This is a genomic window from Actinoplanes sp. NPDC051537 (assembly GCF_055586105.1).
This window is the reverse complement of the sequence record NZ_JBVJIU010000014.1, coordinates 87,890-145,560: the sequence shown is the minus strand read 5'-3', so window position 1 is coordinate 145,560 and position 57,671 is coordinate 87,890. Positions and strand designations below refer to the sequence as shown.

Genomic DNA, 57,671 nt, shown 5'->3' with positions numbered 1-57,671 from the left:
CGGGCCGGTGAACTCGGAGTACGTCGGCGAGCCGGCCGAGACGCCGTTGCTGAGCATGTTGCGGGCGATCGCGTACGTCGGGCCGCCGGGCACGGCGCTGAGCACGTGCGACGCCTTCACGCCGTCCTCGGCCAGCACCAGCGTGCCCCACGGGGTGACGGTCACGTTGTCGGGGCCGTCGAAGACCAGGTCGGCGTACTTCGGGAACGCGCCCTCGGTCTCCGACTCGGGGTTGTGCGGGAAGTAGGTGACCAGCGTGATCGTCTGGTCGTCGTAGTCGTAGAACCAGACCATGCCGTCGTGCTTGGTGGCGCCGGCCGGCAGGTCGTTCGCGCCGAAGGCGAAGCTGTTGACGATGTAGACGCCCTTGCCGTTGCTCCAGACGCCCTCGAACTTCTTGCCGCGGGTGACCGTGCCGTCGGCGAACTGGGTGCGGGTCGGCGCCGAGACCGCGTCCCGGTCGGCCACCTCGGCCCAGGTCACCTTGAACGGGCGGCCCAGCTGCGCCGAGGTGAGGAACGCGACGTCGGGGAGGATGCTGCCGTCGTCCATCCGGATCTGCATCGCCTCGAGCTTGCCGGCGGTGTCGCCGAGCGTGTTCGCGAGGCCCTTGCCGAGGCGCGCCCCGTGCGGCGCGGTCCACCGGTAGAACAGGCCGTTCGGGCCGCTGGCGTCCTCCGAGAGGTACACGTGCCGGAGATCGGGCTCGACCGCGAGCGCTTCATGCTCGTACCGGCCGAATGCCTTGATGGGCTTGGGAATCTGGTGGCCGGACGGGGCCTCGAAGACCTCGAAGACGTAGCCGTGGTTCTTCTCGTACGCGCCGGTGTGCCCCGCCGCCGACCAGGTGGCGCCCGCGTTGATGAAGGTCTCCTCGCAGGTGAGCCAGGTGCCCCAGGGGGTGACGCCGCCCGCGCAGTTGCGCACGGTGCCGGAGATGCCGACCCACTCGGCGATGGCCTTGCCGTTGCCGTCGGTGGTGATCACGGTGCAGCCGCTGGCGTTGACGGCGCCCGGGTCGTAGACGGTGCCGGCGACGTGCGGGACGCCGAACTCCGACATGTACGGCGTCATCTCGTGGTTCTGGATGATCGTGAGGCGGTTCCGGCCGGCGTCGACCACGCCCGTGCCGTCGTGGTAGGCGGGCGTCTTGCCCTGTCCGGACGCCAGGTCGGTCTGGCCCTCGCGGGTGACGATCCGGTACGAGAAGCCGGGCGGCAGCGCGAGAATGCCGTTCGGGTCGTCCTGAAGCGGCGGGAACGGCCGGCCGGAAGAAGACGTACGCCCGTGGGCGGCGGCGGGCGAGGCGAGGCTCGGCAGCACGCCGGCGACGGACAGGCCGACGCCCGCGGCGGCGCCTCCGGTCAGGATCTGGCGACGAGAAACGGCCATTTGTCCACACTCCTGTGATGGCTCTCTAATCAGCACTGACGTGCGGAGCCTCACGGTCCGAGGTGGACGGCAGGTGAACGGGAGGTGTCCGGCCGGTGATGCTCTCAGGTCACCAACCCGTGCCGGTACGCATAGACGACAGCCTGGACGCGGTCCCGCAGATCGAGCTTGGTCAGGATCCGGGAGACGTACGTCTTGACCGTCTCGTGGCTGATGACCAGCGCCGCCGCGATCTCGCCGTTGGACAGGCCGTCGGCGATCAGGCGCAGCACCTCCCGCTCGCGCGGCGTCAGCGGGAGATCGCCGGGCGAGCCGCCGGCCGGGCGGATGCGGGCCGCGTACCGGCCGACCAGTTGCCGGGTCACCTCGGGGGCGAGCAGCGCGGCGCCGGCCGCCACGGTGCGGATGCCGGTCAGCAGCTGGGCGGGCGGGGCGTCCTTGAGCAGGAAGCCGCTCGCACCGGCGCGAAGGGCCTCGTACACGTACTCGTCGAGGTTGAAGGTCGTCACCACCAGAACCTTGACCGGCTCGGCCACCCCGGAACCGGCGAGCAGGCGGGTGGCCTCGATGCCGTCGAGCACCGGCATCCGGACGTCCATCACCACGACGTCCGGCCGGGTGCGGGCGGCCAGGTCGACCGCCGACCGCCCGTCGCCGCACTCGCCGACCACCTCCATGTCGGGCTGGGCGCCGATGATCGTGGCGAAGCCGGTGCGGATGAGGGCCTGGTCGTCGCAGACGAGGACGCGGATGGTCACGCCGCGCCGCCGGTGGGGATCCGGGCCCGCACGACGAAGCCCGTGCCGTCGTCCCGCCCGGCGCTGAACTCGCCGCCGAGCAGTTCGACGCGCTCCCGGAGCCCGGCGAGTCCCCGTCCGCTGCCGCCGATCCTCGCGTCGATCTCCCCCACCGTCATCACCGAAACCAGCACCTCGCCGTTGCCGTGCCGCACGGAGATCTGCGTCGGGCACCCTTGTGCGTATTTAAGGGCATTTGTCAGCGCCTCCTGCACCACCCGGTAAGCGGCCACTTCGGCACTGCTGCCGCTGCCGGACGCGCCCTCCTCGACGAACTCCACGGGCTGCCCGGCCGTCCGGGCCTGGGACACCAGCGTCTTCAGATCACCGAGCGCGGGCGTACGCGTCCCATGATCGGGGTTGAGCAGGTCGAGGAGGTGCCGCAGGTCGGCGATCGCGTGCCGCCCGGTGTCGGTGACCGCGGTGAGCGTCGCGTCGAGCTTCTCCGGCGCCGCCGTCAGATAGCGCGCCGCCTCGGCCTGCACGACCATCGCGGTCACGTGGTGGGTCACCACGTCGTGCAGCTCGCGGGCGATGCGCGTGCGTTCCGCCGTGCGGGTGGCCTCGGCGACGTGCCGGCGGCGCTCGGCCTCGGCGTTGCGCGAGAGCCGCAGCCACTCCCCCAGGCCCCAGGCGCCGGCCAGCACCAGATAGAACGAGACGAACCCGGCGAACCCCTCGCTCGAACCACGACGATCAAGAGCAACGGCGAGCGGCACGTACGCGACGGAGAACGCGGCCGCCACCAGGAACCGGCCCCGGGTCTGGTGCGCCGCCACGCTCACCAGCGCGATCGGCAGCGCCGTGCCGGCCACCGTGTGGTAGCCGCGGAGCTGGTCGGCCGCGAACCCGGCGTAGACGAGCGCGAGGCAGAGCGCGGGCCACCGGCGGCGCACGGCGAGCGGCAGGCTTTCCAGGGCGATCACCAGGTACGCGAGCGCGTCGAACGGCCGGGCGGGCAGCTCGCCGACCTCGGTGCCGTGGCCGCGCCACGCCGGCACCACCGACGCGACGGCGATCGCCACCGCGAACAGGCCGTCCCGGACCGTGACGGGCAGCGCCCGCCACCGGCCCGGGACTCGCCTCGCCAGCGCGATCATTCGGCGAGCGTAGCGGCCGGGGTGGCACGGCGGCGGCGCGGCACGATGTGGCCCCGGCGGCGGGCCAGCCACATGAACGCGGCGGTCACCAGCAGGCCGGCCAGCACCGAGTAGAGGCTGCCCTCGGGGCCGAACTCGCCGCCGGTCAGCGCCGTCGAGCCGGACAGGGTCCCGTGCAGCAGCCCCTCCGGTGTGTTGCTGCCGGAGACCTCGGTGCCGAAGATCGCGCCCTCGGCCAGGTTCCAGCCGAAGTGCAGGCCGATCGGCAGCCACAGGGTGCGGGTCGCGGCGTAGGCGGCGGCCAGCATGCCGCCGGCCTCGATGGCGATGGCGATCGCGCCCCACAGGCTGGCGTGCGGGTTGACCAGATGGACGAGACCGAACAGCAGGCCGGTCAGGCCGAGGGCGATCCAGGTGCCGGTGCGTTCCTCGACGATCCGGAACAGGACGCCGCGGAAGATCAGCTCCTCGGTGGTGGCGGCCGCGGCCATGAAGCCGATCAGCGCGATCGCCCCCGCTACCGATCCCCATCCGGCCGAGTAGCCGCCGAGCAGCGCGATGGCGGCGATGACGGCGGCGAACAGCCCGATGCCGAGGAGCGTGCCGCGGCCCAGGGCGCTTGCGGCGCCGGGGAGGGCGATCTCGGCGGGTTCCCTGCGCTCGGTGCGGCGGACGATCCAGCCGTACGCGAGAAGCGCCAGCACCGCCGCGGCCAGGCCGAGGATGAGGGTGGCCGCCGGATTCCAGTTCGCCGCGCCGACCGCGAGGCTACCCAGGAACGCGACGACTCCGACCACCACGAGCTGCTTCACCAGTCGCATGACGACTCCTGTTCGAGGTGCCGCGACCCCGTGCCGCGGACACCTCGAACGCTATGGATCAATGCCGATGGAATCGTCACCGCGCGGTGGACACTTGCCGGTAGCTCGCTCGGGGGATGCCCCTAGAAGCCTGGCCACCAGATGCCGGTCACCAAGTGGTACGAGCCACCAGCCGCGGCGGTTGCGCTGATCTTGTAGGAGGCGCCCTTCTGGACGCCGCTCTTGTAACCGCTCCACTGGTAGTACCAGGCGTAGTAGCCGCCCGGGCCGAGCGGGTAGGAGCCGCTGGCCGACCAGCCGTCGTTGCGCCAGCGCTGGTTGTACGCGTAGCTGACGGTCATGGCGGCGGCCGAGTCGTTGCACGCGCCGAACGCGACCGGGGCGGTGGTGTCGAACTGCGAGACGCCGCCCACGTACTGCGTGCCCGGGCCACCGGGATAGACCACGTCGGCGGTGTCGTACCAGTCGCCGGGACCGGTGAAGATCGTGTCCCAGCAGGTCAGCGCCGACAGCGCGAGCGGGCTGCCGGCCGGCGCGGTGCGCACGGCGCTGTCCCGGCCGAGCCGGGCGGCGGCCGCCGGCTGGGCCCGGATCAGCTCGGCCGGCGCGGTGGCGCCCCGCGGCGCCAGGGCGAGGAAGATCTCCAGCGGCGTGAACCGTCGCGCGACCAGCCGGGCGACCGGCGACCCGCTTTTCAGGGAGCCGTGCTCGCGGATCCCGATCTCGGGCTGTCCGTCGGGGCCGGGCTCGGCCAGGAACGTCACCGTGGCGTCCCCGATCGCGACCGTGCCGACCTCGGCCGGCCGCACGACGGGCGCCGCCTCGGCGACCGACGGCGCCATGGTCAGGCCGGCCAGTGTGCCGGCCAGCAGCGTGATCGCCGTACCCAAGCTTGCTCGTGAAGTTGAATTCATGAGTCAAAGAGTCGTTGAATGGGCCCGGCGGGACCTGAGTAACGGCTACTCAACTCCTGCCCTGGCGTCCGGGTGAGTAGCCCGGCGGGGAGATGACATGGGCGCGTTGTTCGAGGACATCGGGGACGCGGCGACGCTCCGGACCGCGGTCAACCTGCTCTACCACCGGGTGCTGGCCGACCCGGAGCTCGCGCCCTGGTTCGCCGGCGTGGACATGTCCCGGCTGCGCGCCCACCAGCTGGCGTTTCTCGCCGGCGCGCTGGGCGGGCCGGACCTGTTCAACGGCCGGGACCTGGCCACCGCCCACGCCGGGCTGACCATCACCGACGAGGCGTTCGACGCGCTGATCGGCCACCTGGCCACCGCCCTGCGCGATCTGGGCAGCGACCCGGCGGCGGTCGACCGGCTGGTCCGGCGGCTGGAGCACTGGCGCGCGGCGGTCGTCACCGCACCGGCCGTCACCGCACCGGCCGTCACCGCACCGCCCCGAGCGCCGAACGCAACTCCGTCCGGGAGCTGACGCCGAGCTTCTGATACCCGTTGCGCAGGTGGTTGTCGACGGTCCGGACCGATAGGACCAGGCGCTCGGCGATGTCCCGGCTCGGCATGCCGGCGGCGGCCATCATCGCGATCTCCCGTTCCCTCCAGGTGAGCGGCTCGACGCCGTCGGCGACGAGCAGGGCCGGCGTGCACGCGCCCTCACAGCGGCGGGCCAGCGCCGTCGCCCGGTTCAGCAGGGCGGCGGCCGGCCGGGGCGAGCCGGCGGCGCGGGCGGCCTGGGCGGCGTTGGCCGCGGCCTCGGCGGCGAACAGCACCGCGCCCATCCGCTCGAAGGAGTCCGCCGCCTCGGCCAGCCCGGTGACGTCCCGCCCGGCGAAGGCGGCGGCGTGCGCGGCCCGTGCCGCCATGAACGGGCTGCGTCCGGCCGCGGCCAGCTCGGCCAGCCGCGGGGCGGCCCGCCCGGCCTGTCCCAGCCGGACCACGTCGTGCCAGAGGGCGGCGGCCACCGCGTACTGGCCGCGCCGCCCCGCGTCGTCGCCACCGGCCTCGAGCAGCTCGATCGCGGCGCCGAGGTCGCCCTCGGCCGCCGACAGCCAGGCCCGCGCGACGATCCGCCAGGCGCCGGCCGGGCCCTCGGCCGGGGGCAGCTCCGCCCACGCGGCCCGGGCGGCGCCCCGATCGCCGAGCCAGGACGCCGCGACGGTCAGGCCACACAGCCCGAGCTGCCACTGACTCTCCAGCCCGTACGAGCGGGCCCCGCTCACCACGTCCCGGTACAGCCGCAGGGCGCTGCGCGGCCGGCCGGTCAGCAGGTAGACGCCCGCCAGCCGGGACGCGGCCGAACAGGCCGAGCGGTCCAGCCCGTGGTCGAGGGTGCAGCCCAGGGCCTGCCGGGCGGCGGTGACCGCTTCGTCGAGGCGACCGTCCTCGGACAGCGCCAGCGCCAGGGCCATCAACGCCTCGCTCGGGTGCCGCACCCCGGCGTGGTCGGTGCCGTGCCACCGGGCGACGGCGTCCGCCGCCACCGCGACCGCCTCGTCGGTGCGCCCGGCCGTCGCCAGCGCCGGGACGACCGCCATCGCCCAGTCGGCGCCGTGCCCGCCGAGCGGCCCTCCGAGCGGCCCTCCGAGCGGCCCGACGCTGTCCAGCTCGGCCAGCGCGGCCGCGGTCTCGTCGGCGTCGCCGAACAGGCCGGCCGCCGCGTACGCCAGCGCCGCGCCCTGGTCCGGCAGGCTCCGCCGGGCCTCCCGCAGCACCGCCAGCGCCTCGTCCGGCTGCCCGCAGTAGTAGCCGAGGATCATGGCCCGGGCCACCGCGAGCCGCGCCATGATCGGCGTGGTCGCGGGCAGCCCGGCCGCCCGGTCGAGCGTCGCCAGCCCGTCGTCCGGCCGCCCCAGCTCGCCCTGGGCCTCGCCGAGGAGCAGCAGCAACTCGGCGGCGGCGCCGCCCGTGGCCCCGGCCAGCCGATGCACGGCCGCTCCGGCCAGCCGTTGCACGGCCGCTCCGGCCAGGCGCTGCACGGCCGCGAAGTCGTGCGCCATCCGGGCCAGCCGCGCCGCCCGCACGAGCAGCCCCGGGTCGGCGGTGCCGGTGGCCTCCAGCCGCCAGGTCGCCACCCGCAGCGCGTCGACGTCGCCGCCCGGCCGCCGGCCGACCAGCTCGGCCTGCTCCACCAGCAGGGCCCGGGCCCGCAGCCGGGACAGCCCGGTCCGTACCACCTGGGCGTACTGCGGATGGGACAGCTCGGCGAACAGCCGGCCGCCGTCCTCGGTCAGGCGCACCAGGCCGATCTCGTCCAGCCGGGCCAGCGCGTGCCGGTCGGTCTCGCCGGGAAACTCGTCCACGGCGAGCGGATGGCACAGGGCCAGCCGCTCCAGCACCGCGCGCTCGGCCGGGTCGGTCACCTCCGCGAGCCGGCCGGCGAGCAGGTCGCGCAGGGCCACCGTGGCGGCCGGCGGCCGGGTCAGCCGCCAGGCGCCGTTCACCGCGACGAGCGAGCCGTCGGCCCGGGCGCCGTGCACCAGCTCGCGCAGGTGAAGGGCGTTTCCCTTGCTCGCCCGGTAGAGCCCGGCCACGCAGCTCGCGCTCACCGTCCCGCCGAGCACGGCCCCCAGCAGCGCATGGCACTCGCCGCGGCGCAGCAGCGGCACGTCGACCCGCACGGCCCGATCCCCGCTCCACAGCCCCGCGAAGGCGTCCGGCACCGCCTCGCCGTCCCGGATCGTCGCCAGCAGCACCACCGCCCCGACCTCGGCCAGTTGCGCCAGCAGCGCGACCGAGAGCGAGTCAAGCGCCGGCAGGTCGTCGACGAACAGCACCAGCCGCCGCCCCCGGCCGAGCCCCGACACCACCCGCCGCGCGTAGGCGAACAGCTTGACGAAGTCGTCGGTGACGCCGGCCGGGTCGCCCGAGGTCAGCAGGGCGACCAGGGCGCCGAGCGGAATCTGGGCCAGCGCCCGGTTCGCGCTGACCCGGGCCACCGGCCGGCCGGCGGCCACGGCCCGGTCGGCGCACTCGTTCCCGAGCCGGGTCTTGCCGACCCCGGACTGGCCGTAGAGCAGCACCGCCGCCGTGTGATCGGCCCCGAGCGCGGCGTCGACGGCGTCCAGGAGGGAGGCGCGCCCCACGAACGGCCACCGGCTGACGGCAGTCGCCGATGCCGCGATCGGCCGTGCGCCCCGCGCCACGGAACCCAGCATCCCGCGTCCGCCCGGGCGGCACAACGCCGTTCCGGCGGACCGGCCGCTTCAGGCGGGCCGGCGGGATCTCGAACTGTGTGGACTGCGGGCCATCAGCACAACGGCGACCGCGAGGAGGACGATCCCGAGCGCCGTGCCGGACGCGGCGCGCCAGAGCGGGCCGGGAACCACCGCTTCGTCGCCGTGCACCCGCGCGGCCACGGCCCCACCGGTCACGGCTGCGGCCACGGGCACGATGACCGTGCCGCTGCGCTGACCTTCCCCGGCGCCCCAGCTCACCCCGCACTCCCGGTTGTCCGGTGAGCTCCCCTCCACGCAGTAATCCACCCGAACGGTGACGGTGTGCCAGCCGTAGGCGATCAGATCCGAGCCGGACGGGACCCCGACCATCACCGCCATCAGCACCGCGATGACCGCGACCACGCGCGGAACCAGGAACCGGATCACATCGGCAGGCTACGGGAGGCCCGCTATCGATAACCGCCGCCGTCGAAGTGCCGGCCTTCGTGATCCTCGTAGAGCACGCAGGCGCCGGCCGGGCACGCCCGGTGCGGGTTCATCTCGGAGGCGTGCAGCGTCCAGCGGACCCACCACCCGGTGTCGCCCGCCGCCCGGCCGAGGGCGGCGTGCGGGCCGGCGTGCGACCCCTCCAGCTCGCACCGCAGCACCCGGGCCGGCTCCAGCGCCGGTCGCGGTCGGCGGGCCGGCACCGGCCGCGGCTGGTCGGCGAGCACCGGTCGCGGCCGGTGGGCGGGCACCGGCCGCGGACGGTCGGCGAGCCAGGCCAGCTGCGACGGGTCGAGCTCGCAACGGGCCGGGCAGCCGGACTCCCCCCGGACGGCGCCGGCCACGAAATGGCCGGCGCCCTTGCGCGAGGTGATCAGGCCGTCGTGCTGCAGGCTGCGCAGCGCCGACTGGACGGTGGCGCGGGCGACGTGGTGGCGGGCGGCGAGCTCGTGCTGGGACGGCAGCTTGGCGCCGGCGGGCAGCTCGCCGTCGAGGATCTGGTCGCGCAGCCCGTCGGCGATCAGCCGGTACGGGGCGGGCGTCGACATGCGCCGATCCTCACCTGGCTGGTCAGGTGGCGACAAGTACGCACCTGCGAACCATTGGCGCTTCCACTTAGGATGCGCGTCCATGGGGGACGTCGTGATCGTCGGCGCCGGCCCGGTCGGCCTGTTCCGGGCGGCCGAGCTGCGGCTCGCGGGCGTGGACGTGACGGTGCTCGAACGGCGTTCGGAGCGTGGCCCCGACGTCTACGTAGGCTGGGCCACCGACAGTCCCGCAGCGTTGACCGCCCTCGACTTCGAGGTCGGCGGGCCCGTGGCCACCGCACCCGATCCCCACCACTGACGGCGCGCCCCCTTTGCTCTGCTTACCAATACGCGCGCGGGAGGGCCACCCACCCGCCGACTTCGCTCTGCTCACCCCTACGCGCGCGACAGGGCCACCCACCCGCAGGCTTTGCTCTGCTTACCTATACGCGCGCGGCAGAGCCGCCCATTCGCGAGCTTTGCTCTGCTTACCTATACGCGCGCTCGAGCGAGGCACCCCGCCGACCTCGGCCCTGCTTGCTCCACCGCAGCCGTTGCGCGTATAGGTAAGCAGAGCAAAGGACCGCGAGGCGTGAGGGCAGCCCGGGCTCTATGGCCCGGAGGCCCGGCTGAGCTGGCGACCCGGCTGAGCTGGCGACCCGGCTGAGCTGGCAGCCCGGCTGAGCTGGCAGCCCGGCTGAACTGGCAGCCCGGCTGAACTGGCAGCCCGGCTGAACTGGCAGCCCGGCTGAACTGGCAGCCCGGCTGAACTGGCAGCCCGGCTGAACTGGCGGCCCGGCTGAACTGGCGGCCCGGCTGAACTGGCGGCCCGGCTGAACTGGCGGCCCGGCTGAGCTGGCGGCCCGGAACCCGACTGGGCCGGCCGCCCGGAGCCCAGCTGGGCTGGACCGCCCGAGGCCCGGCTTCCCGCCCGGAGCCCGGTTGGGTGGCCGCCCGGGGCCGGGCGCGGCCCGACGACCCAGAACCCAGATCAGCGTGGCGCCGTCGCCGGGGGGTCGAGCAAGGCCGGCGTCGTCTGCAGGCGGCGCAGGGAGCGGACCACCGGGATGGTCGCGAGCAAACCCAGCACCGGGATGATGAACGCGGTGCGCAACCCGATCGGCTCCGAGAGGGCGCCCAGCAGAACGGCGCCGACCAGCGCGCCGCCGTAGTTGAACAGGTTTACTCGGGCTATCACCTCGTCGCTGTGGCCGGGGGACGCCTCGCCGGCCGCGCTGAACGCCAGGGGGACCAGGATGCCTACGCCGATGCCGGTCAGGGCGAAGCCGGCGATGGCCACCGGGATCGACGGGACGGCCACGACCAGGCCGCAGCCCACGGCGCAGATCAGCAGGCTGCCGGCGGCGGCGCCGGCCCGGCCGATGCGCGGGACCACGTGGTCGCCGGCCAGGCGGGAGAGCAGCACGGCGGCCTGGTAGGCGGCGTAGCCGAGCGGGACCACGGCGGCCGTCGCCAGCAGGGTGTCGTCCAGGTAGACCGAGCTCCAGGTGCTGACCGCCGAGTCGGCCAGGAACGCGGTGAAGATGAAGGCGCCGCAGATCCAGACCACGTGGCGGGTGCCGTCGTGGCGCTTGTCGCCGGTCAGCTCGGGCATCACCGTGCGGGCCGGCTCCAGCGACGAGAAGCCGAGCAGGACGACCAGGGCGGCGATCACGGCGGCGGCGCCGACCGCGAGCGCGGCGCCGCCGCCGGAGACGGCGAAGCCGGACATCAGCAGGGCGGCGGTTATGGCGGCGGCGGTGTAGGCGGCGAAGAGGCGGCTCATCACGCTCCGGCCCAGGCGGGCCTGGACCAGGACGCCCTGCATGCTGAGGCTGGCGTCCACGGCGCCGAGCCCGACCCCGTACGCGATGAGAATGATCGTGAAAAGGACCGTGGGCGTGTGGAAGGTCGTCAGGGCGAGGCCGGCCGAGACCGCGAGCAGGCCGCCGCCGAGCGCGTACCGGCTGCCCCAGCGGGCGGCGGCCTTGTCGGCGAGGACCGAGCCACCCGCCGCCGCGACGCAGACCAGCAGCAGGATGACCGAGACGAACGCGTCGCCGATGTGCTGGCGGGACTTGAACGCGGGAAGCGCGGTGACCACCGCCGCGTAGCCGAAGCCCTGCGCGGCGTATCCGGCGCCGATCCACACGGCGCGCCGGCCGCCGCTCACTTCGTTCCGCATCAACGGATCATCCTCGGTGGTGGCGCGGGCGGAAAGGGCGGACACGAAAATGGTCGCCGTCCGCGAGGGACGACGACCATTCTCCCGTACGGGATCAGAGCTTGAACCGCCCGATGACCTGGCGCAGCTCCGCGCTGATCCCGGCCAGCTCGCGCACCGCGCCGTGCGCCTCGGCCAGCGTCGCGGTCGTGCTCTGGGTCGCGCTCGCCACGCCCGAGATGGTCCCGGCGATGTCGCTGCTGCCCTCGGCCGCGTCGCCCACGCTGCGGCTCATCTCGCCGGTCGTGGCCGTCTGCTCCTCCACCGCCGAGGCGATGGTCAGCTGGTAGTCGTTGATCCGGGCGATGATCTGCGAGATCTCGCCGATCGCCGCCACCGCGTTGGCCGTGTCCGACTGGATCGCCTCGACCCGCCGGGAGATGTCCTCGGTCGCCTTCGCGGTCTCCCCGGCGAGGTCCTTCACCTCGGACGCCACCACGGCGAAGCCCTTGCCCGACTCGCCGGCCCGCGCCGCCTCGATGGTCGCGTTCAGGGCCAGCAGGTTGGTCTGCTCGGCGATCGCGGTGATCGCCTTGACCACGTTGCCGATCTCGGCGCTCGAGGCGCCCAGCTTGGAGACGGTCGCGTTGGTGTTCTCGGCGACGCCGACGGCCTCGGAGGCGACCCGGGCGGCCTGGTTGGCGCTCTCCGCGATCTCGCGGATCGAGGCGCCCATCTCGTCGCTGCCGGCGGCCACGGTCTGCACGTTGGCGGAGACCACGCCGGCCGCGGCGGCCACGGCGTCGGCCTGGTGGGCGGCGTCCTGGGCGGAGGCGCCGATCCGCTCGGTCGTGCCGGTGAGCTGCTCGGTGCTGTGGCCCAGCGCCTGGGAGCTGGCGGTCAGGCTGCCGACCATCTCGCGCAGGCCCTCGCGGGCCTCGTTGACGGCCATCGCCATCTCGCCGAGCTCGTCGCGGGCCCGCACCTCGGCCGGGACCGAGAGGTCGCCGCGGGCGACGGCGCCGAGCGAGTCGGAGACACTGTGCAGCTGGCGGACGATGACCCGGACCACGAACGCGGCCAGGACCAGGGCGAGGATCAGGGCGATCGCCATGAACACGATCAGCTGGGTGCGGGACCGGTCGAACTCCTCGGCGCCGGTGGTGATCATGGCGCTCGCCTCGGCGTCCTCGACCTGCTGGAGCTTGGTGATGGCCGCGGTGAGGTCGGCCTGCGTCTTGATCCAGACCGGCGCGATCTGGTCGGTGGCCGGCATCTCGAACCCGGCGTCCGGCGTCTCCTGGAACATGACGGCGTTGCGCAGGTTCTGGAAGTAGTCGAACTTGGCGGCGACCTCCTTGGCGGCCGCGGTGCGCTCGGCCGAGCCGGCGGCGAGCTTGGTGTAGCCGGTGAGCGCCGACTGGAATGCGGCGTCGGCGGACCGCAGGCCCGTGCGGGCGGCGTCCTTGGCCGTGGCGTCCTGCCCGACCGACCAGCCGAAGAGGCTCTGGAACCCGTCGCCGGCCGCGCCGCGCAGCGTGCTGAGCTGCACGAGCGAGTCGACGTGCTGGGTCTTCATGCCCTTGATGGCGGCGTTGAGGTTGTTCATCCGCATGATGCCGAGCACGCCGATGGCCAGCGCGACCACCACCACCACGAGCACCGATACGTAGATCTTGGTGCCGACGCGGAAGTCCGCCAGCCTCCCGGCCAGAGGATTCCGCTTAGCGGTGACCGTCACGTTCATTCCCGTTGCCTTTCGGGCCGATTGTCGAGTGCCGATGGCCCTTGTATCGGCACTCGGCGGGTGCCGGATAAGAAGTCGGCCCCCACCTCCTGCGAGGTGAGGGCCGACGTGCCGCGCCGGGGTCAGCCGAGGTCGGAGTACGAGAACGCCGACGCGACCGTGAAGCGGGACCGGGCGCCCGTGCTGGCGGTGAACGACACCCAGGTCGGACCGGCCTCGGAGGCGGCCGGGACGGTGCAGCTGAACGCGGTCGCGGCGCCGGCGCCCTGCTTCACGCAGGTGGCCGGGTTGTCGCCGAACAGGAAGTCGGTCGCGCCGCCGAGGTCGCCACCGGCGATCTTGATGGTGACCTTCTTGCCGCCGGCCAGCACGTCGCTGGTCGCCGACATGGCGGTGATCACCGGGACGTACGGGATCGAGATCGTGTCGCCGGCGAACGTGTCGTGCGCCAGGCTCACCGCGATCGCGTCGGTCGTACCGGCCGGGATCGTGACCTTGACGTGGTTCTCGTCCCCGCCCCAGGCCGTCACCAGGCGCACCTTGCCCGCCATCGCCGCGATGTTCTCGGCCGCGAACGCCTTGGCGTCGGCGCCCACCGTGCCGCCGGTGACCTCGAGGACGAGGACCGTGCCGCCGTTCGCCTTGGCCGCCGCGCCGTCCGGGAGCACCAGGCCGAGCGCGGCCCGGTAGGTGACCTTCGCGTTCGGCGCGTCGGCGCTGACGCCGCCGGAGGTCCGCACGGTCACCGGGGCCGGGCCGTTGTCGCCGGCCGGGGTGACCGCCGTGATCTTGGTAGCCGAGTTGACCGTGAAGCTGGCCGCGTTGACGCCGCCGAAGGTCACCGCGGACGGGTCGCCCGGGTCGACGGCGGTGAAGCCGGCGCCGGTGATGACGACGGTCGTGCCGCCGGCGCCGCTGACCTTGTTCGGGCTCACGGCGGTCACGACCGCCGTGTAGTTGACGGCCGCGGTCGAGACCGGGCCGGGCACACCGTCGTGGAAGAGCTGGAGGTTGACCGAGTTGGCGTTGGTGGTGGCCGGCGCGGTGACCTTCAGGTGGGACTCGTCGATCCAGGCGACCGGCGCCACGTTCGCGCCGAGCTTCGCGGTGATCTTCTCGGCCGCGAAGTCCTTGGCGGTGGCGCCGATGGTGCCGCCCGAGACGGTGACCGTGAAGGTCGTGCCGCCGGAGACCTTGGCGGTGAGGCCGTCGTCGAACTCGGCGGCCAGCGGCGTGCGGTAGGTGAACTTCGCGGTGCCGGTGCTGGGGCCGATCGCGTTGGTCACCTTCACGATCACCTGGCCGGCGCCGGGCGGCGCGAACGCGGTGATCTTGCTGGCCGACTCGACGACGAACGAGACGGCCGGGGTGTCGCCGAACATGACGGCGCCCGGGTCGGCCGGGTCGATGCTGGTGAAGCCGGTGCCGCTGATGCTGACCGAGGCGCCGCCGTCGGTGGACCCGACGGCCGGCGCGACGGCGGTGACGCCGGGCGCCTTGGTGGCGGCCACCGGGGTGGGGGTCGCCGTCGGCGTGGGGGTGGTGACGCCGGCGCCGGCGTACGCGAGGGTCGCGGCCGCGTCGACCAGGCCGGCGCCGAACATGTCGTCCCGGCCCGGGTCGCCCAGGTCCTGGGCCTTGGCGGTGATCAGGCCCCGGACCCCGGACGCGGCGGCCGTGGGCATGTACGCCTTGACCAGCGCGGCGACGGCGGCGACGTGGGGAGAGGCCTCCGAGGTGCCGGACGCCAGCATCCAGCGCTCGCCCGGGGCGGCCTGGATCACGCCCACCCCCGGCGCGGCGATGTCGACCTGCTCGCCGTACTCGCTGAAGCTCGCCTTGTTGCTCGTCGAGTCGGTCGCCGCGACACACAGCACCGAGTCGTAGGCGGCCGGGTACATGACCGGGTTGCCGGACTCGGCCGAGTTGCCGGCCGACGCCGCGACCACGACCTGCTTCGACTCGGCGTAGGCGATCGCCTGGCTGAGCGCGTCGGTGCCGCCGCCGCCGAGTGAGATGTTGAGGACCTGGGCGCCGTGGTCGACGGCCCAGATGATGCCGGCGGCCATCGCGTCGACCGGGCAGGAGCCGTTCGCGTCGCAGACCCGTACCGGCAGAATCTTCACACCAGGAGCAACACCGGCCATCCCGTACGCGTTGTTCGCCGTCGCCGCGATGATCGAGGCGATGCCGGTGCCGTGACCGTTCAGGTCGTTCGTCCCGTCGCCGCTGCCGGCGATGAAGTCGGCGCCCGCGAGGACCTTGCCGGACAGGTCGGTGACCTTGGCGACGCCGGTGTCGATGACGCCGACGGTGACGCCCGTGCCGGTGGTGGCCGTGTTCGCGGCGGGCGCGTTGATGGCGTCCAGACCCCACTGCTGCGACCGGAACGGGTCGGCGCCGGTCGCCATGATCGTCGCGACCGGGCTGGTCCCGTCGACCTCGACGCCGTGGCCGGCCAGCACCGACTGCGCCGCGGCCGAGACGGCGACCTGCTTGGCCGGGTCGGGGGCGCTGAGGCCGGTGACCTTCGCGGTCGTGACCGACGGCGCCGCGGGCGGTGCGCCGAGCGCGACCGTGCTCGGCGCGGCGAGGAGGGCGGACGCGCCACCGGCGGCGACCGCCGTGGCGACGGCGACCGCGATCGTGGTGGACCGGCGAGGGTTGTGTGCCATGGTCGCGAGAATCGGTCGCGCCGCCGCGGTCATGAGACTTCCGGGATCCCGAAAACTTTTCGGCGGCGCGGGCCCGTACCGCGGGAGTCCACGTGCTGCTATCGTCGCGAAAAGGTTTTCGACGGGAGCCTCCCCGCCCCGCCCCCGACCCCCATCGGAGGCAGCGAAGATGCCATCCTCAACCCGCCGGATCATGGCCGCCGTCCTGGCCGCGATCCTCCTACCCCTGTTACCCGCGACCGCCGCCCACGCCGCGGCCGCCTTCTCCAGCACGATCGCGAACGCGGCCGACGGCCTCTGCGTCACCGCCGCCGGCCAGCAGCTCACCCAGATCGCGTGCGGCCAGTCCTTCGCCTTCACCCCCGTGGCCGGGACGACCGACACCTACTCGATCCAGACCCCCGGCAACAACTGCGTCGACGTGTACGGCGCCTCGACCGCCGACAACGCGCAGATCATCCAGTGGGCCTGCCATTCCGGCGCCAACCAGCGGTTCCGCCTGCAGGCCACCGGCTCGGCGTACGCGCTGGTCTCGGTCTCCTCGGGCAAATGCGTGGCCCCGGCCGGCGACAGCGGCGCGGCGGGCACGGGTCTGGTTCAGCTGCCCTGCACGTCGGCCACCAGCCGCACGTGGCGCCTGCCCGGCCTCACCACCACCGGGCCGCAGACGCAGACGGTCCGGGTCTTCTGGCTGCGCCCGTCCGACGTCGCCTTCGACCAGCGCTACCCCGACGGCATCGCCGCCGTGATGGCCGAGGCGCAGCGCTACTACCGGCAGGAGCTGGGCAAGACGTTCCGGCTCAACAGCCCGGTGGTCGAGGTCGTCACCGGCGACCAGGTCCGCAGCTGGTACGAGAACACGCCGAACTGCGGCGAGAAGTACTGGTGGACGGTCTGCAACATGCAGGCCGAGCTGCGCCGCAAGTTCGGGCTCGGCGCGCCCGACAACCGGTGGATCAACGTCGGCGAGATCAGCGCCGAGGGCGACGGCGCGGGCGGTGGCGGCGGCAACGGCTGGGTGATCCTCAGCGGCCACGACGCCGACGGCGCGGCCGGCATCAACGGCGCGATGAACCGGTGGTACGGCGGCATGGTGCACGAGCTCGGCCACGCGTTCGGCCTGCCCGACGCGTCGTCGACCGACGGCACCCCGATGTCCGCGTCCTTCTACAACTATCCGAACACGCATTTCAGCGCCGCGCAGAAGAGCCAGATCCTCAGCGGCCCGTACGGGGGGTTCCTGTCATGAAGAGATTCCTGGTCCTCGTCCTCGTGCTGGCCGGCGTGCTCGTCCCGGGCCGGGCGGCGCTCGCGGCGTCCACGTTCACGAGCACGATCGTCAACAACGCCAACGGCCTCTGCGTCACGGCTTCCACCGCCCAGCAGCTGACCCAGGCCGCGTGCGGGCAGTCGTACACCTTCAATTTGGTTTCCGGCACCGACGTCTACACGATCGGCACCCCAACCGGGAACTGCGTCGACGTGTACGGGGTCTCGACCGCCGACAACGCGCAGATCATCCAGTGGTCCTGCAACGGGCAGAACAACCAGCGGTTCCAGCTGCGCTCGGTCGGCACCGGTCTCTACAACCTGGCCGCCGTCCACTCCGGCAAGTGCATCGCGGCCGCCGGATCGGCCGCCGGGCTCGTGCAGTTGCCGTGCGGCTCGACGTCGTGGCGCATCACCATGGCCGCGCCCGCCAAGACGTTCACGAACCCGCTGAAGACCCAGGGTCCCGACCCATGGCTGACCTACTACAACGGCTACTACTACCTGGCCACGACGACCTGGAACAACAAGATCACGATGCGGAAGTCGGCCACGCTCGGCGGGCTCGCCTCGGCCGCCGACCAGACGCTGTTCACGCTGAGCCGGCCGAACGGCGCGGGCACCATGTGGGCGCCCGAGTTCCATCTGCTCAACGGCCCGAACGGGCAGCGCTGGTACCTCTACTACGTGGCCGGGCAGGAGCCGTACAACCTGGGCACGCAGCGCATCCACGTGCTCGAGTCGAGCGGCACCGACCCGATGGGGCCGTACAGCTTCAAGGCCGACCTGCTCGACCCCACGTCGGACAACACCTGGGAGCTCGACCCGAGCATCATGCAGCTGAACGGCAAGCTGTACCTGCTCGGGACGTTCTACAACGGCTCGCAGCCCAACTTCATCCGTGAGCTGTCCAACCCGTGGACCGCGGCCGGCACCCGCCACCTGCTCTCCTCGCCCACCTACAGCTGGGAGACGATCGGCGGCGCCGTGAACGAGGGCGCCGAGGTCCTGCAGCACGGCGGCAAGACCTTCATCGTCTTCTCCGCGTCGCACTGCTCGACCCCCGACTACAAGCTGGGGCTGCTCACCTACAACGGCGGCGACCCGCTGAACGCCTCGTCCTGGGTCAAGTCCGCCACCCCGGTCTTCCAGCGAAACAACGCGGCCGCCGTCTACGGCCCCGGCCACAACGGCTTCTTCAAGTCCCCCGACGGCACCGAGGACTGGATCGTCTACCACGCCACCACGAACCCGAACGGAAACTGCGACCTGAACCGCTCCACCAGAGCCCAGAAATTCACCTGGAACGCCGACGGCACCCCGAACTTCGGCACGCCGGTCGGTGTGGGCGTCACCCTGACCGCCCCCTCCGGCGAGTAACCGCGGGGCGCCGCTTCCCCGGCCTCCGTTCGTATCGGCCTGCCGCTCCCCCGGCAGGCCACCGCTTTCGTGCCTCTCCCCCGCCACGCGCGGCCGCCCGCTCCGATCTTGATAACTCCCGGTTCGAGGAGAACGCAAACTCATCAACGTCCATTCGCCGCCCGGCACGACATGCCGACCTTGATGATTTGCCGCATGCAACGCGCACGAACTCATCAAGATCGCGCCACGGGAGGCGAGGGCCGGCGGCGGGCTGCGACTGGAGGGCGGCGTCGGCAGGCAGCCGGAGTGCGGCGTCGGCAGGCGGCCGGAGTGCGGCGTCGGCAGGCGGCCGGACGGCGGCGTCGGCAGGCGGCCGGACGGCGGCGTCGGCAGGCGGCCGGACGGCGGCGTCGGCAGGCCGGCTGCGGGCAGCAAAGCCGAGCGGCACCACCGGACCGGCAGCCGGCGAGCAACGGCGGGAGACGGGAGGCGGGCTGCAGGGGCCAGGTGTGCGGGGCAGCGCCGGCGCGCGTGGGAGCAGCGTCAACAGGCATAGGGGCAGCGGGCGCGGGGCGGTGCCAGCGGGCGGGGCAGCGCCAGCGTGCGCGCGGACAACGCCAGCGGGCGCGGCGGCAACGAGCGTGGGGGCAGCGGAAACCGTTCCCGGCGAGCACAATCACCGCGTGACTTTTGATACGAAGAAGGGCACCCGCGGCGGCCGGGCGCCGGGCGGGAAGCTCTACGCCTGGGTCAACAAGATGACCATCGGGCGGGTCAAGCGCAAGACCGACGGCGAGATGCTCGTGCTCACCACCGTGGGGCGCAAGACCGGCGCCACGCGCGAGTCGGCCCTGCGGTGGGTGGCGGGGAGCGGCGGCGGGTGGATCATCGTGGCCTCGGCCAACGGGGCGATCTCCAATCCGGCCTGGTACTACAACCTCGCGGCGCAGCCCGACGCGACGATCACGGTCGGCGGGCGGGCGGTCAAGGTCACCGCGACGCAGCTGCACGGGGCCGAGCGCGAGGACGGGTGGCGGCGGATGGTCGACGCCGCCCCGCGGTTCGCGGGATATGCGAAGAAAACGGATCGCGAGCTTCCGGTCATCCTGCTGACCGAGCTTTCCGCCTGACCGTTCGGCCACTGACCGTTCGGCCACTGACCGTTCGGCCACTGACCGCTCGGCCACTGACCGCTCGGCCACTGACCGTTCGACCACTGTGGAGCGGTCACCGGCCGCGGCGAGACTGAGCCTCAGGGGATCGGCGATCATCCGGGGGCTCAGATGCGGTCGAGGCTGGGGACGGTTCTGGTGGGTGCGGCGGTCGCCGTCGCGATGGGGGCGGTGGCGCCGGCGTGGGCGGCCACCTCGACGCCGGTGGCGAGCGTCAACTTTCAGCCGGCCGCGTCGGCGGTTCCGGCGGGGTGGACGGCGGACACCGGCGCGGCCTACACGGCGGCGCGCGGTCAAGGGTGGGTGCGGCAGGACAACGGCACGCCGCTCGATCTGACCCGCAACACCCGGGATCGGGCCCGCGCCGGCATCGACCCGCTGCGGAACACGCTCATCCATCTCCAGTACGGCGACGTCGCCGGCGGCACGAACGGCGTCGCCACCGCGGGCGCCTGGCAATATGCCACCAACCCCGGCACGTACCAGGTCACGGTCTCGGCCGGCGATCAGGCGCCCTACGACAGCACCCACGTCGTACGGGTCGAGGGCGTCACGGCCATCGACCACTTCAAGTCGGCCGCGGCCACCGAGTTCACCACCGGCACGGTCACCGTCCCGGTCGCCGACGGCCTGCTCACGGTCGACGCGATCGGCGGCACCAACACCAAGGTCAACTACCTCCAGATCACCCGGATCTCGTACGACACCAGCGCGCCACCCGCCCCCACCGGGCTCGCGGCCACCACCGGCGACCACCAGGTCGCGCTCGCCTGGACCGCCGGCACCGCCGCCGACCAGCTCGTCTACCGCGTCTACCGGGACGGCGCCGCCCTCGCCCTGACCACGGCGCCCACGTTCACCGACACGACGGTGGCCAACGGAACCGCGCACACCTACGCCGTGACCGCGATCGACACCTCCGGCAACCAGTCCGCCTTGTCCGGACAAATCGCCGCGACGCCCACGGCATACACGGTCAAGGTGAATTTCGCCGATCAAGCGACGGCCCCGCCCGCCGGCTACCTCACCGACTACGGCCTGCCCTACGGCGCTCGCGGCAACGGCCAGACCTACGGCTGGGTGAGCATCGACGAGGGCACCCCGCTCAGCCTGGTCGGCAACGGCCGCAACCGCGGCACGGCGGCCAACCCGGACGTACGCCTCGCGACGCTCATCCACACGCAGCTCCCCGCGGGCTCGGCCGGCGTGACCACCCCGGGCCGGTGGGAGCTGGCCGTCCCGAACGGTCTCTACGCCGTCACCGCCACCGTCGGCGACGCGGGCACGGCCGTCAACAGCGTGCACTACCTGAACATCGAGGACCAGAACGGCGTCGCCGCCTTCACGCCCACCTCCGCGACCAAGTTCGCCACCGCCACCCGTACGGTCACCGTCGCCGACGGAAAGCTGACGCTGAGCCCGCAGGCCGGCGCCAACACCAAGTTCGACTACGTGGACGTGGCGAGCGTCCCGGCGCCGGCCGCGACCCCGGCCGTCCGCACCACCACCCCGGCCAACCTCGCCACCGGCGTCGACCCGACCTCGAGCGTCGTCGCCGACCTGCGCCTGTTCGCCGGCGGCGTCGACCCGTCCTCGCTGACCTCGGCGTCGGTGCGGCTCACCCGGGTCGCCGACGGCGCGGCCGTCGACATCAACGCGATCACCAGCGGCGGCGGGGACGTCATCAACGCCTCCCCGCGTACGCCGCTGGCCGCGCAGACCCTGTACCGGCTGGAGATCACCCCGGCCGTCAAGGACGTCGCCGGCAACGCGTTCGCGCCCTACTCGATGGTCTTCACCACCGGCGCGACGACCGGGGGTGGCGGTCCGGCCGCGTTCGACAAGGTGACCAGCGGTGCGGTCGCCGCCGCGTACACGAGCGTGGTGAAAGGTCCCGACGGCCGGCTCTATGCGGCCACCCTGGACGGCCACATCTACCGCTACCCGATCAACGCGGATGGGTCTCTGGGCACGGCGACGATCATCGACACCGTACGGAGTCATGCGTCGTCCGCCGGTCTTCCCGGCGCGCCCAACCGCACCGTCATCGGTCTCGCCTTCGATCCCGCCTCGACCGCGGCCGCCCCGATCCTGTGGGTGAGCGACAACTACGAGTTCGTCGGCGCCTACGACGTGCCCGACTGGTCGAGCAAGATCGCGCGGCTGAGCGGCGCGAATCTCGGCACCTACACCGAGGTGGTCACCAACCTGCCGCGCTCGGTGAAGGACCACGAGACCAACTCGCTGGCCTTCGGCCCGGACGGCGCGCTCTACTTCACGCAGGGCGCGAACAACGCGATGGGCGCGCCCGACTCGGCCTGGGGCAACCGGCCCGAGCACCGGCTCAACGCGGCCGTCCTGCGCCTCGACCCGGCGAAGCTGCCGGCCACGCTGCCGCTGGACGCTAAGACCGAGGACGGCGGCACGTACAACCCGGCGGCCGCGAACGCCCCGCTCACCCTCTACGCCACGGGGGTGCGGAACGCGTACGACCTGGTCTGGCACCGCAATGGGCACCTCTACACGCCGACCAACGGCTCGGCCGCCGGCGGCAACACCCCGGCCTCGGTCGCGACCTGTCCCGGCTACACCGGCCCGGTCGTCCCCGCGATCACCAACAACGCCCAGGCCGAGACCGACTACGTCTTCGACGTGAAGCAGGGCCGCTACTACGGTCACCCGAATCCGACCCGCTGCGAGTTCGTGCTGGCCGGCGGCAACCCGACCGCGGGCACCGACCCGTTCCAGGTCAACGCCTACCCGGCGGGCACCCTCCCGGACGCCAACCTGGACCTGGCCGGCATCTACGACGCCGGGCTGCACGCCTCGGCCGACGGCGCGATCGAGTACCGCGGCGGCGCCCTCGACGGCAAGCTGCTGGTGGTGCGCTACTCCGACGGCCAGGACATCGAGACCTTCGACGTGTCCGCGACCGGCGCGCTCACCAACCGCACGACCGGCATCACCGGGTTCACCGGCTTCAGCCAGCCACTGGACCTGACCGAGGACACGGCGACCGGCAACATCTACGTCACCGAGCTAGGCGGCAACCGGATCACCCTGCTGCGGCCGCGTCCCGCCTGATCTCCGCTTGTCTGATCCGGTCCCGAGGTCGACGATGACGGAGGTGCAGGTCTAACGGAAAAGAGCGGCCGACATGACATCACCCGACGTCGCCGCGGAGCGCCGGTTCAGCCCCTGGCTGGTCCTGGTCGCGCTCTGCCTCGGCTTCTTCATGATCCTGCTGGACACGACGATCGTGAACATCGCGATCCCGCAGATGAGCGAGCATCTCGACGCGTCGCTGTCCGACGTCCTATGGATCATCAACGCGTACATCCTGACCTATGCCGTCCTGCTGATCACCGCGGGACGATTGGGTGACCTGTACGGCCCGAAGCAGCTCTTCCTGGTCGGCCTGGTGATCTTCACGGCGGCGTCGGCGGCCTGCGGGTTCGCCCAGAACCCGGAACAGCTCATCCTCTTCCGGGTGATCCAGGGCGTCGGCGGCGCGCTGCTGACGCCGCAGACGCTCTCCGTCCTGACCGTGATCTTCCCGCCCGACAAGCGCGGCGCCGCGTTCGGCATCTGGGGCGCCGTCGCGGGCGTGGCCACGCTGGCCGGGCCGGTGCTGGGCGGCTGGCTGGTCACCGACTTCGGCTGGCGATGGATCTTCTTCGTGAACGTGCCGGTCGGCCTGATCACCATGGTGCTGGCCGGGATCGTGATGCCGAACCTGCGGCCGCAGCGCCGCCACCGGCTGGACTGGGCCGGCACCGGGCTGGTGACCGTGGGCCTCTTCCTCGTGGTGTTCGGGCTCATCGAGGGCCAGTCCCACGACTGGGGCAAGGTCTGGGGCCCGATCACGATCGTCGAGATCATCGTCGCCGGCGTCCTGGTGCTGATCCTGTTCGCCGTGCACCAATGGACCCAGCAGCGCAACGAGCCGCTCGTCCCGTTCGAGATCTTCCGGGACCGCAACTTCTCGGTGATGAACTTCGTCGCGGCGTCGATCGCGTTCGGCATGCTCGGCCTGTTCCTGCCGCTGACCATCTACCTCCAGTCGGTGCTCGGACTCTCGGCGCTGCAGGCCGGCCTGACCACGGCCCCGATGTCGCTGATCTCGATGTTCATCGCGCCGGTGGCCGGCCGCGCCGCCGACCGCCTCGGCGGCAAGTGGATCCTGTTCGCCGGCCTATCGCTGTTCTCCACCGGCATGGGCGTGCTGATCGCGTCCGCACACGTCGGCTCGAGCCGGCTGCACCTGCTCCCCGGCCTGATCATCGCCGGCGTCGGCCTGGGCCTGACGTTCGCCCCGCTGCAGACGATCGCCATGCGCAACGTGGAGCCCCGCATGGCCGGCGCCGCCTCCGGCATGATCAACACAACCCGCCAACTGGGCGGCGTGATCGGCGCCGCCGCCGTGGGCGCCCTCCTCCAGGCCCAGCTGTCCACCCACCTCCAGGACGCCGCGGTGACAAACGCCGCCCAGCTGCCGCCGCAGTACCGTTCCCAGGTGCTCGAGGCGCTGAGCCACGTGGCCTCCGGAAGCCAGGACATAGCCGGCGGCCAGATCGCACCCAGCCTGCCCGCGGGCATCCCCGACCAGGCAGCGGCGGCGCTCAAAGCGTTCTTCACGCTGGTCTTCCACGAGGGCTTCGTCGGCGCCATGCGCGTGACACTGTGGTTGCCGATCGCCGTGATGGGGTGCGCGGCGCTCTCGGTCCTGCTGGTCCGCCGCCGGCGTCGCCCGGTGCCGGAGACCGAGGAGCCCGAGGTGGCCCCGGCCGCGACGTAACAACGATCGCGCCGCCCACGCTGCATTTTGGAACCCTGGAGCGGCCGCCGAGACTTAGCGGACATTCCCGATTTATCGGCTCGGCGCTGGACGGGTAGCTGGTGTGGAGGCCGGCAAAGCGGGGCGGGCCAAGCGGGGCGGGCCAAGCGGGGCGGGCCAAGCGGGGCGGGCCTTCACCAAGGTGGCCGTTGACCGGCGCGGGCTGAGCGGGCAGCGCGAGTGAGGCACGTATAGGTAAGCAGAGCGATGACGTCGGCCCGCGCAGGCTGAGCGGGCGACGCGAGTGAGGCACGTATAGGTAAGCAGAGCGATGACGTCGGCCCGGGCGGGCGAGCGAGCGGCGTGGCGACTGCAAATCGGCTCGAACTCTGCGAAATTTCGACATGAAAAAAGCAGCAATTAAAACTCTCTTTAGACATTCACACGCGTCTTAGTGTTTTCGGACCGTGGAACTACGGCTTATGTTCCGGAGGAAGGTGAGAAAACCGAGGAAAGGTTCCGACTGTGAACAAACGACGCATGCTCATCGGCGCTGCGGTGCTGGCCACCGCCGTGGTGGGCTCGGCCTCCGTGATGACGGTCGCGTCCGCCGCCACCGATGTGAAAGTCACGAAGACCATTCAGGTCACCGGGACGTTCGACGGGGGCGGTAAGCGCTACATCGGCTCCGGCGATCTCGGCTCCGGCGGGCAGAACGAAGGGCAGGACCCGCTGTTCAACCTGGCGAGCGGCGCGACGATCACCAACGTCATCCTGGGCGCGCCGGCCGCCGATGGGGTGCACTGCGCCGGGAGTTGCACCATTCGCAACGTCACCTGGCAGGACGTCGGTGAGGACGCGGCCACCTTCCGCGGCAACAACGCGACCGTTCTGGTCGACGGCGGCAGCGCGGCCAGCGCGTCGGACAAGGTGTTCCAGGACAACCGCGGCGCGGGTGGGTCGGTGACGATCCGGAACTTCAAGGTCAGCAACTTCGGCAAGCTGTACCGGTCCTGCGGCAACTGCTCGACGCAGGCGGCCCGGAAGGTGACCATCCAGAACATCACCGCGACCAGCGGCAAGGTGATCGCCGGCGTCAACACCAACTACGGCGACGTGGCCCGGCTGTCCGGTCTCAACATCGGCAGCATCCCCACCTGCTGGCTCTACACCGGCAACAACACCGGCGCCGAGCCGGTGAAGACCGGCTCGGGCGCCAACGGCAAGAACTGCATCGTTTCATAAAAAGAAACTAGGACGGCCGCGTCCAGTCGAACGTCCGCTCGACGGCCCGCTGCCAGTTGCGGTACTCCGACGACCGCTTCTCCGGGTCCATCCCGGGCAGCCATTGAGCGGCCCGATGCCAGTTCTGGCGCAGGCCCTCGAGGTCGGGCCAGTAGTCGACGGCCAGGCCGGCCGCGTAGGCCGCCCCCAGCGACACCGTCTCGGCGGCGAGGGGGCGGACTACCGGCACATCCAGCACGTCGGCGAGGAACTGCATCAACAGGTTGTCGGCCGTCATGCCGCCGTCGACCCGCAGCGTGGTCAGGTCGAGACCGGAGTCGGCGTTCATCGCCTCGACCACCTCGAGCGTCTGCCAGGCGGTGGCCTCGAGGACGGCCCGGGCCAGGTGACCCTTCGTGATGTACGAGGTGAGCCCGACGATCACGCCGCGGGCCTCGCTCCGCCAGTAGGGGGCGTAGAGGCCGGAGAACGCGGGCACGATGTAGCAGCCGCCGTTGTCGGTCACCGTGCGGGCCAGGGTCTCGATCTCGGGAGCGCTGGCGATCAGCTCGAGCTGGTCGCGGAACCACTGCACCAGCGAGCCGGTGATCGCGATCGAGCCCTCCAGCGCGTACGCCGCCTTCCCGCCCGCGATCTGGTAGGCGACCGTGCTGAGCAGCCCGTGCGTCGAACGGACCAGCTCATCGCCGGTGTTCAAGAGCAAAAAGCTGCCGGTCCCGTACGTGCATTTGGCCTCACCCGGCGTGAAGCAGGTCTGACCGAAAAGGGCCGCCTGCTGATCGCCGAGCGCGGCCCCGATGCGTACCCCGGGAAAGGCCGCCACCGCCGTGCCGAAGACGCCGATCGAGGGCCGCACCTCCGGCAGCATCGCGCGCGGCACCCCGAAGAACGCGAGCGCCGCCGGCGACCAGTCGAGGGTGTGCACGTCGAGCAGCATGGTCCGGCTCGCGTTGGTGACGTCGGTGACGTGCAGGCCGCCGGTGAGCTTCCAGATCAGCCAGGTCTCCATCGTGCCGAACAGGACCTCGCCGCGCTCGGCCCGCGCCCGCAGCTCGGGCTGGTGGTCGAGCATCCACTTCACCCGCGGGCCGGAGAAGTACGTGGCGATCGGCAGCCCCGAGTCGTGCTCGACCCCGTCCGCCCCCTCCGTCTCCTTCAGCTCCCGCACCAGGTCGTCGGTGCGGGTGTCCTGCCAGACGATCGCGTGCCCGATCGGCGTCCCGGTGTCGCGGTCCCAGAGCAGCGTGGTCTCCCGCTGGTTGGCGATGCCGACGGCCGCGACCTGGTCCTCGGCGATGCCGGCCCGGCGCAGCGCCTCGGGGCCGAGCCGCTCGACGTGGCGCCAGATCTCGGCGGCGTCGTGCTCGACCCATCCCGGTTTGGGGTAGTACTGCTTGTGTTCCTGCTGGGCCAGGGAGACGAGCCGGCCGCGGCGGTCGAACACGATGCACCGCGTGGATGTGGTGCCCTGGTCGATCGCCACGACATAGCGCTCGGTCATGATTCCTCCCCCTCGAGGATCAGCCCTGATGAGCTCGGCTCCCGGTTGGTTCAGCGGCGCGCGGCTCCGAGATCCCGGGAGATCGCGCGGGCCGCGTCGCGGACGTAGGCGACGAGGTGCGGGTGCGGGTGGTAGTGGCTGTCGCAGATCCGCTCGACCAGGCCGTTGATGCCGATGGCGCCGACGACCAGGCCGCCGTACCCGCGGATCGGCGCGGCCACGGACGCCATGCCGGGCGTCATCTCCTCGGCCTCGAGAGCCCACCCGTTCTCGCGGACCTGCCGGAGGTCGGTGGCGAGGTCTCGCGGCGCGAGAATGGTGCGGCGGGTGAATCGGTCCAGGTCATTTGCCGGTACGGCCCCGGCCGCGCGATAGGCGAGCAGGACCTTGCCGAGCGCGGTCGCATGCATGGGCAGCAGCGTTCCGACGTCGAGTGTCTGAAACGTGTCGTCGGGGCGGAAGACGTGGTGGACGACGAGCACCTGTCCGTCCAGGACGGTGCCGATGCGTACGGCCTCGCCGCTGCGTGCGGCCAGCGGATCGGCCCAGTTGATCGATCGTGAGCGCAGTTCGTTGATGTCGAGATAGCTGGTGCCCAGGCGCAGCAGGGCGGCGCCGAGCTGGTAACGACCGGAGACCCGGTCTTGTTCGACAAATCCGACATGTTGCAGCGTACGAAGAATTCCGTGTGTCGTGCCCTTGGCCAGATCGAGCGACCGGGCGATCTCACCCAGCGCCAGACGCCCCGATCCCCCGGCGAGCAGGCGCAGGACCGCGGCCGCCCGCTCGATCGACTGCACGGTTCCGGGCACGTTTCCGACTCTATGCCACATCGTGAACGCCGACCGTGGTCAATGTTCGACAATGCCGAACGACGTTCATTGCTCGTGTCCTGCCCGCTACCTAGCGTCCGGAGCATCTAGCAAGGAGGGCACATGGCAGAACGTCTGAGGGTCCCAGGCTTGCTGGGCGAACTGATCGCCGAGTTCGCCGGGACGTTGATCCTCATCCTCTTCGGCGTCGGCGTCGTCGCGCAGGTGGTCGCGGGCGGCGTCGGCGACCACGACAGCATCGCATGGGCATGGGGCCTCGGCGTGACGCTCGGCGTCTACGTGGCGGCCCGGACCAGCGGCGCGCACCTCAACCCGGCCGTGACCGTCGCGCTCGCCGCCTTCAAGGGCTTCGAGTGGCGCAAGGTCATCCCGTACTGCATCGCCCAGTTCCTCGGGGCGTTCGTCGCCGCCCTGGTCGTGCGCTGGGTCTACAGCGACCTGCTGCGCGCGAAGGACCCGTTCCTGACGATCAAGACACAGGGCGTCTTCTCGACCCTGCCCGGCAACGGGGCGCTGCCGGTCTCGCACTGGACCGCCCTCCTCGACCAGGTCGTCGGCACGGCCATCCTGCTGTTCCTGATCCTGGCCATCACCGACGAGCGGAACACCGCGCCCGCCGCGAACCTGGCCCCCTTCATCATCGGCCTGCTCGTGGTCGGGATCGGCATGGCGTGGGGCGCCAACGCCGGCTACGCGATCAACCCGGCCCGTGACTTCGGCCCGCGACTCGCCAGCTTCCTCACCGGCTATGGCGGTGCGTTCCGGGACCAGACCGGGTATCTCTATTTCTGGATCCCGATAGTCGGACCCCTCGTCGGCGGCGTCCTCGGCGCCGGTCTGTACCAGTTCCTGATCTCGCGGTTCCTGCCGTCCGCGGACGCGCCGCACGAGCCGGGCCGGGTCCCGACAGCCGACGACAACGAAAACTTGGAGGCAACCCGTGGCTGACTTCGTCGGCGCCGTGGACCAGGGCACGACCAGCACCCGCTTCATGATCTTCGACCATTCGGGGAACGAGGTCGCCCGGCACCAGCTGGAGCACGAGCAGATCCTGCCGCAGGCCGGCTGGGTCGAGCACAACCCGGTCGAGATCCTGGACCGGACCACGACGGTCGTGCGCACCGCCATGCAGAAGGCGAACCTGCAGGCGAGCGACCTGGCCGCGCTCGGCATCACGAACCAGCGGGAGACCGCCGTGGTGTGGGACAAGAACACCGGCCGGCCGTACTACAACGCGATCGTCTGGCAGGACACCCGCACCGACCGGATCGCGTCCGCGCTGGACCGGGACGGGCGCGGCGACGTGATCCGGCGCAAGGCCGGGCTGCCCCCGGCCACGTACTTCTCCGGTGGCAAGATCCAGTGGATCCTGGACAACGTCGACGGCGTGCGGGAGGCGGCCGAGCGCGGCGACGCGATCTTCGGCAATACCGACAGCTGGCTGCTGTGGAACATGACCGGCGGCGTCGACGGCGGCAACCACGTCACCGACGTCACCAACGCCAGCCGCACGATGCTGATGAACCTCGAGACCCTCCAGTGGGACGACGAGCTGCTCGGCTTCTTCAACATCCCGCGCTCGATGCTCCCCGAGATCCGGCCCTCGTCCGACCCCAACACCTACGGCGTCGCCCGGTGGCCCGGCCCGCTGGGCGGGGAGGTACCGCTCACCGGCGACCTCGGCGACCAGCAGGCGGCGACCGTCGGGCAGGTCTGCTTCTCCCCCGGCGAGGCCAAGAACACGTACGGGACCGGCAATTTCATGCTCCTGAACACCGGCACCGAGCTGGTCCGGTCGGAGAACGGCCTGCTCACCACCGTCTGCTACAAGTTCGGCGACGCGGCGCCGGTCTACGCGCTGGAGGGCTCGATCGCGGTGACCGGCTCGGCCGTGCAGTGGCTGCGCGACCAGCTCCACGTGATCAACTCGGCCGAGGAGAGCGAGTCCCTCGCGGGCTCGGTGCCGGACAACGGCGGCGTCTACTTCGTGCCGGCGTTCTCCGGCCTGTTCGCGCCCTACTGGCGGTCCGACGCCCGCGGCGCGATCGTCGGCCTGTCCCGCTTCAACACCGGCGCGCACATCGCCCGGGCCGCCCTCGAGGCGATCTGCTACCAGAGCAAGGACGTGGTCGACGCGATGGCCCAGGACTCCGGGGTCACGCTCGACGTGCTCAAGGTGGACGGCGGCATCACGGCCAACAACCTGTGCATGCAGATCCAGGCGGACGTGCTCGGCGTGACGGTGAGCCGCCCGGTGGTGGCCGAGACGACGGCGCTGGGAGCGGCGTACGCGGCCGGTCTGGCGGTGGGTTACTGGAAGTCGACCGACGAGTTGCGCGAAAACTGGAACGAGTCGCAGCGCTGGCAGCCGGAATGGACGGATGAACAGCGCAGTGAGGGGTATGCACGCTGGAAGAAGGCGGTGCAACGCACTCTCGACTGGGTGGACGTGGACTGAATATGACTGCTCTTTCACCGGAGTATCGGGACTCGGCGCTGGCCGCGCTGGCCGGCGCCGAGCTCGACGTGCTGGTCGTGGGCGGCGGCGTGGTGGGCGCGGGTTGCGCTCTCGACGCCACCACCCGCGGCCTGTCCGTCGGGCTGGTCGAGGCGCGCGACTTCGCCTCGGGCACGTCGAGCCGATCCAGCAAACTCATCCACGGCGGCCTGCGCTACCTCGAGATGCTCGACTTCGCGCTGGTCCGCGAGGCGCTGCGGGAGCGGGGCCTGTTGCTGACCCGGCTCGCGCCGCACCTGGTGCGGCCGGTGCGCTTCCTCTACCCGCTGCAGCACCGCGGCTGGGAGCGGATCTACGCGGGCACCGGGGTCACGCTCTACGACACGATGGCGCTGAACGGCGGCCTGCCCCACCACCGGAACCTCTCGCTGCGCGGCGCGTTGCGCGAGTGCCCGGCGCTGAAGAAGGAATCCCTGGTCGGCGCCCTGCAGTACTACGACGCCCAGGTCGACGACGCCCGGCACACCATGTTCCTGGCGCGTACGGCGGCGGCGTACGGCGCGCACGTCGCGTCGCGCACCGAGGTGGTCGGCTTCCTCCGCGAGGGCGAACGGGTCACCGGCGTGCGGGTGCACGATCTCGAACACGACAAGACTTTCGAGGTACGCGCCCAGCAGGTGATCAATGCGACCGGTGTCTGGACGGACGACACCCAGGCCCTGGTCGGCGAGCGCGGCCAGTTCCACGTCCGGGCCTCGAAGGGCATCCACCTGGTCGTGCCCCGTGACCGCATCCAGTCCAAGACCGGGCTGATCCTGCGTACCGAGAAGAGCGTGCTCTTCGTCATCCCGTGGGGCCGGCACTGGATCATCGGCACCACCGACACCGACTGGGCGCTGGACAAGGCGCACCCGGCGGCGTCCAGCACCGACATCGACTACCTGCTCGAGCACGTCAACTCGGTGCTCAACTCGCCGCTCTCGCGAGGCGACGTGCAGGGCGTCTACGCCGGGCTGCGGCCGCTGCTGTCCGGCGAGTCGGAGTCGACGTCGCAACTGTCGCGCGAGCACACGGTGGGCAGCCCGCAGCCGGGGCTGGTCGTGGTCGCCGGGGGCAAGTACACGACGTACCGGGTGATGGCCCGCGACGCCGTGGACGCCTGCGTGCACAACCTGGGCCGTGCGGTCCCGCCGTCGTGCACCCAGGTCGTGCCGCTGCTCGGCGCCGACGGCTTCACCGCGCTGTGGAACCGGCGCCGGGTGCTGGCGGCCGAGTCGGGCCTGCACGTGGCCCGGGTCGAGCACCTGCTCAACCGCTACGGCACGCTGGTCACCGAGGTTCTCGACCTGGTCCGGGCCGACGCGACCCTGGGCGGCCCGGTGGAGGGGGCCGAGGACTACCTGCGGGCCGAGCTCGTCTACGCGGCCAGTCACGAGGGCGCCCGCCACCTGGAGGACCTGCTCACCCGGCGGACGCGCATCTCGATCGAGACGTTCGACCGGGGCGTCACCGCGGCGCCGGTGGCCGCGGCGCTGGTGGCCGGCGTGCTCGGCTGGACCGACGAGCAGACCAGCCGCGAGGTGGAGAACTACCGCCTGCGAGTCGAGGCCGAACGGCGCTCGCAGGAACAGCCCGACGACGAGACCGCCGACGCCGCCCGGCTCGGCGCCCCCGACGTGGTGCCGCTGAGCCCGTCCTGACCCTTCCCTGTTCGTCGCTTTTGTTCGTCTGCCGGGCGGTCACGCTCGCGTCGGACAGGCCGGACACCTCGCCCTTGACCGCCGGATGCTTGCCCGGCGGCGGGGGCGGCGTGCCCGGCCACGGTTCCTGTCCCGATCTCTTATCCCGATCCGTTTATCCCGATCCGTTTATCCCGATCGGGCCTCCTTCGCGGCCAGCCGCTCCATGGCCGTCACGTACTGACGCTCGGTGATCTCACCGGCGGACAGCTGCGCGGCCAGCACTCCCTCGGCGCTCGCCCGCTGTGACGGCGTCACCGGCATGACGCGCCACGGGCGGCTGGCGGCGGGCTCGGCGCCCACTCGCGACCAGATCCCGAGGGCGCAGATCGACAAAACGGACAGCACAAATACATAGAGGAAGACCATCCCCCGTCACCTCCGGACACCAATTTTTCCCGGTAGACGACTTGATCGGAAGGGTCGCGTCGACTAGACGTCACTCACAGTGTCGGCCGCCTTGAACATCCGCTCCTCGTCGAGCGCCGACGTCTGCACCACCAGAACGTCACAGATCGCATTGCGTACGACGCCGGCCGGCACCGACCCGAGCAGCTGACCCTGGCTCGCGCCGAGCCCGCGGTTGCCGACCACGATCAGGTTCGCCGGGTCGTTGCCCACGATGTCGAGCAGGGCCCGCGCCGGGTCGCCGGCCACCAGGCGCTGCTCGATGTAGCGGGCCCGCTCCCGGGTCAGCCCGGTGACCGACTTGGCCAGCGCCGCCCGGGCCGCGTCGGCGCCGTAGATGTCGCGGTGCACGCCGGCCGCCTGGGCCGCCGCCACTTCCTCGCCGTCGCGGTAGGCGGTGACGACCACCAGCTTCGCCTGGGCGGCCTGCGCCACCTCGGCGGCACGGTCGACGGCGTACAGGCTGGTCGGTGTGCCGTCCGAACCGACCACCACCCGGTCGTACACGCTGATGCTCCGTTTTGCTCCGAGCGGCACGATCGGGGACTCGTCGGCCTCGTCGGGCGGGTTGACCCACAGCATCGCCACGGCGCCGATCGCCATCAGCACGCCGGTCAGAAGGATCGCGTTCGAGCCCTTGCCGTCGAGCAGGTGCTTGAAGATCCAGCCGAACGTCACGGTCTCGATGAGCATCGGGACCACGATCATCATGTTCAGGATGCCCATGTAGACGCCGGTCCGCTTGGCCGGGACCATGCTGGCGACCATCAGGTACGGCACGCCGACGGCGCTCGCCCAGAAGATGCCCAGCCCGATCATCGGGATCAGCGCGACGTACTGGTTGCTGATGTGCGCGAGCCAGGACAGCGCCACCGCGGCCAGCCCGAGGGCGATCGCGTGCACCCGCTTGGCGCCGATCCGCCGGCTGAACCCGACCAGGAACAGCGCGGAGATCATCGTGACGAAGTTGTACGCCCCGTTCATCAGGCCGCTCCACGCGATCGCGCTGTCCCAGGCCGGGCCGCCCTGCTCGGGCGTGGCGTGGAAGACGGTCTCGCCGAGGCTGACGGCCAGGAACTGCCAGTAGATGAACATCGCGTACCACTGGAACAGGAACACCACGCCGATCTTGTGCATCGCCACCGGCATGGTCCGCACCGCGTCGGCGATGTCGTGCACGAAGACGCCGATGCCCCGGGGCTGGGCGCGCATCTCGGCGAGCTCCTCGTCGGACGGCGCGATCTCGTGGGTACGGGCCATCGCGGTCAGCACCGTGGCGAGGATGCAGACCGTGCCGATCATGAAGCAGACGTACATCCAGTACGGGACGCCGTTGCCCGCCGTCTTGTCCAGCGCCGACACCTTCTGCAGCAGGAACAGCGAGACGTTGGCCAGCACCGCCCCGGCGCCGGTGAACATGCTCTGCGTCAGGAAGCCCCGGGCCAGCTGAGACTTGGGCAGCCGGTCGGAGATGAAGGCCCGGTACGGCTCCATCGAGGTGTTGTTGCCGGCGTCGAGCAGCCAGAAGCAGAGGACGCCGATCCAGAGGACGCCGACGAACGGGAACGCGAACAGAATGATCGCGCAGAGGATCGCGCCGCCCGTCACGAACGGCCGCCGCCGCCCCCAGCGCGGACTCCAGGTGCGGTCGCTGATCGCGCCGATCAGCGGCTGGATGATCAGCCCGGTGACCGGCCCGGCGAGGTTGAGGATCGGCAGCTGGTCGGGGCTCGCGCCGATCAGCAGGAAGAGCGGGTTCACGGCCGACTGGGTGAGACCGAAGCTGAACTGCACGCCGAAGAACCCGAGGTTCATCATCAAAATGGCGGCGCCGGTCATCAACGGCTTGCGATCCACACCGCTCTCGCTCGCGGCTTCCGTTGTCGTGGTGGTCATGGCCACCCCCTTGTGATCTACGTCATAGTCCCGCCTCGACGCTAAATCGGTCCGGCAGGTAGCGCAACTCAGGGCTATCGATCTCTCACGGCCCGTGAAGTCGTGTAATACTCCGGAGATCGGCCGGTCGTCCGGAAGGAGACGGCGATGAACAGGTGGAAGACCATCGTGGTCGGCGTCGACGGTTCGCCCGGCAGCCGCAAGGCCCTCACCTGGGCCGCCGCCGAGGCCGCCGACCATGGCGCCGGCTTGCTGGTGGTAAACGTCTGGGAGCACACGCTGCTGCCGCCCGCCGGCAGCCTGAGCGTCTCCGAGCACTATGTGCCGGACCCGAGCCAGCGAAGCACCGACGAGCTGGTCGAGCTGATCCGCTCCGAACTGGGCGCCGACCCACCGCTGGCCATCCAGGCCCAGGTCAAACAGGGTCGTCCGGCCAAGGTCCTGATCGACGAGTCAGCGGACGCCGACCTACTGGTGGTCGGAGTCCGAGGCCACGGCGGCTTCGCCGGTTTGGTGCTGGGCTCGGTCAGCCAGCACGTTGCCGCATATGCGAAGTGCCCGGTCGCCGTGGTGCGCTGAGTCCCGCGCCCGGTCCGCGGGCCGTGCCCGCCACCCGCCGCACCCGCCGAGCGCCCATACCCGCCGCTGGCCGTGCCCACCACCCGCCGCGCCCACCGAGCACCCATGCCCGCCACTGGCCGTGCCCACCACCCGCCGCGCCGCCGAACGCCCATGCCCGCCACTGGCCGTGCCCACCACCCGCCGCGCCGCCGCTGGCTGTGCCCGCCGCTGGCCGTGCCCGCCCGCTGACCGTGCCCGCCGCCCGCTTTGGCCGCCGCCCGCTTTGGCCGCCACCCGCTTTGGCCGCCACCACGCTGCGCCCGCACCCGCTTTGGCCGCCGCCGCGATGCGCCCGCACCCGCCGCCTGATGCCCGACGTTCCTGTGCCGCCCGAGCGTGCCCACCACCCGACCCCGCGCCGCCACCCGGGTACGCAGCCACCGAACCCGCCCTGCCGCCCGGACGTGCCGACCACCCGGCGCGCCCTTACCGCCCGGCACTGCCCACCATCGGCTCCCAGCCGCCTGGCGAGCGCCGCCACCTCGCTGGGCCGCCCTTTGCTCTGCTTACCAATACGCGCAACCCGGCCGGCCACTACGGCAATGAAGAATTTGTGCGTCCCACGCGCACAAAATTCACCAAGATCTAACCAGCGAACAGCGACCGGCGCGTATAGGTAAGCAGAGCGAATGCCCACGACGAGCGCCCCCGGACAGCCCACACAACCGATCCAGCCCCCGGCCTCGGATCGATTGCGCTCCAAGATCGACCGCAGCTCGCTGACCAGTGCTTTCGAACCAGCCGAATGCCCGGAGCTCGGCTGTGTTCCGGGACCGGCCGCGCGCCCCAAAGCCAGCCCGCCAGTTCCGCCGCCAGGCCCGCCCTCCACTGGGGGAGCCCCCGCCGGTCATTATCGTGGAAATGGCGGCGGGGAGCTCACTCGCCCGGCGCGGCCTGTGGATAACTCGCCATTGTGGAAAACGTCGCGCGTTCTATGCCGGCCGGCCCGATGCAGCGGCGGCCCGCGGTTCCGGCACGGCTACATCCGGGGGCGTCGGCCGGGAACGGAACGCCACCACCAACAGCACCGCACCCGCGAAAGCGGCCACCGCCCCCGCAACAGCGGTCACATGCATGGCCCCCACAAAGGCTTGATTAGCGGCCTCGGCGAGACTCGGCTGGTGCAGCGCGTCGGCCACCGCGCGAGTGTGTTCGGCGGACTGCGCGGCGTCGACGCGGGCCTCCGCCGGCAACGAGGTCAGCGACGGACCGATCCGGTTGCGGTAGGCGGTCGTCAGGATGGTGCCGAGCAGGGCGATGCCCAGGACGCTGCCGACCTGGCGGACGGTGTTGTTGACGGCGGAGCCGGCGCCCATGCGGTCCACCGGCAGGACGGCGATCACGGCGGCGACCGTGGGCGCGATGGCCAGGCCCATGGCGATGCCGCTGACGGCGCCGACCGTGCAGAACCAGAGCAGGGACGTGTCCAGACCGTAGGTGAGGTTGGCCAGGAACGCGGCGGCCACCACGAGCAGGCCCGTGCCGCTGACGGCGCCGACGCCGTACCTTCTGGTCAGGCGCGCGCCCAGCGGGGAGCCGACGGCGATGCCCAGTGCGCCGGGGAGGAAGAGCAGGCCGGTGTGCAGGGCGGTCATGCCGCGGGCGCCCTGGAGGTAGAAGTTGCCGTAGAACATCTGGCCGGTGATGCCGAAGAAGAGGGCGCCCAGGGCGACGTTGCCGGCGCTGAAGCGGCCGTTGCGGAACAGTCGCGGGTCGAACGACGGTGACGGCGAGCGCCACTCGAAGACGGTGAAAGCGGCGATCAACACCAGGCCCGCTAGTACGGGAACCCAGACCCGCCAGCGGGACCAGTCGGTTTCCTGGCCGGCCTCGATCAGGCCGTACGCGAGCAGGGCCAGGCCCGCGGTGGAGAGCAGCAGGCCGGCGGGGTCGGGGCGGCGGCGCTGGGCGAGTTTCGGGTTGGGGACGAACAGGGCGATGCCGACCAGGGCGGCGACGACCACGGGCAGGTTGGCGAGGAAGACCGAGCCCCACCAGAAGTGGTCGACGAGGACGCCGCCGAGCAGGGGGCCGAGGGCCACGCCGACGCCGCTGGAGGCGGAGAACGCGGCGATCGCGCCGGCCCGCCGCTCGGGTGGGAAGGTGGCGCCGATGATGGCCATCGACGTCGGCATCATCATGGCGCCGCCCAGGCCCATCAGGCCGCGGGCCAGGATCAGGCCGGTGGCGTCGCCGGCCCAGGCCGCCCACACCGAGGCGGCGCCGAAGCAGAGCAGGCCGAGCACGAGGATGGTGCGGTGGCCGTAGCGGTCGCCGAGCGCGCCGGCGGCGAACAGGGCGGTGGCGAACAGCAGCGCGTACGAGCCGACGGCCCACTGGAGCTGGCCCGGTGTCGCGCCGAGGCCGGTGCGCGGGTCGGCGATGCGTTCGAGCGCGATGCCCAGGATCGTCGTGTCGATCCAGATGAGCAACGCCGAGAAGACGAGGACGGACAGCACACGGCCGGGCCGCGGTACGCTGATTGACAGGTCCCTGACAGACATGCTCCCACCATGGCAGGGTCGTCAGGTTCCTGTCAATTATGTTCTGACGCACAATAGGCAACGTGAAGACGCCCGCCTGCTCGACGTTCCTCGTCCGCCACGCCTGGCACGCCCTGCGCGGCGTGGTGGCGGAGGCGCTGGTCAAGCACGACCTGTCGGTGGCGCAGTTCGCCTCGCTGCTGATCCTCGACGAGGCGCCGGGCATGTCGGTGGCCGACGTGGCCCGCACGGTCGGCACGGCGCGGCAGTCGGCCAACGAGATGCTGGGCGGCCTCGAGCGGGCCCGGCTGGTCGAGCGGCGGCCGCATCCGACCGACCGGCGCTCGCAGCAGATCTTCCTGACCGAGGCCGGCCGGAAACGGCTCGGCGAGGCGATGCCGACGGTGCACGCCGTCGAGGCACGCCTCGCCGAGGGGTTCAGCCCGGACGAGCTGAAGGTGGTCAACGCCTGGCTGCAGAAGATGACCGAGGCGATGCCCGGCTAGGGGGCGGGGAAAACGATCAAGGGCGAGCAGGACAGACGATCAAACCCGATGGCGCCGGTACGCGGACCGCCGGGTCGCAGTCGAAACGTTGCTGGATCAGCGAGCGCACCTGCGGGCTCGACCGGGCGATGCTGAACCACTTGGGCTGCCAGACCAGGTACTTCGCGTCCCGGTCGCCGGTCAGGCACTTCAGGTTGTCCGCGTAGCTCCGGTACGTGCGCACCTCGACGATCCCCGCGCCGCGCTGGATCCACTGCGGCGACGGGTAGCGGCAGCTGGTCGGGTTGCCCATGGCCTGGTTGATCGAGCCGAACGTCAGGTAGAGCACCGGCGTGTCCCGGCCGAGCCGCTGGCTGAGCCGCGCGTAGTCCTGGCCGCTCCAGCGGTTGTTGTAGATGTTGTAGTCGTACGAGCTGAACGCGTACGGCGCGCCGGGCAACGTGGCCGGGAGCAGCGCGGCGCAGAGCGCGACGACGCCGAGCGCCCACGGCCCGGGCCCGACCCGGCGGCGGTCGCCGGCGAACCACCCGAGCACAAGGGCCGCGACCAGGGCGGCGACGCCGACCGCGATCGCCATCTCGTCGGCGTTCCCGACCCGCCAGCCGGCCGGGCGGCGCAGCAGCAGGAAGCACGCCACGGCGGCGAGCAGCGTCAGGATCGCCAGCGGAAGCCGGACCGCCGGGCAGAGCGCGTACGCCGCGCCCCACGCCGCGGCGGCCAGCACCGGAACGATCGCGAAGTGATACATGTAGAACTCGCCCTGGCCGTACGCGGAGGCGAGCGACAGCCCGGCCGCGACCACGGCGACCCCGGCCCCGATCCATCGGCCGCGACCCGGCGCCGCCCGGCGGACCAGCACGACGGCCGCGGCCGGGGCGAGGATCACCACCGGGCTGAGGATCGCCACGTTGGCGGCGCCGACCAGCAGGTCGTGGATGTCCTCCCAGCGGATGCCGTGGTGGATCGGCGAGTCCTGCACCAGGGCGGCCTGGTCGGCGAGCCAGATCCACTCCCAGGGCAGCAGTTGCTTGGTCAGCACGTACCAGATCGCGACCGCGAGCGCGGTCATGCCCGACGCCCAGATCGCCCGGCGCCGGCTGAGCAGCGCCACGACCAGCAGGGCCAGCAGCGCGACCGGGAACGTGGCGAGCTTGACCGCCACCACCAGGCAGGCGGCCACGCCGCCGAGGACGCCGCCGAGCCAGTCCTTGCGGGGCGCGCAGGCGGCGCCGACCGCGAGCACGCCGACCAGCGCGGCGACCCAGTCGGGCTCGAGGAAGTGCCAGGGCGGCGCGATGACCAGCGCGAGGCCGGTCGCGACCGCGACGCCCGCGCCCGCCGCGCCGCCGAGGAAGCGGCGCACGCCGAAGTACAGGACCGCCGCCACGCCGGCGATCAGCACCCAGGCCTCGACCCGCAGCAGCACCTGCTGGACGACGACGCGCTCGTCGGGGACGAAGATCGCGCGGAAGTCGTCCATCCAGCCGATCAGCAGCTTGTAGACGATGGGCCGGGCGATGAAGACGTCCCAGATGTTCACGCCGCCCTTGCCGGCGGTCTCGATGCCGCCGAGCGCGTACGTGACATCGCCGTTGAGCTGGGAGCGCAGGGTCAGGCCCGCGGAGGCGAGCGCGGCCAGCGCCGCCACCACCCCGCCGACCGTGCGCGGAACGCTGCGGACACGCCGGGGCGTCTCGGAGGTGGGCGACCGGAGGGTCGTGGTCATCGAGCTGCGGCCCTTCCGAAGGTGAAAGCGGGACTGTACCGGACGGAACGGTAGCTCCCCCGCGCTCTACTCATCCTTTCGGCCAGGCACGCCTAGGCGTTTCGTGCTGTTTGTCGGAATTGCCGCCTAATATGCGCTGCTATGCCCGAATCGCCGCTTAACGTCTGACCTATCGAGAGCGGGATCCCCCGCCGCTCTTCCTCACCAGAGAGGTCATGCGATGAGCAAGAAGATGACGAAGTTGATGGCGGCCGTGGCGATCGCCGGCGCGGCGGGCTCGGCGGCGGCGCTGGCGACCGCCGGTCCGGCCGCCGCGGCGCCGCGCGGGCCGCAGCCGGTCACCACCCGGCTCGCCCCGGTCAAGGCGAACCTGCCGAGCTGGGTGAACATCGCGTGGCGTACGGACCGCCCGGTCTGCGACGCCCGCGTGGCGGTGGACGGCGGCCGTTCGGTGGCCGTCTCCTACCTGCGGCCGGGCCGGACCACCACGTTCCGCAGCGGTGACACGCTGCGCCCGGGCCGCACCGCCATCACCACGATCAAGGTGAACGCGATGCGCCGCACCAGCGGTTTCGAGGTTCTCAAGGCCGCGCTGTCGTACACCGACTGCAGCCGGCACGCCCGCACCCAGTTCTCGCGGGTCAACCTGGTGCTGCCGGTCGTGCGCAACGCCGGCCCGGTGAACCAGGGCCACGGCCAGGGCCCGCAGGGCCAGGGTCACGACCAGCACGGCCAGGACCAGAACCACGGTCAGCAGGGCCACGGTCAGCAGGGCCACGGTCAGCAGGGCCACGGTCAGCAGGGCCAGCAGCACGGGCACGGCCCCGGCCAGCACTGATCATCCGGACCGAGAAAAGGGGGCCCCGGCCCCCTTTTTTCATGCCCGGAGCAGGGGCGGGTGCAGCAGCGTCGCGGTGCCGCGCCGGTAGAGCTGCGCCGGCCGGCCGCGGTCGCGCAGAGCCGTCCGGCCGGTGGGCTCGATGAAGTTCGCGGCGCCGGTCACCTTGCGGTGGAAGTTGCGCGGGTCCAGGCGGGTGCGCCACACCGTCTCGTAGACCGTCCGCAGCTCCCCGATGGTGAACTCGGGCGGGCAGAACGCGGTGGCCAGCGGCGTGTACTCGAGCTTGGCCCGGGCCCGCTCGACCCCGTCGGCCAGGATCCGGTCGTGGTCGAAGGCGAGCTCCCCGGCCGACGGGTACGGCCGCCACTCCGCCCCGGCCGCGTCGCTGCCCGCGGTCGGCGCCGGCAGATCGGGCAGCAGGGCGAGGTAGGCGATCGTGACCACCCGCCCCCGGGGATCACGGCCGGGATCCCCGTACGTCGCAAGTTGCTCGAAGTGCCCGGACAGCGGGTCGAGCCCGGTCTCCTCCCGCAACTCGCGCGCGGCCGCCGCGTCCAGGCCCTCGGACGGCAGCACGAACCCGCCCGGCAGCGCCCACCGCCCCGCGAAGGGCGGGATGCCGCGCCGGATCAGCAGCACCTGCAGCGAGCCGTGCCGGATGGTCAGCAGCACGAGGTCCACGGTGACGGCGGCCGTGTTTTGCGTCATGTTGACGAGAATACTCCACGCGCTTTATCGTCAGCATGACGTTAAAGGAAAGGACCACACGACATGGCTGACGTGACACGACGCCTCCACCTCCGGCACCTGCGCGGGGCGCCGACCAGCTGGGTCAGTCACACCATCGGCGGGAAGACCAAGCGGGCCGGCACCGGTCTCTCGTTCTGGTACCGGCCGCTCACCGCGGTGCTGTCCGAGGTGCCGGTCGACGACCGCGAACTGCCGCTGCTGTTCCACGCCCGCACCGAGGACTTCGCCGACGTGACCGTACAGGCCACGGTGACCTACCGGTTCAGCGAGCCGGCCGCGGCGGCGGCCCGGCTCGACTTCTCGATCGACCCCTACCGGGGCCGCTGGCGCGGCCAGCCGCTCGACCAGGTGGCCACGCTGCTGGCCGAGCTGGCCCAGCAGCCGGCGCTCGATCTGCTCGCCCGGCTGCCGCTGGCCGAGGCGCTGACCACCGGCATCGCGCCGGTGCGGCAGTCGGTGGCGGACGCGCTGGCCGCCGACCCGCGGCTCACCGAGACCGGCGTGACCGTGGTGAGCGCCCGGGTGGTGGCGATCCGGCCCGAGCCCGACCTCGAGCGGGCGCTCCAGACGCCCACCCGCGAGCAGGTGCAGCAGGACGCGGACCGGGCCACCTACGCCCGGCGCGCCAACGCGGTGCAGCAGGAGCGCGCGATCGCCGAGAACGAGCTGCAGAGCAAGATCGAGCTGGCCCGGCGGGAGCAGCAGCTGGTCGAGCAGCGCGGCGCCAACACCCGGCGCGGCGCCGAGCTCGACGCGGAGGCCCAGCTGGTGGCCGCGCGGGGCGAGGCCGAGCGGCAGGAGGTGGCGGCGACGGCCGAGCGCGTACGCGATGAGACCCGCGCCGAAGGCAAGCGGGTGATCGGCCTGGCCGAAGCCGAGGCCGAGGCCGCGCGCCTGGCCGCCTACCGCGACATCGACCCGGCCGTCCTGCACGCGCTCGCGCTCAAGGAGCTGGCCGCCCACGTGCCGGACATCAACGAGCTCACCGTGACCCCCGACATCCTCGCCAAGCTGGTCGGGCGGCTCGGATGAGCACGCTCACCCCACGGGTGGTGGTCGTGTCGCGGCGCAGCGAGCTCGACGAGCTGCTCGCCCGGCACGGCACCCGGGGCGCGGCGGCGTACTTCCTGCGTCAGCGCGGCCGCGACCTGGACGAGGTCACGGCCCGGCACGAGGCCCAGCGGGCGGCGCTCGCCGAGGTGGGCGCCGCCGTCCCGGCCGACTGGCGGCGCGGCCACGTCGAGCGGGCCGACCTCCCCCGCTTCCTGTTCGCGCCCGAGGACGTGGTGGTCGCCGTCGGCCAGGACGGCCTGGTGGCGAACGTCGCGAAGTACGTGGACGGCCAGCCGGTGATCGGCGTCGACCCCGAGCCCGGCCGCAACGCCGGCGTCCTGGTGCGGCACCGACCGGCCGCGCTGCCCGGCCTGCTGGCCTCCCCCGAGGCCGAGGAACGCACCATGGTGGTGGCCCGCCTCGACGACGGCCAGGAGCTGTACGGCCTCAACGAGATCTACGTGGGCCACCCGAGCCACCAGTCGGCGCGCTACGTGCTGGCCGCTCCCGACGGCAATCGGGAGCGGCAGTCCTCGTCGGGACTGATCGTCGGCACCGGCACGGGCGCGACCGGCTGGTGCGCGTCGATCGCCCGGTCCCTCGCGGCGGCGCCGCCCGCCCCGGGGCCGGGCGATCCGGCGCTGTGCTGGTTCGTCCGCGAGGCGTGGCCGTCGCCGGCGACCGGCGTGCGGCAGACCGCCGGGGTCCTCGGCCACGACCAGCGGATCGAGCTGACCAGCGAGTCGGAGCGCCTGGTCGTCTTCGCCGACGGCCTGGAGGCGGATGCACTGGAGCTGGTGTGGGGCCAGCGGGTCGAGGTCGGCGTCGCCGGCAAGAGGCTGCGACTGGTCTAGCCGTACCAGTGCTTGGCCAGCAGTTCGAAGGAACGCACCCGGTCCTCGTGGTCGTACGTCATGGTGGTGACCAGCAGTTCGTCGGCGTCCGTGACCCGGCGCAGCGTCTCCAGGCGCTCGGCCACCGTCTCCGGCGAGCCTGCGAACTGCGTCTCGACCCGGTCGGCGACCAACCGCCGGTCGTCGTCGGTCCAGTCGAACGCGGCGGCCTCCTCGAGCGTGGGATAGGGGATCGCGCCGGCGCCGGTCCGCACGCTGCGAACCCACAGGCCGTACGGCGCGGCGAGGCGGCGGGCGGTCTCGTCGTCCTCGGCGACGAGAACGTCGGCCGAGACCAGCACCCGCGGTTCGGCGAGCCGCGCCGAGGGCCGGAACGCCGCCCGGTACGCGTCCACCGCCTCCAGCACCCGGGCCGGCGACACGTGGTAGTTGGCCGAGAACGGCAGCCCCCGGGCGCCGGCCACCCGCGCGCTCTCGCCGCCGCTCGACCCCAGCACCCAGATCTCGAGGTCGGCGCCCTCCCCCGGCACCGCCCGCGCCTCGTTGCCCTCGCCGTCGGTGTACGGCCCGGCCAGCAGCGTCTCGATGTCGCCGATCGCCGTGTCCAGGTCGGCCGGCTCGGCGCCGGGCTGGGTCAGCAGCCGGGCGAACAGCTTCGACCGGGCCGACTTGAAGATCGGCGCGAACGAGAACGAGCGCGGGATCAGCAGCCCGTCCACGACCCGGGCCTCGGTGACCACGGGATCGTCCGCGGCGTTCAGCCGCCGCTGGGCCGACCGGCCCAGCCCGAGATCGAACCGCCCCGGATGGAGGGCGTCGAGCAGCCCGAACTGCTCGACGACGCCGAGCGGGGTGAGGAACCCGGTCTGCACCGCGCCCGACCCGAGCCGGATGTGGTCGGTGACGGCGGCGATCTGGCCGAGCAGCAGCGCCGGCTGCGAGCTGGCGACCCCGGGCGTCAGGTGGTGCTCGGCCACCCAGTAGCGGTGGTAGCCGAACTGCTCGGCCCGGCGGGCCAGGTCGAGCGTGCGGCGCAGCGCGTCGCCGGCGGTACCGCCGGAGACCAGCGGCGCGAGATCCAGGATCGACAGCGGCACAGTCATACCTGCTTTCCTATAGCCAAAGTAGGAATGAGGCAAGTTAAAACATATAAAGCCCATAGGACTTGATCGCATTGCGGGATCGCGCCTAGCGTCAGCCGGGTGAGCATCCTGTCTCCGACGGCAACCCCCGTGACGCACGACGACAAGCTGGTCGTCGTGCCGGCCCGGCACCCCTGGCGCTGGGCCGGCGCGGCCGCCGTGCTCGTGCCGGCCGCCCAGTTCGCGCACGGCCTGATCACCAACCCCGGCTGGGACTGGGGCACGTTCGCCGGCTACTTCTTCGAGGAGTCGGTGATGCGGGCGCTGCTGGTCACGCTGGAGCTGACCTTCGCGGGCGCGGTTCTCGGCTTCCTCGGCGGGATCGTGCTGGCCCCGATGCGGCTGTCGCGCAACCCGGTGCTGCGGGCGGTGAGCTGGGCCTACATCTGGGTGTTCCGGTCCGTGCCGCTGATCGTGCAGCTGCTGTTCTGGGCCAACCTCGGCTACCTCTACGACAAGCTGCGGTTCGGCATCCCGTTCGGGCCGGGGTTCGCCGAGGCGTCCACCGACCACCTGGTCAGCATGTTCGGCGCGGCCCTGCTCGGCCTGGCGCTGCACGAGGCCGCGTACGCCGCCGAGATCGTCCGCGCCGGGATCATCTCGGTCGACCAGCGCCAGCTGGAGGCGGCCGCCGCGCTCGGCATCCCGCGCCTGCGCCAGTTCCGCCGCATCCTGCTGCCGCAGGCGATGCGCGCGATCCTGCCGAGCGCCGCGAACGAGCTGGTCAACCTCCTGAAGAGCACCTCGGTCGTGTACGTGCTGGCGATCGGCGAGCTGTTCTACCAGGTGCAGGTGGTCTACGGCCGCAACGGCCGGGTCGTGCCGCTGCTCATGGTCGCCACCGTCTGGTACGTGATCCTCACCGCCGTCCTGTCGGTCTTCCAGCACTACGTGGAGCGGCACTTCGCGAAGGGCTGGCGGCGATGATCGAGATCCGCGGGGTGCACAAGTCGTTCGGGTCGCACGAGGTGCTCAAGGGCATCGACCTGACCGTGCCGGCCGGCAGCGTCACGGTGATCCTCGGCCCGTCCGGCTCGGGCAAGTCCACGCTGCTGCGCACGATCAACCACCTCGAGAAGGTCGACCGCGGGCACGTCCGGGTCGATGGCGAGCTGATCGGCTACCGCCGGGACGGCGACCGGCTGCACGAGCTGGCCGAGCGGCACGTGCTGCGCCAGCGGGCCGGCATCGGCTTCGTCTTCCAGACCTTCAACCTGTTCCCGCACCTCACCGCCGCCGAGAACGTCGCCGAGGCGCTGGGCCGGCCGCGGGCGGGAGCGCGCCGGCGGGCGCTGGCCGAGCTCGAGCGGGTCGGGCTGGCCGAGAAGGCGGACGCCTACCCGCGCCGGCTCTCCGGCGGCCAGCAGCAGCGGGTGGCGATCGCCCGGGCGCTGGCCCTCGACCCCAAGCTGGTGCTCTTCGACGAGCCGACCTCGGCCCTCGACCCCGAGCTGGTCGGCGAGGTCCTCGACGTCATGCGCGACCTGGCCCGGGCCGGCACCACGATGATCGTCGTCACGCACGAGATCGGCTTCGCCCGCGAGGTGGCCGACGCGATCGTCTTCCTCGACGAGGGTCGCGTGGTCGAGCAGGGCCCGCCGGCCGAGGTCCTCGACTCCCCCCGGCACGACCGCACCCGGGCCTTCCTGTCCAAAGTGCTTTCCTAGTTCAAGGAGCTTTCATGCGTACGCCCCAAGCCGTCCTTTTGCCGTTGGTACTCGCCGCGAGCCTGACCGCCTGCGCCGCCCCGCGGGAAGCGCCCCGGACCGCGGCCGCCGCCGTCGAGGCCGGCACCGTGAAGATCAACGACGGGCCGGAGCAGAACCGGATCGTCCCGGCGAAGGTCGACGCCGCCGCCGCGCTGGTCCCGGCGAAGATCCGCGCGACCGGGAAGCTCACCATCGGGCTCGGCGCGGCCGGCTCGGGCTCGCCGCCGCTCGCCTTCACCGCCACCGACAACAGGACGCTGATCGGCAGCGAGCCGGACATCGCGATCGCCGTCGCCGGCGTGCTCGGCCTCGAACCGGACCTCGAGAACTCCTCGTGGGAGAACCTGTTCATCGGGCTGGACAGCGGCCGGTACGACGTCGGCGCCTCCAACATCACCGTCACCGAGCTGCGCAAGCAGAAGTACGACTTCGCCACCTACCGCAAGGACAACCTGGCGTTCGAGGCGAAGAAGGGCGCCGGCTGGACCGTGCACGGGCCCCGCGACGTGGCCGGCAAGAAGATCGCGGTCGGCTCCGGCACCAACCAGGAGAAGATCCTGGTCGAGTGGAGCAAGCAGGACGTCGCGAACGGCCTGCCCGCGGTCGACATCAAGTACTACCAGACCAACCAGGCCACCTATCTGGCCCTCGGCTCGGGGCAGATCGACGCGTACCTGGGCCCGAACCCGACCGCCGCCTACCACGTCGCGGTGGCCGGCCAGACCGGCATCATCGGCACCTACTCGGGCGCCGGCGACAGCCTCCAGGGCCTGATCGCACTCACCACCAAGAAGGACAACGGGCTGGCGCCGGCGCTGAAGGCGGCGCTCGACGCGCTCGTCGCGTCCGGCGACTACGCCAAGATCCTGGCCCGCTGGAACCTCGCCGACGAGGCGGTCACCACGCCCGAGATCAACCCGCCCGGCCTGCCGATCGACGGGAAGTGACCATGACGACCCGACCGCTGCACCTGGCCGTCGCGCTGGACGGCACCGGCTGGCATCCCGCTTCGTGGCGGGAGCCGGCGGCCCGGCCCGCCGAGCTGTTCACCGCCCGGTACTGGGCCGACCTGGTCCGCGAGGCGGAGGCCGGCGCGCTCGACTTCGTGACCATCGAGGACGCGCTGGGCCTGCAGTCCGACCGGCCGGACGGGCCCGACGAGCGCACCGACCACGTGCGCGGCCGCCTCGACGCGGTGCTGATCGCCGCCCGGGTCGCGCCGCTGACCACCGGAATCGGGCTGGTGCCGACCGCCACGGTCACGCACACCGAGCCGTTCCACATCGCCAAGGCGCTGGCCACCCTCGACTACGTGAGCGGCGGCCGGGCCGGCTGGCGGGTGCAGGTCTCCGGCCGCGCGCACGAGGCCGGCCACTTCGGGCGGCGCACGCTGCCGGTCATCACGCCCGGCGGCCTGCACGACCCGGCCACCCGCGACGTGGTCGACGACCTGTTCGAGGAGGCGGCCGACTACGTCGAGGTCGTGCGGCGGCTCTGGGACAGCTGGGAGGACGACGCCGAGATCCGCGACGCCGCCACCGGCCGGTTCATCGACCGCGACAAGCTGCACTACATCGACTTCGAGGGCCGGCACTTCAGCGTGAAGGGTCCGTCGATCACGCCCCGGCCGCCGCAGGGCCAGCCCCTGGTGACGGCGCTGGCCCACGCGTCGATCCCGTACGCGTTCGCGACCCGGTCGGCCGACCTGACGTACGTGACCCCGGCCGACGCCTCCGACGCGGCGACGATCGCCGGCCAGGTTGGCACCCCGCACATCTTCGCCGATCTGGTCGTCTTCCTGGACCGCGACGCCAAGGAGCGGCTCGACACCCTGGACCGCTCGGTCTCGGTTTCCGACGCGGCGATCTTCAGCGGCAGCCCGGCCGAGCTCGCCGACCTGCTGCTGGAGTGGCGCGACGCGGGGATCACCGGGTTCCGGTTGCGTCCCGGCCGGCTCCCTTCCGATCTCGAAGCGATCACCCGGGCGCTGGTCCCCGAGCTGCGGCTGCGTGGCGCGTTCCGGCACGCCTACGAGGCGCCGACGCTGCGCGGGCTGCTCGGTCTGCCCCGGCCCGCCAACCGATTCGTGGGGGCTCCCCGTGCCTAAGCAGATTCACCTCGCCGCCCACTTTCCCGGGGTCAACAACACCACCGTGTGGAGCGACCCCGCGTCCGGCAGCCACATCGAGTTCGCGTCGTTCGTGAAGCTGGCGCAGACCGCCGAGCGGGCCAAGTTCGACTTCTTCTTCCTGGCCGAGGGGCTGCGGCTGCGCGAGCAGGGCGGGCGGATCTACGACCTGGACGTGGTCGGGCGGCCGGACACCTTCACGGTCCTGGCCGCGCTGGCCGCGGTGACCACGCATCTCGGCCTGGCCGGGACGATCAATTCGACCTTCAATGAGCCGTACGAGGTGGCACGGCAGTTCGCCTCGCTCGACCACCTCTCCGGTGGGCGGGCCGCCTGGAACGTGGTCACCTCCTGGGACGCGTTCACCGGGGAGAACTTCCGGCGGAGCGGGTTCCTGGCCGAGTCCGACCGGTATTCGCGGGCCACCCAGTTCCTGGCGACGGCCGGGGAGCTGTTCGACTCGTGGCCGGCGGGGGCGATCGTGGCCGACCAGGCGAGCGGGCGGTTCCTGGCCGACGGGGCCGTGGGGGCGTTCAAGCACACGGACGAGCACTTCGACATCGCGGGACGGTTCAACGTGCCGCGGGGGCCGCAGGGACGGCCGGTCATCCTGCAGGCCGGGGACTCGGACGCGGGGCGGGAGTTCGCGGCGGCGACGGCTGACGCGATCTTCAGCCGGCACGGGACGCTCGAGGACGGGCGGCGGTTCTATTCCGATGTGAAGCGCAGGCTTTCGGCGTACGGCCGCGGTCGTGATGATCTTCTTGTTCTGCCGGCCGCTACGTTTGTGCTCGGCGACACCGACGCTGACGCGCGCGAGAAGGCCGTCCTGGTTCGACGCGCCCAAGTCAGTGGGGCCACCGCGATCAAGCTTCTCGAGCAGTTGTGGAATCGGGACTTGAGTTCCTACGACCCGGACGGGCCTCTGCCTTTGGTCGACCCGGACATTTCGGATATTTCGCATATCGCCCGTGGGCGGGCGAGTGTGCGGATGTTCCGCGATCCGCTGGCCACCGCGCGGGAGTGGCGGGAGCGGGCAGCGGCCGGGAACCTGTCCATCCGCGAGCTGATCATTTCGCAGACCGCGCGGCAGACGTTCGTGGGGTCGCCCGCCACCGTGGCCTCGTCGATCGACGCCCTCGTGCAGCAGGACGCGGCGGACGGCTTCATCCTGGTGCCGCACGTGACGCCGGGCGGGCTCGACGAGTTCGCCGACACCGTCGTGCCGCTGCTGCAGGAGCGCGGGGTGTTCCGTACCGACTATGCCGGGCCCACCCTGCGCGACCACCTGGGGCTGAACCGATGACCCTCGACAACCCGATCTGGGCCTCGCTCACCGGGGCGCACGCCCATCTGGCCGTGGTGCACGGGCTGGCCGCCCGCTATCCGGACTCGGTGGCGCAGTTCCACGCGCTGGCCGATCCCGCCGACCCGCGAGCCTGGGCCGACCTGGCCGCGCTGGCCGGTCCGGAGGTCGCCATTTCCGGCTCGGCTTTCGCGCCCCCTTCTCTGGCCGGCTGGGAGCGGGTGGACGAGGTGGCCGGCGTGCAACTGATCGACGTGGCGCTGCGGTCCCGACCCGACCCCGAGGCGATCCGGCTGACCGCCGCCGACGTGCCCGAGATGCTCGACCTGATCGACCGCACCCGGCCCGGCCCGTTCCGCCCGCGCACGATCGAGCTCGGCACCTACCTGGGCATCCGCCGAAACGGAAAACTGGCGGCGATGGCGGGCGAGCGGCTGCGGCCACCGGGCTGGACCGAGATCAGCGCCGTCTGCACCGACCCCGCCCACCGCGGCCAGGGCCTGGCAACCCGCTTGGTGCGAGCGGTGGCAGCGGGCATCCGCTCGCGCGGGGAAACCCCGTTCCTGCACACGGCCGCCGCCAACACGCCCGCGATCCGCCTTTACGAGTCGCTCGGCTTCCGGGTGCGCAAGACGACAACCTTCGCGAAGTACCGACTCAGCCCGACGCTTTATGAATTGGCATGATCGAACACTGATGGGGCCATACCTGGGCGCGGGATAATATGTGCATGAGGCAGCTCCGGATGTTTTCTTCGGCGAGCTGGCCGCTACGCGTGATCGCCTTCGATCGCGCAATTATTCACCCGAGCGCGACCATTTCCGGCGCGCTCACGAACGGCATCGCGCATGGGGCCTTCATCGACGCCATGCCGAGCGGTTGCGCCATGCCCGCGAGGCCGCCGAGGCCCCCGCGACGCCAGCGAGTAAGCCGGCACCGATGGTCGACGCGACGCCAGCGAGCCAGCCAACACCGACAGTCGACACGACGCCAGCGAGCCAGCCGCCACCGAAGGTCGACACGACGCCAGCGAGCCAGCCGCCACCGACGCTCGACACGACGCCAGCGAGCAGCCAGCCAGCCAGCCAGCACCGATGGTCGACACGACGCCAGCGAGCCAGCCGCCACCGATGGTCGACGCACGCCAACAACCCCGCCCGCGGCCAACGCGAGGCCAGCCGCCGTGCCATCACCCGCAGCCAGCGCGACACCAGCAGCCGCGGCCACAGCGACACCGGCCGCCCTGCCGGCAACCGACGCCGACGCGACGTCAGCGGCCCCCTGCCGGCAACCGAAGCCGACGCGACGTCAGCGGACCCTGCCGGCAGTTGCGTCCACGTCGCCGGAGGCGTCCGTCTCCACGCCAACACCCGCCGGTCCCGCCGAGCCCTCTCGTCACGGCGTCTCCGTCGACCGTGTCCGCTCCCACGCCGTCCGGTTCGAGCCACGGTCCGTCGGCGCCGGCACAAAGACGAGAGCGGCGACCATTTCCGCAGTTCCGCCGAAGGGCAGGACATGGCGAATCTCGGCTCGAATCTGGCGGCTCCAAAGAATCGCCATCAACGCGCCCCCATAATTCACGCTGGAGGAGCACCTGGGCAACCCTGTTCGCCGTTTTTCCCAGAGGTGGGAAAACGGCGAAAACGGTCGCCTCAAAGCGGGCCCTCGGGGCGGCCGCGAGGCAACGCAGCGAGGCGAGGGGGTGAGATCTCGGGCGGGCGGCGGTCAGCGGCGGTGGAGGGTTCGGGATGGGGGGTGACCGTATGTTGCACGGTAAGCGGCGGTGAAGTGGCTGTGACTCGCGAAACCCCAGCGCGCGGCGATGGTGGCTACCGCGGTTGTTGCTGGGTCGGCGGCCAGGAGGTCCTGGTGGGCCTGGCTCAGACGGGCCTTGCGCAGATATGCCGTCGGGGTGGTGTTGAGGTGGCGCTGGAAGGTCAGCTGCAACGCGCGGATTGTTACTCGGGCGGCGGCGGCCATGTCGGCGGGGGTGATGGGGCGGTGGGCGTTGTCGTCGATGTAGGCGATCGCCCGGCGCAAGGTTTCGGGGCGGGCGTCCCGGCGGTCCTCGATGGTCGGATCGTGGCGGTGGTCGGTCGGGAAGACGGTCAGGGCCGTGGCCGCCAGCAAACGGGCCACGCCGCCGGTTACCAGGGGGGCGGCGGGGTCCGTCGCGGCGATCGCGCGTACGTAGTCGTGGGTGCGGTGCCAGAGGCTGGTGGCCTGGGGCGTGACGGGGCGGTGGCCGGTGAGCCGGACCGCCCTGCCGCCGGGGGCGGGGTCGGCGACCTCGGCCAGCAGGGCCGGATCGAAGAAGACGAACTCCGCCTCGGAATGGTCGAGCGTCGCCCGGTAGCGCTCGCCGGGCAGGGCCGGGATGAAGACGTCGCCGGCGCCGCAGGCGGAGCGGGTGCGGGCGGTCTCGGCGGTCAGGTGGCCGGTGCTCACCCGGCCGATGCCGACCGTGGTCAGCGGCGGGGCGTCGACCTCGAAGCGCATCCGGAAGTCGTTGTGGTGCAGGTCGAGCGGGCCGAACGAGCGCTGGACCAGCCGTACGCCGCAGGACCGGCCGTCCACCGACAGGCGCAGCCGGCCGTAGACGCCGTTGAGGAACTCGTGGACGGCTTCGACGTCGGCGGTCTCGAACACCGAGGGAGTCACAGCCGATCACCCTCGCAGCCCGGAAAGCGATCGGGGGACCGGCACGGCGGCCGGTCCCCCGATCGGGGTCAGATCTTCGGGCGAACTCAGCAGGTGGGTTCGCCGGACTGGGCCGGCACGCTGACCGCGTTCCACGCCGCCTTGACGGCGTTGAAGTTGGCGCAGTTGCCGGGGGTCAGGTTCTTCGCCGCCGTGAGCGTCCACACCCGGTACCTCAGGTAGGACGAGCTCGACGTCTTGAGCAGCATGGCGTTGTACATGATCTTGATGGCGGTCTGGATGCCGACGCCGGTCACCGAGCTGCCGTTGCAGGTCGGGCTGGCCGGCTGGCCGTTGCCGCCGCTGCCCTGGGCGAGCAGGTAGAACCAGTGGTTGCCGGGGCCGGCCGCGGCGTGCACCTCCTGGTTCGGGGTGCTCGACGAGTAGCAGTTGCTGTCGCCGGCGAGCGACGGGTTGTACATGTACCGGATCGGGCCGGAGCCAACCAGGTTGACCTCCTCGCCGACCTGGTAGTCCGGCTTGTCGTTCGGGCTGTTGATGTACCACTCGGTCGCCGCGCCGAACGTGTCGGCGACGAACTCCTGGGTGCCGCGCTTCGAGATGCCGCCCGGGGTGTGGTCGTCGATGCCGTGACCCAGCTCGTGACCGACCACGTCGGCGGAGCCGATCCACTGGCCGGCCGTGTTGTGGCCGATCTGGACCTGGGTGCCGTCGTAGTACGCGTTCTCGTCGTTCAGGCCGATCCGGATCGGCCACGCGCCGCCGGAGCCGTTCTGGCCGTTGCGGCCGAGCCACGACGAGAGCATCGCGAACTGCTTCTCGGCGACGTAGAGGGCGTCGACGCCGCCGGTCTCCCGGTTGGTGCCGTTGCCGTTGCCCCACACGTTGTCGGAGCCGCTGAACGTCGCGTTGTTCGACGAGTTCTGGGCCCGCAGCGTGGTGTGCGCCGAGTCCTGCAGCAGGTAGGTCGAGCCGGACTGGGTGGTGCTCAGCGAGACCGCGCCGTAGACCCAGCCGGTGCCCGTGCCGGTCGCGTTGGTGACGTGCTCCTGGCTGCCCAGCACCTTGCCGGAGACGGCGTCGACGTTCACGGTGAGCCGGCTGACGCCCTCGGCGCTCGTGCCGCGGATCGTGGACTGCCAGGCCAGGCGGGCGGCCGCACCCTCGGCGGCGACCACGACGAGCTTGGTGCCCTCGACGCTGGAGACCGTCTTCAGCTGCTTCTTCGCGATGGCCAGCGCCGCGGTGTCGGAGAGCTTGGGGATGACGGAGAGCTCACCGATCGGGGCCGACTGCGCGACGGACGTGTACTTCGTGGCACCGGCGCTGTCGGTCATGACGACCAGGTCACCACCGTCGACGGGCAGTCCCTTGTAGGCGCGGGTGTACGGCACGTACTGGAAGCCGCCGGACGAGATCACGGCCTGGCGCTGGAACGTGTCCGCGGCGCTGGCGTGCAGGTACGAGGGCTTGCCGGCGACCAGTGCGTCGGCGGTGCCGGCGGCCAGCGTCGCGGCGGATTGCGCCGACGGGGCGGTGGGCTGGGCGGCGGTGGCCGGCCCGGCGGTCAGAGCCGCGACGACCGCGGTTGCGGTCCCCACGGCCATGACGAGGGGGAATCGGGACATCAGGGGTACTCCTTCCCCGCCCGAAGGGTGTGATGGGCGGGCTCAGAAGTTGACGCTATATATACACATCAATATCCGGAATAGGGAAAACCCTTGCCGTCCACATCGCGATGAGCAAGCCCGCGGCGAGGGAGAATCGCGGTATGGATCTGGCCGAGCTGTACCGCGATCTTCACCAGCACCCCGAGCTCTCCGGGGCCGAGACCCGCACCGCGGGGATCGTCGCCGAGCGCCTGACCGCCCTGGGGTACGAGACGACGACCGGCGTGGGCGGGACCGGGGTGGTCGGTCTGCTGCGCAACGGCGGCGGGCCGACCGCCCTGCTGCGCGCCGACATGGACGCGCTGCCGGTGGCCGAGGAGACCGGCCTGCCGTACGCGAGCACCGAACGGGTCACCGGCGACGACGGGCACGAGCTGCCGGTGATGCACGCGTGCGGCCACGACGTGCACGTGACCTGCCTGCTCGGCGCCGCCCAGCAGCTGGCCGCGGACACCGGCTCGTGGCGGGGCACCGCGATGCTGGTCTTCCAGCCGGCCGAGGAGATCGGCCGCGGCGCCCAGTCGATGATCGACGACGGCCTGCTGGACCGCTTCGGCCGCCCCGACGTGGTGCTCGGCCAGCACGTCGCGCCGCTGCCGGCCGGGCTGATCGGCCTGCACCCGGGCCTCGCCTTCGCCGCCGCCGACGCGCTGCGGGTCACCCTGTTCGGCCGGGGCGCGCACGGCTCGCGCCCGGAGACCTCAGTCGACCCGGTCGTGATGGCCGCCGCCACCGTGCTGCGCCTGCAGGGCATCGTCGCCCGCGAGATCGCCGCCGCCGACGGCGCGGTCGTCACCGTCGGCGGCCTGCGGGCCGGGGTCAAGCACAACGTCATCCCGTCCGAGGCCGAGCTGCTGCTCAGCATCCGGTCCTTCGACCCGGACGTGCGCGAGACCGTGCTCGCCGCGATCCGCCGCATCGTCGCCGGCGAGGCCGCCGCCTCCGGCGCCCCCAAGGAGCCGGAGATCGTCCTCGAGGAGTCCTTCCCGCCACTGGTGAACGACCCGGCGGCGAGCGCGCGCACCCACGCCGCCCTGGAGCAGGTGTTCGGCGCCGGGCGGGTGCTCGACCCGGGCACGGTCACCGGCAGCGAGGACGTCGGCCTCCTGGCCACCGCGGCCGGCGCGCCGCTGGTCTACTGGCTGCTCGGCGGCGCCGACCCGGCCCTCTTCGCGGGCGCCACGACGCCGGCCGAGGTCGAGCGGCGCACCCGGGACCTCCCGTCGAACCACTCCCCCGCCTTCGCCCCGGTCATCGAGCCCACGCTGAGCACGGGGGTGGCCGCGCTGGTCGCCGCCGCCCGCGCCTGGCTGCCCGCCGCGTAGCGCGGTCCGGGCCGCCGGTTCCGGAACCTGAATCCCTTGCTCGCGACGATCGGCATCGATGAGACTGCGGGTGAGAGCGCTCTCTGCTGCCCATCCCCAGGCCCTCACGGCCGGGCAGCCGACAACCGGGCGCACCATCCCCATCCCCTGGGAGAAGTCCATGCGACATGCCATCCCCGGACGGCGCCCGCGGCTGCTCACGGCCGTGATCGGCGCCGTACTCGTCCTGCTCGTGGCGGCCTATGCGGCCGTCACCATCGGCTCCGCCCACGCCGCCGACACCCTGCTCTCGCAGGGCAAGACCGCGACCGCGTCCAGCACCGAGAACGCCGCGAGCCCGGCGAGCGCCGCCGTCGACGGCAACACCGGCACCCGCTGGTCGTCGGCGTTCGCCGATCCGCAGTGGCTGCAGGTCGACCTCGGCGCGACGGCCACGATCACCTCGGTCTCGCTGAACTGGGAGGCCGCGTACGCCCGCGCGTTCCAGATCCAGACCTCGGCCAACGCCTCGGCCTGGACCACGATCTACAGCACCACGACCGGCACCGGCGGGACGCAGAACCTCGCGGTGAGCGGCTCCGGCCGTTACGTCCGCATCTATCTGACAAGTCGTGCGACGGCCTACGGGTACTCGCTGTGGGAGTTCCAGGTCTTCGGCTCGACCGGCTCGTCGGCCACCTGCGGCACCGCGGACGCCGCCCAGGGACGTACGGCCACCGCCTCCAGCACCGAGAACGCCGGCACCCCGGCGAGCGCCGCCGTCGACGGCAACGCGGCCACCCGCTGGTCCTCGGCCTTCGGCGATCCGCAGTGGATCCAGGTCGACCTCGGTTCCGCCCAGACGGTCTGCAACGTGGGACTGAACTGGGAAGCCGCCTATGCCACCGCGTACCAGATCCAGGTCTCGGCGAACGGCAGCACCTGGACCACCATCTACAACACGACCACGGGCGCCGGCGGGAACCAGTCGCTCAACGTCTCCGGCACCGGCCGCTATGTCCGGATGTACGGCACGGCTCGCGCCACCGCGTACGGCTACTCCCTGTTCTCCTTCGTTGTTCACATCACCGGTACGGTGACCACCCCGACCACGCCGCCGACCAGCACTCCCCCGGGCGGCAGCACGATGCCCGACTCGTTCTGGGGCGACACGGCGAGCATCCCGGCCGCGCAGAACGTGGTCGAGGTCAAGATCCTGAACCGGACCAACGGCAAGTACCCGGACAGCCAGGTCTACTGGAGCTTCAACGGGCAGACGCACTCGATCGCCGAGCAGCAGTACCTCGACATGCCCGCCAACTCGGCCGGCCGGATGTACTTCTACCTGGGCTCGCCGACCAGCCAGTACTACGACTTCATCGAGTTCACGGTCGGCGCGAACGTCTTCAACGGCAACACCACCCGGGTGGACGCGTTCGGCCTGAAGATCGCGATGCGACTGCATGCCAAGGATGGGTACGACGTGCAGGTCGGCGAGGACTACCAGACCTTCACCGAGGACCGGGCCGTCACCTTCCAGAAGTTCTCCGACGAGACGCCCACCGAGTTCAAGCACCTCGCGACCGCCACCGCGCCGTACCGCATCATGGCGCCCGGCAGTGACGCGGCGTTCCGTTCCGGCGGCCAGTACCAGACCTACATGTCCAGCTACGCCGCCCAGAACGGGATCACCGCGGCCACCTCCGACATCTTCGGCTGCGCCGGCGTCCTGGCCGGCCAGCCCCAGCAGTGCGCGGCGCTCAACCGGCACACGATCGACCTGCCGCAGTCGCAGTGGGAGACCGTGTCGAACTTCTACCGCGCCGCCCCCGCGAACTACTACGCCAAGTTCTGGCACGACCACGCCCTGGGCAAGCTCGCCTATGGCTTCCCCTATGACGACGTGGCGGGCCAGAGCTCGTTCGTCTCGCACGGCAGCCCGCAGTACCTGCTGGTCGCCGTCGGCTGGTAGCGGTCACCCCGCCGGGCCCGGTTGCAGGACCGGCCCCGGCAGGGGACTCGCCCCGGTTCGGTCGCGGGCGGCCACCCCCGTTGCGATCAGGAACAGCGCCGCGCAGTAGGTCGCCATCACCGACAGGTCGTGCCCGGGCGCGTCCAGCCCCGCCGCGCCCAGGCCGATCAGCAGGTCGGAGACCAGGAACAGCGCTCCCCCGGCCGCGACCCGGCGCGAGACACCGGCCGCGGTGGCGGCCATCGCGGTCAGCGCCAGGCTGTAGAGGAGGATCGGCACCCGCAATGCGCCGAGCCGGCCCCACAGCAGCACGTTCGCGGCGGCCCAGAGCAGCCCGTAGCCGATCAGCGCCGGCACGGCCGGGGGGGGGGGGGGGGGGGGGGGGGCGGGGGGGGGGGGGGGGGGGGGGGGGGGGGAGGAAGGGGGGGGGGGGGGGGGGGA

45 protein-coding genes and 1 pseudogene (1 of these 46 cut by a window edge) are annotated in these 57,671 nt (G+C 71.9%); 24 read left to right on the top strand and 22 right to left on the bottom strand.

Annotated features, from left to right (window positions below; all coding sequences use genetic code 11):
- The 5 genes from ACZ6TB_RS31800 to ACZ6TB_RS31780 form a co-directional block, all read right to left on the bottom strand.
- Positions 1–1,392 carry the 5' portion of an alkaline phosphatase PhoX gene (locus ACZ6TB_RS31800; RefSeq protein ID WP_465560435.1) on the bottom strand. 96 nt of this gene lie to the left of the window's left edge, so 1,392 of the gene's 1,488 nt are visible here — the first part of the coding sequence; its start codon is at positions 1,390–1,392; the stop codon falls past the left edge of the window.
- 104 nt (positions 1,393–1,496) lie between these two features.
- Complete coding sequence (locus ACZ6TB_RS31795; protein ID WP_465560433.1) at positions 1,497–2,150, bottom strand: response regulator; 654 nt, start codon at positions 2,148–2,150, stop codon at positions 1,497–1,499.
- Positions 2,147–3,289: a sensor histidine kinase gene (locus ACZ6TB_RS31790; protein ID WP_465560430.1), complete on the bottom strand. Its 1,143-nt coding sequence runs from the start codon at positions 3,287–3,289 to the stop codon at positions 2,147–2,149. Before ACZ6TB_RS31790 ends, ACZ6TB_RS31795 begins: the two co-directional genes overlap by 4 nt.
- Positions 3,286–4,110: a lysostaphin resistance A-like protein gene (locus ACZ6TB_RS31785; RefSeq protein ID WP_465560427.1), complete on the bottom strand. Its 825-nt coding sequence runs from the start codon at positions 4,108–4,110 to the stop codon at positions 3,286–3,288. Before ACZ6TB_RS31785 ends, ACZ6TB_RS31790 begins: the two co-directional genes overlap by 4 nt.
- A 122-nt stretch (positions 4,111–4,232) precedes the next feature.
- On the bottom strand, positions 4,233–5,000 hold the full coding sequence (locus ACZ6TB_RS31780; RefSeq protein ID WP_465560424.1) for a hypothetical protein: 768 nt from the start codon (positions 4,998–5,000) through the stop codon (positions 4,233–4,235).
- 121 nt (positions 5,001–5,121) lie between these two features.
- On the opposite strand from ACZ6TB_RS31780, the gene ACZ6TB_RS31775 reads away from it, so the two are divergent.
- Positions 5,122–5,544 carry a group I truncated hemoglobin gene (locus tag ACZ6TB_RS31775; protein ID WP_465560422.1) on the top strand — a complete coding sequence of 141 codons (423 nt, stop codon included), beginning with the start codon at positions 5,122–5,124 and terminating at the stop codon, positions 5,542–5,544.
- Here the strand turns inward: ACZ6TB_RS31775 and ACZ6TB_RS31770 are convergent.
- From ACZ6TB_RS31770 to ACZ6TB_RS31760, 3 genes are all read right to left on the bottom strand, one after another.
- Positions 5,498–8,152, bottom strand: a complete 2,655-nt coding sequence (locus tag ACZ6TB_RS31770; RefSeq protein WP_465560419.1) for a helix-turn-helix transcriptional regulator — start codon at positions 8,150–8,152, stop codon at positions 5,498–5,500. The genes ACZ6TB_RS31775 and ACZ6TB_RS31770 overlap by 47 nt on opposite strands.
- 120 nt (positions 8,153–8,272) lie before the next feature.
- The gene (locus ACZ6TB_RS31765) at positions 8,273–8,671 is read right to left on the bottom strand and encodes a hypothetical protein (protein ID WP_465560416.1); all 399 of its coding nucleotides are present in this window, start codon (positions 8,669–8,671) and stop codon (positions 8,273–8,275) included.
- Between the two features lie 23 nt (positions 8,672–8,694).
- Entirely contained in the window at positions 8,695–9,279 is a 585-nt protein-coding gene (locus tag ACZ6TB_RS31760; RefSeq protein WP_465560413.1) for a winged helix-turn-helix domain-containing protein, read from the bottom strand.
- Positions 9,280–9,361: 82 nt separating this feature from the next.
- Here ACZ6TB_RS31760 and ACZ6TB_RS31755 point away from each other — a divergent pair.
- Positions 9,362–9,469 (top strand): annotated as a pseudogene (locus tag ACZ6TB_RS31755) (FAD-dependent oxidoreductase); the annotation flags it as partial.
- A gap of 780 nt (positions 9,470–10,249) precedes the next feature.
- Here ACZ6TB_RS31755 and ACZ6TB_RS31750 read toward each other — a convergent pair.
- From ACZ6TB_RS31750 to ACZ6TB_RS31740, 3 genes are all read right to left on the bottom strand, one after another.
- Entirely contained in the window at positions 10,250–11,443 is a 1,194-nt protein-coding gene (locus ACZ6TB_RS31750; RefSeq protein ID WP_465560411.1) for an MFS transporter, read from the bottom strand.
- 94 nt (positions 11,444–11,537) lie between these two features.
- On the bottom strand, positions 11,538–13,169 hold the full coding sequence (locus tag ACZ6TB_RS31745) for a methyl-accepting chemotaxis protein (protein ID WP_465560408.1): 1,632 nt from the start codon (positions 13,167–13,169) through the stop codon (positions 11,538–11,540).
- Between the two features lie 122 nt (positions 13,170–13,291).
- A complete protein-coding gene (locus tag ACZ6TB_RS31740) occupies positions 13,292–15,844 on the bottom strand; it encodes a S8 family serine peptidase (protein WP_465560405.1) in 2,553 nt (850 codons plus the stop codon).
- A 169-nt stretch (positions 15,845–16,013) separates the two neighbouring features.
- On the opposite strand from ACZ6TB_RS31740, the gene ACZ6TB_RS31735 reads away from it, so the two are divergent.
- From ACZ6TB_RS31735 to ACZ6TB_RS31710, 6 genes are all read left to right on the top strand, one after another.
- Positions 16,014–17,093, top strand: a complete 1,080-nt coding sequence (locus ACZ6TB_RS31735) for an RICIN domain-containing protein (protein ID WP_465560402.1) — start codon at positions 16,014–16,016, stop codon at positions 17,091–17,093.
- The gene (locus tag ACZ6TB_RS31730; RefSeq protein WP_465560399.1) at positions 17,090–18,493 is read left to right on the top strand and encodes a family 43 glycosylhydrolase; all 1,404 of its coding nucleotides are present in this window, start codon (positions 17,090–17,092) and stop codon (positions 18,491–18,493) included. Before ACZ6TB_RS31735 ends, ACZ6TB_RS31730 begins: the two co-directional genes overlap by 4 nt.
- A gap of 665 nt (positions 18,494–19,158) precedes the next feature.
- Complete coding sequence (locus tag ACZ6TB_RS31725) at positions 19,159–19,605, top strand: nitroreductase/quinone reductase family protein (protein WP_465560397.1); 447 nt, start codon at positions 19,159–19,161, stop codon at positions 19,603–19,605.
- 153 nt (positions 19,606–19,758) lie between these two features.
- The gene (locus ACZ6TB_RS31720) at positions 19,759–22,731 is read left to right on the top strand and encodes an Ig-like domain-containing protein (protein WP_465560394.1); all 2,973 of its coding nucleotides are present in this window, start codon (positions 19,759–19,761) and stop codon (positions 22,729–22,731) included.
- A 73-nt stretch (positions 22,732–22,804) separates the two neighbouring features.
- Positions 22,805–24,445, top strand: coding sequence for a DHA2 family efflux MFS transporter permease subunit (locus tag ACZ6TB_RS31715; protein WP_465560391.1), 1,641 nt, complete (start codon positions 22,805–22,807; stop codon positions 24,443–24,445).
- A 504-nt stretch (positions 24,446–24,949) separates the two neighbouring features.
- Entirely contained in the window at positions 24,950–25,669 is a 720-nt protein-coding gene (locus tag ACZ6TB_RS31710) for a pectate lyase (protein ID WP_465560388.1), read from the top strand.
- 7 nt (positions 25,670–25,676) lie between these two features.
- Here ACZ6TB_RS31710 and glpK (ACZ6TB_RS31705) read toward each other — a convergent pair whose 3' ends face one another.
- Together glpK (ACZ6TB_RS31705) and ACZ6TB_RS31700 are read right to left on the bottom strand one after the other, a co-directional pair.
- Positions 25,677–27,170 (bottom strand): glycerol kinase GlpK, encoded by a 1,494-nt coding sequence (gene glpK / locus ACZ6TB_RS31705; protein ID WP_465560385.1) that lies wholly within the window; start codon positions 27,168–27,170, stop codon positions 25,677–25,679.
- Positions 27,171–27,220: 50 nt separating this feature from the next.
- A complete protein-coding gene (locus ACZ6TB_RS31700; protein ID WP_465560382.1) occupies positions 27,221–27,982 on the bottom strand; it encodes an IclR family transcriptional regulator in 762 nt (253 codons plus the stop codon).
- Positions 27,983–28,105: 123 nt separating this feature from the next.
- On the opposite strand from ACZ6TB_RS31700, the gene ACZ6TB_RS31695 reads away from it, so the two are divergent.
- From ACZ6TB_RS31695 to ACZ6TB_RS31685, 3 genes are read left to right on the top strand one after another with little or no spacing between them, the layout of a single operon-like run.
- Positions 28,106–28,951, top strand: coding sequence for an MIP/aquaporin family protein (locus tag ACZ6TB_RS31695; RefSeq protein WP_465560379.1), 846 nt, complete (start codon positions 28,106–28,108; stop codon positions 28,949–28,951).
- Entirely contained in the window at positions 28,944–30,461 is a 1,518-nt protein-coding gene (gene glpK / locus ACZ6TB_RS31690; protein WP_465560376.1) for a glycerol kinase GlpK, read from the top strand. Before ACZ6TB_RS31695 ends, glpK (ACZ6TB_RS31690) begins: the two co-directional genes overlap by 8 nt.
- Positions 30,462–30,463: 2 nt before the next feature.
- Positions 30,464–32,161 carry a glycerol-3-phosphate dehydrogenase/oxidase gene (locus ACZ6TB_RS31685; RefSeq protein WP_465560373.1) on the top strand — a complete coding sequence of 566 codons (1,698 nt, stop codon included), beginning with the start codon at positions 30,464–30,466 and terminating at the stop codon, positions 32,159–32,161.
- A 168-nt stretch (positions 32,162–32,329) separates the two neighbouring features.
- Here the strand turns inward: ACZ6TB_RS31685 and ACZ6TB_RS31680 are convergent, their stop codons facing one another.
- Together ACZ6TB_RS31680 and ACZ6TB_RS31675 are read right to left on the bottom strand one after the other, a co-directional pair.
- Positions 32,330–32,569 carry a hypothetical protein gene (locus ACZ6TB_RS31680; RefSeq protein WP_465560370.1) on the bottom strand — a complete coding sequence of 80 codons (240 nt, stop codon included), beginning with the start codon at positions 32,567–32,569 and terminating at the stop codon, positions 32,330–32,332.
- 63 nt (positions 32,570–32,632) lie between these two features.
- Positions 32,633–34,504, bottom strand: a complete 1,872-nt coding sequence (locus ACZ6TB_RS31675; protein WP_465560367.1) for an MFS transporter — start codon at positions 34,502–34,504, stop codon at positions 32,633–32,635.
- Positions 34,505–34,651: 147 nt separating this feature from the next.
- Here ACZ6TB_RS31675 and ACZ6TB_RS31670 point away from each other — a divergent pair, with 147 nt between their 5' ends.
- Positions 34,652–35,083 carry a universal stress protein gene (locus ACZ6TB_RS31670; protein ID WP_465560365.1) on the top strand — a complete coding sequence of 144 codons (432 nt, stop codon included), beginning with the start codon at positions 34,652–34,654 and terminating at the stop codon, positions 35,081–35,083.
- Positions 35,084–36,057: 974 nt separating this feature from the next.
- Here the strand turns inward: ACZ6TB_RS31670 and ACZ6TB_RS31665 are convergent.
- Complete coding sequence (locus tag ACZ6TB_RS31665; RefSeq protein WP_465560362.1) at positions 36,058–37,629, bottom strand: MFS transporter; 1,572 nt, start codon at positions 37,627–37,629, stop codon at positions 36,058–36,060.
- Between the two features lie 62 nt (positions 37,630–37,691).
- On the opposite strand from ACZ6TB_RS31665, the gene ACZ6TB_RS31660 reads away from it, so the two are divergent.
- Positions 37,692–38,114 carry a MarR family winged helix-turn-helix transcriptional regulator gene (locus tag ACZ6TB_RS31660; protein WP_465560359.1) on the top strand — a complete coding sequence of 141 codons (423 nt, stop codon included), beginning with the start codon at positions 37,692–37,694 and terminating at the stop codon, positions 38,112–38,114.
- A 16-nt stretch (positions 38,115–38,130) separates the two neighbouring features.
- On the opposite strand, the gene ACZ6TB_RS31655 is transcribed toward ACZ6TB_RS31660, so the two are convergent.
- Positions 38,131–39,840, bottom strand: a complete 1,710-nt coding sequence (locus tag ACZ6TB_RS31655; RefSeq protein WP_465560356.1) for a hypothetical protein — start codon at positions 39,838–39,840, stop codon at positions 38,131–38,133.
- A 220-nt stretch (positions 39,841–40,060) separates the two neighbouring features.
- Here ACZ6TB_RS31655 and ACZ6TB_RS31650 point away from each other — a divergent pair, with 220 nt between their 5' ends.
- Entirely contained in the window at positions 40,061–40,678 is a 618-nt protein-coding gene (locus ACZ6TB_RS31650; RefSeq protein ID WP_465560353.1) for a hypothetical protein, read from the top strand.
- A 39-nt stretch (positions 40,679–40,717) separates the two neighbouring features.
- Here the strand turns inward: ACZ6TB_RS31650 and ACZ6TB_RS31645 are convergent, their stop codons facing one another.
- Positions 40,718–41,389 carry an NUDIX hydrolase gene (locus ACZ6TB_RS31645; protein ID WP_465560351.1) on the bottom strand — a complete coding sequence of 224 codons (672 nt, stop codon included), beginning with the start codon at positions 41,387–41,389 and terminating at the stop codon, positions 40,718–40,720.
- Positions 41,390–41,452: 63 nt separating this feature from the next.
- Between ACZ6TB_RS31645 and ACZ6TB_RS31640 the strand changes: the two genes are divergently transcribed.
- Complete coding sequence (locus tag ACZ6TB_RS31640; RefSeq protein WP_465560348.1) at positions 41,453–42,463, top strand: SPFH domain-containing protein; 1,011 nt, start codon at positions 41,453–41,455, stop codon at positions 42,461–42,463.
- Positions 42,460–43,338 (top strand): NAD(+)/NADH kinase, encoded by an 879-nt coding sequence (locus ACZ6TB_RS31635; protein ID WP_465560345.1) that lies wholly within the window; start codon positions 42,460–42,462, stop codon positions 43,336–43,338. Before ACZ6TB_RS31640 ends, ACZ6TB_RS31635 begins: the two co-directional genes overlap by 4 nt.
- Here ACZ6TB_RS31635 and ACZ6TB_RS31630 read toward each other — a convergent pair.
- Positions 43,335–44,441, bottom strand: a complete 1,107-nt coding sequence (locus tag ACZ6TB_RS31630; protein WP_465560342.1) for an LLM class flavin-dependent oxidoreductase — start codon at positions 44,439–44,441, stop codon at positions 43,335–43,337. The genes ACZ6TB_RS31635 and ACZ6TB_RS31630 overlap by 4 nt on opposite strands.
- Before the next feature lie 99 nt (positions 44,442–44,540).
- On the opposite strand from ACZ6TB_RS31630, the gene ACZ6TB_RS31625 reads away from it, so the two are divergent.
- From ACZ6TB_RS31625 to ACZ6TB_RS31600, 6 genes are read left to right on the top strand one after another with little or no spacing between them, the layout of a single operon-like run.
- Positions 44,541–45,407, top strand: a complete 867-nt coding sequence (locus ACZ6TB_RS31625; protein WP_465560339.1) for an amino acid ABC transporter permease — start codon at positions 44,541–44,543, stop codon at positions 45,405–45,407.
- Entirely contained in the window at positions 45,404–46,147 is a 744-nt protein-coding gene (locus ACZ6TB_RS31620; RefSeq protein ID WP_465560336.1) for an amino acid ABC transporter ATP-binding protein, read from the top strand. Before ACZ6TB_RS31625 ends, ACZ6TB_RS31620 begins: the two co-directional genes overlap by 4 nt.
- Before the next feature lie 14 nt (positions 46,148–46,161).
- Positions 46,162–47,136 carry an ABC transporter substrate-binding protein gene (locus tag ACZ6TB_RS31615; protein ID WP_465560333.1) on the top strand — a complete coding sequence of 325 codons (975 nt, stop codon included), beginning with the start codon at positions 46,162–46,164 and terminating at the stop codon, positions 47,134–47,136.
- A gap of 2 nt (positions 47,137–47,138) precedes the next feature.
- Complete coding sequence (locus tag ACZ6TB_RS31610; RefSeq protein WP_465560330.1) at positions 47,139–48,296, top strand: LLM class flavin-dependent oxidoreductase; 1,158 nt, start codon at positions 47,139–47,141, stop codon at positions 48,294–48,296.
- Positions 48,289–49,623: an NtaA/DmoA family FMN-dependent monooxygenase gene (locus ACZ6TB_RS31605; RefSeq protein ID WP_465560327.1), complete on the top strand. Its 1,335-nt coding sequence runs from the start codon at positions 48,289–48,291 to the stop codon at positions 49,621–49,623. Before ACZ6TB_RS31610 ends, ACZ6TB_RS31605 begins: the two co-directional genes overlap by 8 nt.
- A complete protein-coding gene (locus tag ACZ6TB_RS31600; RefSeq protein WP_465560324.1) occupies positions 49,620–50,309 on the top strand; it encodes a GNAT family N-acetyltransferase in 690 nt (229 codons plus the stop codon). Before ACZ6TB_RS31605 ends, ACZ6TB_RS31600 begins: the two co-directional genes overlap by 4 nt.
- A gap of 1,039 nt (positions 50,310–51,348) precedes the next feature.
- Here the strand turns inward: ACZ6TB_RS31600 and ACZ6TB_RS31595 are convergent.
- Together ACZ6TB_RS31595 and ACZ6TB_RS31590 are read right to left on the bottom strand one after the other, a co-directional pair.
- Positions 51,349–52,284 carry a helix-turn-helix transcriptional regulator gene (locus ACZ6TB_RS31595; RefSeq protein ID WP_465560322.1) on the bottom strand — a complete coding sequence of 312 codons (936 nt, stop codon included), beginning with the start codon at positions 52,282–52,284 and terminating at the stop codon, positions 51,349–51,351.
- 86 nt (positions 52,285–52,370) lie between these two features.
- Positions 52,371–53,912, bottom strand: coding sequence for a M4 family metallopeptidase (locus ACZ6TB_RS31590; RefSeq protein WP_465560320.1), 1,542 nt, complete (start codon positions 53,910–53,912; stop codon positions 52,371–52,373).
- A 143-nt stretch (positions 53,913–54,055) separates the two neighbouring features.
- Here ACZ6TB_RS31590 and ACZ6TB_RS31585 point away from each other — a divergent pair, with 143 nt between their 5' ends.
- Entirely contained in the window at positions 54,056–55,279 is a 1,224-nt protein-coding gene (locus ACZ6TB_RS31585; RefSeq protein WP_465560317.1) for an amidohydrolase, read from the top strand.
- A gap of 160 nt (positions 55,280–55,439) precedes the next feature.
- Entirely contained in the window at positions 55,440–57,230 is a 1,791-nt protein-coding gene (locus ACZ6TB_RS31580; protein WP_465560314.1) for a discoidin domain-containing protein, read from the top strand.
- 3 nt (positions 57,231–57,233) lie between these two features.
- Here ACZ6TB_RS31580 and ACZ6TB_RS31575 read toward each other — a convergent pair whose 3' ends face one another.
- Positions 57,234–57,587: a lysoplasmalogenase family protein gene (locus ACZ6TB_RS31575; protein ID WP_465560311.1), complete on the bottom strand. Its 354-nt coding sequence runs from the start codon at positions 57,585–57,587 to the stop codon at positions 57,234–57,236.
- Positions 57,588–57,671: the final 84 nt, after the last annotated feature.

Bases quoted from the DNA above. Each gene is read 5' to 3' on its own strand.
- ACZ6TB_RS31790 (WP_465560430.1), bottom strand. From the start codon at position 3,289: ATGATCGCGCTGGCGAGGCGAGTCCCGGGCCGGTGGCGGGCGCTGCCC.
- ACZ6TB_RS31785 (WP_465560427.1), bottom strand. From the start codon at position 4,110: ATGCGACTGGTGAAGCAGCTCGTGGTGGTCGGAGTCGTCGCGTTCCTG.
- ACZ6TB_RS31775 (WP_465560422.1), top strand. From the start codon at position 5,122: ATGGGCGCGTTGTTCGAGGACATCGGGGACGCGGCGACGCTCCGGACC.
- ACZ6TB_RS31760 (WP_465560413.1), bottom strand. From the start codon at position 9,279: ATGTCGACGCCCGCCCCGTACCGGCTGATCGCCGACGGGCTGCGCGAC.
- ACZ6TB_RS31750 (WP_465560411.1), bottom strand. From the start codon at position 11,443: ATGCGGAACGAAGTGAGCGGCGGCCGGCGCGCCGTGTGGATCGGCGCC.
- ACZ6TB_RS31745 (WP_465560408.1), bottom strand. From the start codon at position 13,169: ATGAACGTGACGGTCACCGCTAAGCGGAATCCTCTGGCCGGGAGGCTG.
- ACZ6TB_RS31740 (WP_465560405.1), bottom strand. From the start codon at position 15,844: ATGGCACACAACCCTCGCCGGTCCACCACGATCGCGGTCGCCGTCGCC.
- ACZ6TB_RS31735 (WP_465560402.1), top strand. From the start codon at position 16,014: ATGCCATCCTCAACCCGCCGGATCATGGCCGCCGTCCTGGCCGCGATC.
- ACZ6TB_RS31730 (WP_465560399.1), top strand. From the start codon at position 17,090: ATGAAGAGATTCCTGGTCCTCGTCCTCGTGCTGGCCGGCGTGCTCGTC.
- ACZ6TB_RS31720 (WP_465560394.1), top strand. From the start codon at position 19,759: ATGCGGTCGAGGCTGGGGACGGTTCTGGTGGGTGCGGCGGTCGCCGTC.
- ACZ6TB_RS31715 (WP_465560391.1), top strand. From the start codon at position 22,805: ATGACATCACCCGACGTCGCCGCGGAGCGCCGGTTCAGCCCCTGGCTG.
- glpK (WP_465560385.1), bottom strand. From the start codon at position 27,170: ATGACCGAGCGCTATGTCGTGGCGATCGACCAGGGCACCACATCCACG.
- ACZ6TB_RS31695 (WP_465560379.1), top strand. From the start codon at position 28,106: ATGGCAGAACGTCTGAGGGTCCCAGGCTTGCTGGGCGAACTGATCGCC.
- ACZ6TB_RS31685 (WP_465560373.1), top strand. From the start codon at position 30,464: ATGACTGCTCTTTCACCGGAGTATCGGGACTCGGCGCTGGCCGCGCTG.
- ACZ6TB_RS31680 (WP_465560370.1), bottom strand. From the start codon at position 32,569: ATGGTCTTCCTCTATGTATTTGTGCTGTCCGTTTTGTCGATCTGCGCC.
- ACZ6TB_RS31675 (WP_465560367.1), bottom strand. From the start codon at position 34,504: ATGACCACCACGACAACGGAAGCCGCGAGCGAGAGCGGTGTGGATCGC.
- ACZ6TB_RS31670 (WP_465560365.1), top strand. From the start codon at position 34,652: ATGAACAGGTGGAAGACCATCGTGGTCGGCGTCGACGGTTCGCCCGGC.
- ACZ6TB_RS31665 (WP_465560362.1), bottom strand. From the start codon at position 37,629: ATGTCTGTCAGGGACCTGTCAATCAGCGTACCGCGGCCCGGCCGTGTG.
- ACZ6TB_RS31655 (WP_465560356.1), bottom strand. From the start codon at position 39,840: ATGACCACGACCCTCCGGTCGCCCACCTCCGAGACGCCCCGGCGTGTC.
- ACZ6TB_RS31650 (WP_465560353.1), top strand. From the start codon at position 40,061: ATGAGCAAGAAGATGACGAAGTTGATGGCGGCCGTGGCGATCGCCGGC.
- ACZ6TB_RS31645 (WP_465560351.1), bottom strand. From the start codon at position 41,389: ATGACGCAAAACACGGCCGCCGTCACCGTGGACCTCGTGCTGCTGACC.
- ACZ6TB_RS31640 (WP_465560348.1), top strand. From the start codon at position 41,453: ATGGCTGACGTGACACGACGCCTCCACCTCCGGCACCTGCGCGGGGCG.
- ACZ6TB_RS31635 (WP_465560345.1), top strand. From the start codon at position 42,460: ATGAGCACGCTCACCCCACGGGTGGTGGTCGTGTCGCGGCGCAGCGAG.
- ACZ6TB_RS31630 (WP_465560342.1), bottom strand. From the start codon at position 44,441: ATGACTGTGCCGCTGTCGATCCTGGATCTCGCGCCGCTGGTCTCCGGC.
- ACZ6TB_RS31620 (WP_465560336.1), top strand. From the start codon at position 45,404: ATGATCGAGATCCGCGGGGTGCACAAGTCGTTCGGGTCGCACGAGGTG.
- ACZ6TB_RS31615 (WP_465560333.1), top strand. From the start codon at position 46,162: ATGCGTACGCCCCAAGCCGTCCTTTTGCCGTTGGTACTCGCCGCGAGC.
- ACZ6TB_RS31610 (WP_465560330.1), top strand. From the start codon at position 47,139: ATGACGACCCGACCGCTGCACCTGGCCGTCGCGCTGGACGGCACCGGC.
- ACZ6TB_RS31600 (WP_465560324.1), top strand. From the start codon at position 49,620: ATGACCCTCGACAACCCGATCTGGGCCTCGCTCACCGGGGCGCACGCC.
- ACZ6TB_RS31590 (WP_465560320.1), bottom strand. From the start codon at position 53,912: ATGTCCCGATTCCCCCTCGTCATGGCCGTGGGGACCGCAACCGCGGTC.
- ACZ6TB_RS31585 (WP_465560317.1), top strand. From the start codon at position 54,056: ATGGATCTGGCCGAGCTGTACCGCGATCTTCACCAGCACCCCGAGCTC.
- ACZ6TB_RS31580 (WP_465560314.1), top strand. From the start codon at position 55,440: ATGCGACATGCCATCCCCGGACGGCGCCCGCGGCTGCTCACGGCCGTG.